This is a genomic window from Escherichia sp. E1V33, from assembly GCF_004211955.1.
GTDB lineage: Bacteria > Pseudomonadota > Gammaproteobacteria > Enterobacterales > Enterobacteriaceae > Escherichia.
The window spans coordinates 166872-224542 of sequence record NZ_RHJI01000010.1 but is presented as its reverse complement, the minus strand read 5'-3'; the positions used below and the strand labels follow the sequence as shown (position 1 = coordinate 224542).

The window sequence follows — 57671 nt, the reverse complement described above, 5'->3', positions numbered from 1 at the left end:
TCCTTGCCCATGTGGTAGTGGCAAGAAATATAAGCAGTGCTGCCTGCATTAAGAGGCTATATTGGGTGCCAGAATTAACTCTGGCACCTATGTTTTGTGGGCTTGATAAGGATGTGGACAGAAGACTGGACTATGTCCATATACACGGCAAAGCGTTTATCCCACTTCTGGCAACAATCCTGCCGCAATCAAAAATTGCACGCCAATCACACCAATGCCACAGATAAACACCAACACCAGTGCTGGACGACCACCTTTCACCCGATAACTTGCTTGTGGATTATGCTTTCTGCTCTGCCAGGTCAGCAATGAAGGAATTATCAACGCCAGTACTGCCAGCGCCACGCCAGCATACCCGAGCGCCATTACAAAACCACGTGGATAAAACAGCGCGAACGCCAGTGGCGGCAGAAAGGTAATTGCGCCGGTTTGCAGTCTTCCACCAACGGTATTGGAACGCTGAAACAAATCCGCCAGATAATCAAATAAGCCTAACGCTACGCCAAGGAAAGATGTGGCGAGGGCTAAATCAGCGAATAAATGCACTGCCAGCTCGACATGTTGCGAGGCCACCACTTCGCGTAATGCCTGTAGCAATCCGTTTAATCCAGCATGATTCGCCAGCAGTCCCATAAAGGTTGTTGAATCAATGCTGCCCAACGTCGCCAGTTGCCAGAAAATATACGCCACCAGAGGGATCGCGCTACCGGTAATAAACACCCAGCGCAATTTACGAATGTTGCCATCCATATAACTGACGATGCTCGGCACGCTACCGTGAAAACCAAATGAGGTAAAAATTACCGGAATTGCTGACAATGCCAGCCCCTGTTGCAGCGGCAGCGTTAGCAGATTGATTTTATGAATATGTGGTAGCAGCAATACCAGCATCAGTACCAAGAAAATAATCTTGGCGCTGAACAGAAAACGGTTAAATAAATCGACCAGCGATGTCCCAACACAAACCACACCACCGGCAACAAAAGTAAACAACAGCACACCCGCAGTTGTGGTCATTGAAATACCAGTCCAGTCGCTGATGCTGGAGGCAAGTAATTCACCGGCACCGCTGATATATGCTGCGGTCAGGGCATACATTAAAAACATCATACTGACGCCGGTCAGCAACTGACCGTAGCGGCCCAGATAGCGTTTTGCCAGCGTGCCTAAACCGGTATCTGCAGGGACATGCTGATACACTTCCAGCAGTAACAGCGCGGTGTAACACATTAAAGCCCACAGGCCAATTAACAATGTCAGAGTGACTGTAAAACCGACGCCAGCCGCTGCCAGCGGCATTGCCAGCATACCTGCGCCAATAGTGGTTCCCGCAACGATAAAAACACTTCCCAGAGTTCTGTTTTTCACGCTTTCTTCTGTCCTGACGATCTTTATGAGTGATATCTGCGGCGCAGGTTAAGGTATTATCCATACTTCGTCAAATCGGCGTTACATATGGTGTAAATAAAAATGTACGGTAAATGCATTCAGACCTGCGCTGGCGCAAAGCCATAAGACGCGGGGATCGTTACGCTATGCCTTTTTTGAGGAGGAACGATGGAATCTATTCACGGTCATGAAGTGTTAAATATGATGATTGAATCAGGTGAGCAATATACGCACGCCAGTCTGGAAGCGGCGATCAAAGCGCGTTTTGGTGATCAGACACGTTTTCATACTTGCTCGGCTGAAGGGATGACCGCGGGAGAGTTGGTAGCTTTTCTGGCGGCAAAAGGCAAATTTATTCCCTGCGAAGAAGGGTTCTCAACCGATAAAAGTAAGATTTGCCGTCACTGATATGAAAAGGCGGCAGAATATCTGCCGCCGGAGAAGATTAGTTTTGTGCGTCGAGGGTAGAGAGTTCTTTATCGATGAAATAAAGTCCTTCGCCGCTTTTCCCCGCCAGGCTCAATTTATCAATAATCGATTTGAACAATTTTTCTTCTTCGTGTTGCTCAGATACATACCATTGCAGGAAATTGAACGTTGGGTAGTCCTGGTTGGTCATTGCAGCATGAGCCAGTTCGTTAATTTTTTGCGTAATTAATTGTTCGTGCTTATAGGTTTCCTGGAATAATTCATCAAGTGAAGAATATTCAGCAAACGGTGATTCAACGGTATTAATTCGCGGTAAATTCCCGGTGTCGGTCAGGTAATCAAACAGACGTTGCATATGCGTCATCTCTTCCTGGGCATGGCGACGCAGAAACGCGGCAGCACCTTCGAAGGTGTGATAGCTGCACCATGCGCTCATTTGCTGATAAAGCAGTGAAGAGTAGAGCTCCAGGTTCATCTGCTCATTAAGTTTTTCAATCATTTCTGGTTTCAGCATGATAGTGCTCCACAAAGGTTATATTTGTTGCTGTGGCGCCACTATAATTTGTTATTTTATTATTTGCAAAAGGTAAAATATTAAAGGCAATTATTAAAAATGCGAATGTGAATAAAACGCATTAACGCTATTTGAGATGGTAATTAACCAGCGAAGCATCCCTCGCTGATTAAAATCTTTATTGATAAGCAGAGGGGGTTAAGTATCGGCACTGATACGACAGCGTAAATTGCGTATTCAGACATAATGATCCTGCAAACAAACTACAGTTACTTACAGGTTGCCCAAACGCAAAGGCGCGGGTAAATCCAACCTGCTGACATGCGCGGTTCGCTATTCCCTGATCGAGATAGTTGTCAGTGCGGGCGTGTTGTAAAAAAGCCTGATTATAAACGAGGCGGACAATGCCACTCGTGGCGTCAACATCGCTCAGGTGAGCCTGACGAGTTACGGTACAGCCCGCTACTGTTAAAAGTGAAAAAATAATGATCAGATGTTTCATGTCACAACCTGGAGAGGGAGAAGAAACAGGTATTGTACTTGTGGACACAGTCAGGTTATGGACAGAAAAGACGACGGATTAGCGCTATACCTTGCTTTCTTCAGAACGCACACATCATGTGGTTATCATTTATGTAACATTAAAGAGGTATTTATGTGATTTACATCACATAAAGATTGATTTTTGTGATGGGTGTCATATTATGGGTAGCGAGATCAATAACACCTGCATAACAAATAATCGGAGTGGCGCGATGAAACTGCGTAAAATCCTGAAAAGCATGTTTAATAATTATTGCAAGACGTTCAAAGATGTACCGCCAGGCAATATGTTCAGATAATAAAAAACCTGCTCCGGCAGGTTTTTTTATACCCTGATGCAGGCTGATGTGACTATCGTTGAGGAAGGGAAGCCGCTACTATAACGGCTTTCAAAATGCTATCAGGAGTTTAGGATGTCCCAGCCGCTGAATGCCGATCAGGAACTGGTTTCTGATGTTGTTGCTTGCCAGTTGGTGATCAAACAAATTCTCGACGTGCTCGATGTGATCGCGCCTGTTGAGGTTCGTGAAAAAATGTCCAGCCAGCTGAAGAATATTGATTTTACTCACCATCCGGCTGCTGCCGACCCAGTCACTATGCGTGCTATTCAAAAAGCCATCGCGTTGATTGAGCTAAAGTTTACCCCACAAAGCGAATCCCATTAAAAAACCGCTGCCTCAGTGATGTAAGGCAGCGGTTTTCACTGTTTTTTGTATTACGGCGCATCTTTTCATGCGCCGATTTTATTAATGTATCTGATGCGACACGACATTCAGAACATGCTGGTCGGTCTGGACAGGGCACATACCGGCCAGTTTCGCACTGCGCACTTCGTCCAGAATGGTTTGCAGTAAGAGGCCATCGTGCTGCAGTTCTTTTTCCAGATCGTGCAGGAAATCGACAGTAGAATCATCATTCAATTCTTTAGCTTCACTTGCTAATTGCGCCAGCGTGCTTGCACGCTGTTCATATTCTTCCAACGTTTTTTGGAAGAGTTCTTCCAGAGAGTTCAGTTTTTCGCCAGGTACATCAATGGCTTTAACGATGGGCGTCGCCCCGACGCTTTTCATGAAGTTAAACATGCGCATCATTTGAGTCACGTTACTTTGTGCCTGGGAGCGAAGAAAAGTCGCGGTGCCATTCAGACTTTGTTCAGAACACCAGTTGCTCAGGTGAAGGTAGAGATTGGATGCATAAAACTCGCGGTTCATTTGGGTGTTGAGTTTGAGAAGCATTCCAGTGGTTGCCATACCTAATATCCTTATATCCAGAAGACGAGAGGTGCAAGATAAATCAAAACACCATAATTACTGTTTGCAGAATAATTCCTTTCTGCGGGTCCGAAATGTGATCCTGGAGTCAATTCTGACGATGATCTGAAATAAGCATAACGCCTGAAGGATTATAAGAAAATCCTTAAATCACCAAGTTTATATTTTTTTACATTTCATTGATTAGAGTTATTGATTTGCAATAACTCTCAATGTTGTAAATTTGTATATCTTGTTGATATTAAATTAATTTATCAATATCATGATGATGTTCTCATATTTTCAGGTATTTTTTCAGTTTTGGGATGAAGCTCGCATTATGGATTTATTCATTAATTAATGAAGGTGGTAATAATTAATAGCGAAATGAATTTTGCGTGGAGTTTTGATACTTCTTACCTCATTCACCATTCACCTGTAATGAGCAGCATCTTACTCGAGCAAATTAGATTAAAAAGAAGACACGCCAGCGCTATCAAATGATGCCACAAGGATTTCCAGGCTAATCTTATGGATTAATCTGCTAAGCCCCCTCTCATTTGTCATACAATTAGCGTCTTCCGTATGTTTTTTATTGCTAAATTTATGCACGTTCTCACTGTAATTCTGCGGTGTGATATTGCTCTCCTATGGAGAATTAATTTCTCGCTAAAACTATGCCAACACAGTCACTTATCTTTTCGCCAAAGGTAATGCTTTGTTTTCCGATTGAATTAACGAAAGTTCTCAGGTTTTGCCCTACACAAAATGATGCTAAAGCTGGAGATAACCATGCACAAATTTACTAAAGCTCTTGCAGCCATCGGTCTGGCTGCCGTTATGTCACAATCCGCTATGGCGGAAAATCTGAAACTCGGTTTCCTGGTGAAGCAACCAGAAGAACCGTGGTTTCAGACTGAATGGAAGTTTGCCGATAAAGCCGGGAAAGATTTAGGCTTTGAAGTTATTAAGATAGCCGTACCTGATGGCGAAAAAACGCTGAACGCTATTGATAGCCTGGCAGCCAGTGGCGCGAAAGGTTTTGTTATCTGTACTCCAGACCCGAAACTGGGTGCAGCCATCGTGGCGAAAGCGCGTGGCTACGATATGAAAGTTATTGCCGTGGATGATCAGTTTGTTAATGCCAAGGGTAAGCCGGTTGATACCGTACCGTTGGTGATGATGGCGGCGACGAAAATTGGCGAACGTCAGGGCCAGGAACTGTATAAAGAGATGCAGAAACGTGGTTGGGATGTGAAAGAAAGTGCCGTAATGGCGATTACTGCCAACGAACTGGATACCGCCCGTCGTCGTACTACCGGTTCTATGGACGCGCTGAAAGCCGCCGGATTCCCGGAAAAACAAATTTATCAGGTTCCTACCAAATCTAACGATATTCCAGGGGCGTTTGACGCCGCTAACTCCATGTTGGTTCAGCATCCTGAAGTTAAACACTGGTTGATCGTCGGTATGAACGACAGCACCGTGCTGGGTGGCGTACGCGCGACGGAAGGTCAGGGCTTTAAAGCAGCAGATATTATCGGTATCGGTATTAACGGTGTGGATGCGGTGAGCGAACTGTCAAAGGCACAGGCTACAGGCTTCTATGGTTCACTGCTGCCAAGCCCGGACGTTCATGGCTATAAATCCAGCGAAATGCTCTATAACTGGGTAGCAAAAGACGTTGAGCCGCCAAAATTCACCGAAGTTACCGACGTAGTGCTGATCACGCGTGACAACTTTAAAGAAGAACTGGAGAAAAAGGGTTTAGGTGGTAAGTAATCTGCCGGAAAAATTCCCCTCTGCGCTATGCAGAGGGGGTGTAAAACGACCAGTGATTCACGGAGACGTTATGCAACAGTCTACCCCGTATCTCTCATTTCACGGCATTGGTAAAACCTTTCCAGGCGTTAAGGCGCTTACGGATATCAGTTTTGACTGTTATGCCGGTCAGGTTCATGCGTTGATGGGTGAAAATGGCGCCGGAAAATCAACACTCTTAAAAATCCTTAGTGGAAACTATGCGCCAACCACGGGTTCTGTAGTGATTAATGGGCAGGAAATGTCCTTTTCCGATACAACCGCTGCACTGAATGCGGGTGTCGCGATTATTTACCAGGAACTGCATCTCGTGCCGGAAATGACCGTCGCGGAAAACATCTATCTCGGCCAGCTTCCTCATAAAGGCGGTATCGTGAATCGTTCACTGCTGAATTATGAAGCTGGGATACAGCTCAAACATCTGGGTATGGATATTGACCCGGATACGCCGCTGAAATATCTCTCCATTGGGCAATGGCAGATGGTTGAAATTGCCAAAGCTCTGGCACGTAACGCCAAAATTATCGCTTTTGATGAACCAACCAGTTCCTTATCTGCGCGTGAAATAGACAACCTGTTTCGCGTCATTCGTGAACTGCGAAAAGAGGGGCGGGTGATCTTATACGTTTCTCACCGTATGGAAGAAATTTTTGCCCTCAGTGATGCCATCACTGTCTTTAAAGATGGTCGTTACGTCAAAACCTTTACCGACATGCAGCAGGTAGATCATGACTCGCTGGTACAGGCCATGGTCGGTCGCGACATCGGCGATATCTACGGCTGGCAACCACGCAGCTATGGCGAGGAGCGCTTGCGTCTGGATGCAGTAAAGGCACCTGGCGTGCGTACGCCAATAAGCCTGGCTGTTCGCAGTGGCGAAATCGTCGGTTTGTTTGGTCTGGTGGGGGCAGGGCGTAGCGAATTAATGAAAGGCATGTTTGGCGGTACGCAAATTACCGCCGGTCAGGTTTATATCGACCAACAGCCGATCGATATCCGTAAACCGGGCCACGCCATTGCTGCTGGCATGATGCTCTGCCCGGAAGATCGCAAAGCAGAAGGCATTATTCCAGTGCATTCGGTGCGCGACAATATCAACATCAGCGCTCGTCGCAAACATGTGCACGGCGGTTGTGTGATCAACAACGGCTGGGAAGCCAATAATGCCGATCACCACATTCGTTCTCTCAACATCAAAACGCCAGGTGCAGAGCAATTGATTATGAATCTCTCCGGCGGTAATCAGCAAAAAGCCATTTTGGGGCGCTGGTTATCTGAAGAGATGAAAGTCATTTTGCTTGATGAACCTACGCGCGGCATCGATGTGGGGGCTAAGCATGAAATTTATAACGTGATTTACGCACTGGCGGCGCAGGGCGTGGCGGTACTGTTTGCCTCCAGCGACCTGCCTGAAGTCCTTGGTGTTGCCGATCGCATCGTAGTTATGCGGGAAGGTGAAATCGCCGGTGAATTGCTACACGAGCAGGCAGATGAGCGTCAGGCACTGAGCCTTGCTATGCCTAAAGTCAGCCAGGCAGTTGCCTGAGTAAGGAGAATAAGATGTCTTCTGTTTCTACATCGGGTTCTGGCGCACCTAAGTCGTCATTCAGCCTCGGACGTATCTGGGATCAGTACGGTATGCTGGTGGTGTTTGCAGTGCTTTTTATCGCCTGTGCCATCTTCGTACCGAACTTTGCCACCTTTATTAATATGAAAGGGCTGGGACTGGCAATCTCCATGTCGGGGATGGTGGCTTGTGGCATGTTGTTCTGCCTTGCTTCCGGTGACTTTGACCTTTCTGTCGCCTCCGTAATTGCCTGTGCGGGTGTCACCACGGCGGTGGTTATTAACCTGACTGAAAGCCTGTGGATTGGCGTGGCAGCGGGTTTGTTGCTGGGCGTTCTCTGTGGCCTGGTCAATGGCTTTGTTATCGCCAAACTGAAAATAAATGCTCTGATCACGACACTGGCAACGATGCAGATTGTTCGAGGTCTGGCGTACATCATTTCAGACGGTAAAGCGGTCGGTATCGAAGATGAAAGCTTCTTTGCCCTTGGTTACGCCAACTGGTTCGGTCTGCCTGCGCCAATCTGGCTCACCGTCGCATGTCTGATTATCTTTGGTTTGCTGCTGAATAAAACCACCTTTGGTCGTAACACCCTGGCGATTGGCGGGAACGAAGAGGCCGCGCGTCTGGCGGGTGTACCGGTTGTTCGCACCAAAATTATAATCTTTGTTCTCTCGGGCCTGGTATCAGCGATAGCCGGAATAATTCTGGCTTCACGTATGACCAGTGGGCAGCCAATGACGTCGATTGGTTATGAGCTGATTGTTATCTCCGCCTGCGTTTTAGGTGGCGTTTCTCTGAAAGGCGGCATCGGAAAAATCTCATATGTGGTGGCGGGTATCTTAATTTTAGGCACTGTGGAGAACGCCATGAACCTGCTTAATATTTCTCCGTTTGCACAGTATGTTGTTCGTGGCTTAATCCTGCTGGCTGCAGTGATCTTCGACCGTTATAAGCAAAAAGCGAAACGCACTGTTTGATGCTTTATCCGATAATTATTTAGTTCCAAAATCCTCCACAGCCAACCGCTACAACGGTTGGCTGTTCTTTTTACCAATGGCGAGCCTCGTCACACTGTCTATACTTACATGACTGTAAAGCGCATTCTGCGCGAACAATAAAAAGATAAGGAGGAGTACCGGGTGACAGAACCGTTAACCGAACCCCCTGAACTATCCGCGAATTATGCCTGGTTTTTTGATCTCGATGGAACGCTGGCGGAAATCAAACCGCATCCCGATCAGGTCGTCGTACCTGAAAATATTCTGCAAGGACTTCAGCTGCTGGCAACCGCAAGTGATGGTGCATTGGCATTGATATCAGGGCGCTCAATGGTAGAGCTTGACGCGCTGGCGAAACCTTATCGCTTCCCGTTAGCGGGGGTACATGGGGCGGAGCGCCGTGACATCAATGGTAAAACGCATATCGTTCATCTGCCGGATGCGATTGCGCGTGATATTAGCGTGCAACTGCATACGGTCATCGCCCAGTATCCCGGTGCGGAGCTGGAGACGAAAGGGATGGCTTTTGCGCTGCATTATCGTCAGGCTCCGCAGCATGAAGACGCATTAATGACATTAGCGCAACGTATTACTCAGATCTGGCCACAAATGGCGTTACAGCAGGGAAAGTGTGTTGTCGAGATCAAACCGAGAGGTACCAGTAAAGGTGAGGCGATTGCCGCATTTATGCAGGAAGGTCCCTTTATTGGCCGCAAACCCATTTTTTTAGGCGATGACTTAACCGATGAATCTGGCTTCTCGGTCGTTAACAGGCTGGGCGGAATGTCAGTGAAAATTGGCACAGGCGCAACTCAGGCATCATGGCGGCTGGCGGGCGTGCCGGATGTCTGGAGCTGGCTTGAAATGATAACCAACGCATTACAACAACTAAAAAGAGACAATAAAAGAGACAATAACAGGAGTGATGACTATGAGTCGTTTAGTCGTAGTATCTAACCGGATTGCACCACCAGACGAGCACGCCGCCAGTGCCGGTGGCCTTGCTGTCGGCATACTGGGGGCACTGAAAGCCGCAGGTGGACTGTGGTTTGGCTGGAGTGGCGAAACAGGGAATGAGGATCAGCCGCTAAAAAAGGTGAAAAAAGGAAATATCACCTGGGCCTCTTTTAACCTCAGTGAAAAGGATCTCGACGAATACTACAACCAATTCTCCAATGCTGTTCTCTGGCCCGCATTTCATTATCGACTCGATCTGGTGCAATTTCAGCGTTCCGCCTGGGAAGGCTATTTGCGCGTGAATGCCTTGTTGGCAGATAAATTACTACCTTTGCTGGAAGACGATGACATTATTTGGATCCACGATTATCACCTGTTGCCATTTGCGCATGAACTCCGCAAACGTGGCGTGAATAATCGCATTGGTTTCTTCCTGCATATTCCTTTCCCGACACCGGAAATCTTCAACGCGCTGCCGACTTATGACACGTTGCTTGAACAGCTTTGTGATTATGATTTGCTGGGGTTTCAGACAGAAAACGATCGCCTGGCGTTTCTGGATTGTCTTTCCAACCTGACGCGCGTCACGACGCGTAGCTCGCGCAATCATACGGCCTGGGGCAAGGCATTTCGCACCGAAGTTTATCCTATTGGTATTGAACCGGATGAAATAGCCAAACAGGCAGCCGGACCGCTGCCGCCAAAACTGGCGCAATTAAAAGCGGAGCTGAAAAACGTACAAAACATCTTTTCTGTCGAACGGCTGGATTATTCCAAAGGTCTGCCTGAGCGTTTTCTCGCCTATGAAGCCTTGCTGGAAAAATACCCGCAGCATCATGGCAAAATACGTTATACCCAGATAGCGCCAACCTCGCGTGGTGATGTGCAGGCGTATCAGGATATTCGTCATCAACTGGAAAATGAAGCCGGGAGGATTAACGGAAAATATGGGCAATTAGGCTGGACACCGCTTTATTATCTGAACCAGCATTTCGACCGCAAATTACTGATGAAAATCTTCCGCTATTCCGATGTCGGATTAGTGACGCCGCTGCGTGATGGGATGAATCTGGTGGCGAAAGAATATGTCGCCGCCCAGGATCCTGCCAATCCAGGCGTACTGGTACTTTCACAATTTGCGGGGGCGGCAAATGAACTGACGTCAGCGTTAATCGTTAACCCATACGATCGTGATGAAGTCGCGGCGGCGTTGAATCGGGCATTGACCATGTCGCTGGCGGAACGTATTTCCCGTCATGCGGAAATGTTGGAAATTATCGTGAAAAACGATATTAACCACTGGCAGGAGTGCTTTATTAGCGACCTAAAGCAGATAGTTCCGCGCAGCGCGGAAAGCCAGCAGCGCGATAAAGTTGCGACCTTTCCAAAGATGGCGTAATTGCGGTTAATCTCCCATAAGCGGAACTAACAGCACATCAACCTCACTTGAGGCAATCACACTTTTCGCCGAGCAGGATGCTCGCGAAAAGAAACTGTGATTATGATTACCGCAAATCACCAAATCGAATTTATGTTTACGGCAGACCGCCAGAATATGTTCGCTCAGCTCTCCGTAAGCTATAAACTTTTCTTCTACGGGATATCCCGCATCCTGAATTAATTTGTCCAGAAAGTTTTGTGTTTCTTCATGCATCACACTGCGTAAATCCTCAAGCATCGGCGCGGCTAATTGATTGTACATTTCTGGATCGGAAGCGAGAGTGATTAAACTGATCCGCCCATTAACGGGACGGGCGATAGATACCGCTTTTGCTAACAGTTGCTGGCTTTCCGGTGAGACAGCAACGGCAACAAGAATATTGTTATAGCTCATAACCTGCTCCTTATTCTATGAACTTCAGGTGAGATCACAGCTTTACCCTGAATGAGGTACATATGCAATAACAACTTGGTCAAAAAGGAAAATATTAGCATGGTTATTAATAAATATAATTAATTAATGGCGTGATGTTACTATGTGGTCATGCGGGTGATGATGAGGAAGTGGAGAAATTGATTTCTCTCATTAAACAAATGGTTAATGATAATAAAACATATTATTAACATTAAGGTTGTTGACAGTCGTAATTTTTATTAAATGGAGTCGCATTATTTAATTAACTGTTTTTAAATGATTTATAGGGCTCAAAGATATTTATACCATATCCTGTATATGGTTATTCACGGTGATTTATATTAACAGTGCGCAACATCTCAATTTTATCCTTCCACATCATTTTTGCTGACAGATAAGCTGAAAAAATTTTTAACAGAATGAAATATGCGCAAAACAAAAGTATGACTTATACATTAATGTTAAGTAATTGAGTGTTTTGTGTGATCTGTGTCACACATTGTCGAAAATCGCGGCTCCGCTCCGTTGTATGTGAGAGTGGTGACGAGTACAGTTGCGTCGAATTAGGAAAAATCTTAGATAAGTGTAAAAAGCATCACTCTGTGTAAGATGTGTTTCACCTCTTATGATGTCTGTGTGTTTTTTCGTTGATCGCTACTATTCCATTTTTATTTACTTTTTACCGGGATTTCCCGGCGACATCACGGGGTGCGGTGATACCGCATAAAAAATAAAGTTAGTTATTCTGGGTGGGAATAATGCATACCTCCGAGTTGCTGAAACATATTTATGACATTAACTTGTCATATTTACTTCTTGCACAGCGTCTGATTGTTCAGGACAAAGCGTCCGCCATGTTTCGTCTCGGTATTAATGAAGAAATGGCAACAACGCTGGCGACGCTGACTCTTCCGCAAATGGTTAAACTGGCCGAAACCAATCAACTGATTTGTCAATTCCGTTTTGACAGCCACCAGACTATTAACCAACTGACGCAGGATTCCCGTGTTGACGATCTCCAGCAAATTCACACCGGAATTATGCTTTCCACGCGTTTATTGAATGATGTTAATCAGCCCGAAGAAGCACAACGTAAGAAAAGGGCCTGATCATGAGTGAAAAAAGCATGGTTCAGGAAGCCCGTGATATTCAACTCGCAATGGAGTTGATAACCCTGGGCGCTCGTTTGCAGATGCTGGAAAGCGAAACACAATTAAGTCGCGGACGTTTGATCAAGCTCTATAAAGAGCTGCGCGGAAGCCCGCCTCCGAAAGGTATGTTACCGTTCTCTACCGACTGGTTTATGACCTGGGAACAAAATGTTCATGCCTCGATGTTCTGTAATGCATGGCAGTTTTTACTGAAAACCGGGTTATGTAATGGCGTCGATGCGGTAATTAAAGCCTATCGTTTATACCTCGAACAGTGTCCACAAGCAGAAAATGGACCGCTGCTGGCGCTAACTCGCGCCTGGACTCTGGTGCGATTTGTCGAAAGTGATTTACTACAACTTTCCAGCTGCAACTGCTGCGGCGGTAATTTTATCACCCATGCTCATCAACCTGTCGGCAGTTTTGCCTGCAGCTTATGCCAACCGCCATCGCGCGCCGTAAAAAGACGTAAACTTTCTCAGAACCCTGCCGATATTATCCCTCAACTGCTGGATGAACAGAGAATACAGGCTGTTTAACCCATACGGTGTGGCGAAACACTCCTGCAGCGGTAAGCAATTGCCGCTGCTTATTTTCTCCAGCCGTAAGGTCACGTCTGCCGACTGAACATCCTGTCATGGTCAACAGTGGAAGGATGATGTCGTGCTTATCTTATTAGGTTACCTGGTTGTTCTCGGTACAGTTTTCGGCGGTTATTTGATGACCGGTGGAAGCCTTGGAGCACTCTATCAACCCGCTGAACTGGTGATTATTGCCGGTGCAGGCATTGGGTCGTTTATCGTCGGCAACAATGGTAAAGCAATCAAAGGTACGCTGAAGGCGCTGCCATTATTGTTTCGTCGCTCTAAATATACCAAAGCAATGTATATGGATTTGCTGGCGCTGCTTTACCGTCTGATGGCGAAATCGCGGCAAATGGGCATGTTCTCACTGGAACGCGATATTGAAAATCCTCGAGAGAGCGAGATCTTCGCCAGTTATCCACGCATCCTCGCAGATGCCGTTATGCTGGATTTTATCGTCGATTATCTGCGCCTGATTATCAGCGGCCACATGAATACTTTTGAAATCGAAGCGCTGATGGACGAAGAGATAGAAACGCACGAAAACGAGGCGGAAGTCCCGGCGAACAGCCTGGCGTTGGTCGGAGACTCTCTTCCTGCGTTTGGTATTGTTGCGGCCGTAATGGGGGTGGTGCACGCATTAGGTTCAGCCGATCGTCCTGCCGCCGAGTTGGGGGCGCTCATCGCACATGCGATGGTGGGGACTTTCCTCGGTATCTTATTGGCTTACGGGTTTATTTCCCCATTGGCGAGTGTTTTGCGCCAGAAAAGCGCCGAAACCAGCAAAATGATGCAGTGCGTCAAAGTCACACTGCTTTCTAATCTGAACGGTTACGCACCGCCTATCGCCGTTGAATTTGGTCGCAAAACGCTCTATTCCAGCGAACGTCCGTCGTTTGTTGAACTGGAAGAGCATGTGCGCGCGGTGAAAAATCCGCAACAGCAGACGACAACCGAGGAAGCATGAAGAATCAAGCGCATCCGATTATTGTCGTCAAACGACGCAAAGCGAAAAGTCACGGGGCAGCACATGGTTCGTGGAAAATTGCTTATGCTGACTTTATGACCGCGATGATGGCTTTTTTTCTGGTGATGTGGCTTATCTCCATCTCCAGCCCAAAAGAGCTGATTCAGATTGCGGAATACTTCCGTACGCCGCTGGCGACCGCGGTAACGGGCGGAGATCGAATTTCTAATAGCGAAAGCCCAATTCCCGGCGGTGGTGATGATTTCACCCAAAGCCAGGGGGAAGTGAATAAGCAGCCGAACATTGAAGAGCTGAAAAAACGCATGGAGCAAAGTCGGCTGCAGAAATTGCGTGGCGATCTCGACCAGCTTATTGAATCAGACCCGAAACTACGGGCGATGCGCCCGCATCTCAAAATCGATCTGGTGCAGGAAGGTTTACGTATCCAGATAATTGATAGCCAGAATCGCCCGATGTTTAAAACCGGCAGTGCTGACGTCGAACCCTATATGCGCGACATTCTGCGCGCCATTGCGCCCGTGCTGAACGGTATTCCTAACCGCATCAGCCTTTCCGGTCATACCGATGATTTCCCTTATGCCAATGGTGAGAAAGGTTACAGCAACTGGGAGCTTTCCACTGAACGCGCCAATGCGTCGCGCCGTGAGCTAATGGTGGGAAGTCTGGCTGATGGCAAAATTTTACGTGTTGTCGGCATGGCGGCGACTATGCGCTTAAGCGATCGCGGCCCGGATGATGCCGTTAATCGTCGAATCAGTCTGTTGGTACTGAATAAACAAGCCGAACAGGCCATTTTGCATGAAAACGCCGAAAGCCAGAATGAGCCGGTAAGCGTCCTGGAAAAACCAGGGGTAACACCGCAGGTCAGTGTTCCCAAAATGCCATTAGCCGAACCGAGGTGACAGCGTGAGCATGGATATAAGCGATTTTTATCAGACATTTTTTGATGAAGCGGACGAACTGTTGGCCGATATGGAGCAGCATCTGCTGAATTTACAGCCAGAAGCGCCAGATGCCGAACAATTGAATGCCATCTTTCGTGCAGCTCACTCCATTAAAGGAGGGGCGGGAACCTTTGGCTTTAGCGTATTGCAGGAAACCACGCATTTGATGGAAAACCTGCTCGACGAAGCCAGACGCGGTGAAATGCAGCTTAACACCGACATTATCAATCTGTTTTTGGAAACGAAGGACATCATGCAGGAACAGCTCGACGCTTATAAACAGTCGCAAGAGCCAGATGCCGCCAGCTTTGACAATATCTGCCAGGCCTTACGTCAACTGGCAATAGAAGCGAAAGGCGAAACGGCACCCGCCATGACCCGTTTAAGTGTGGTTGCCAAAAGTGAACTGCAAGATGAGCAGAGTAACAGTGAGTCGCCGCGACGAATTCTACTTTCGCGTCTGAAGGCGGGAGAAGTCGAACTGTTGGAAGAAGAGCTGGGCCATCTGACAACGTTAACTGATGTGATGAAGGGGGCGGATTATCTCTCGGCAATATTATCGGGCGACATGGAGGAAGATGACATCAAAGCGGTGCTCTGTTTTGTGATTGAGGCCGATCAGATTACCTTCGAAACAGTAGAGTCCGCGCCCAAAATATCCCCGCCACCGGTACTTAAACTGGCAGCCGAACAAGCACCAGCAGGGCGAGTGGAACGGGAAAAACCGTCGCGCGGCAGCGAATCCAGCAGCATCCGCGTGGCGGTTGAAAAGGTTGATCAATTAATTAACCTCGTCGGCGAGTTGGTTATCACCCAGTCCATGCTTGCCCAGCGTTCCAGCGAACTGGACCCGGTGAATCATGGGGATTTGATTACCAGCATGGGGCAGTTACAACGTAACGCCCGCGATTTGCAGGAATCAGTGATGTCGATTCGCATGATGCCGATGGAATATGTCTTTAGCCGCTATCCCCGGCTGGTGCGCGACCTGGCGGGTAAACTTGGCAAACAGGTGGAACTGACGCTGGTGGGCAGTTCCACCGAACTCGACAAGAGTCTGATAGAACGCATTATCGACCCGCTGACCCACCTGGTACGCAATAGCCTCGACCACGGTATTGAACAGCCAGAAAAACGACTCGCTGCCGGTAAAGATAGCGTTGGAAATTTAATCCTGTCTGCCGAACATCAGGGCGGCAACATCTGCATTGAAGTGACCGACGACGGGGCTGGACTAAACCGTGAGCGGATTCTGGCAAAAGCCGTCTCGCAAGGTCTGAGCGTTAGCGACAACATGACTGACGACGAAGTGGCGATGTTGATATTCGCCCCTGGTTTTTCCACGGCGGAGCAGGTCACCGATGTCTCCGGGCGCGGCGTCGGCATGGATGTCGTCAAGCGTAACATCCAGGAGATGGGCGGCCACGTTGAAATCCAGTCGAAGCAGGGCGTTGGCACCACAATCCGCATTTTACTGCCGTTGACGCTGGCGATCCTCGACGGCATGTCCGTACGCGTTGCTGACGAAGTTTTCATTCTACCGCTGAACGCCGTCATGGAATCACTACAACCTCGTGAAGCCGATCTGCATCCACTGGCAGGCGGCGAACGGGTGCTGGAAGTGCGGGGTGAATATCTGCCCATCGTCGAACTGTGGAAAGTGTTCAACGTCGCGGGCGCGAAAACCGAAGCCACCCAGGGAATTGTGGTGATCTTACAAAGTGGCGGTCGCCGCTACGCCTTGCTGGTGGATCAGTTAATTGGCCAACATCAGGTGGTGGTTAAAAACCTTGAAAGTAACTATCGCAAAGTCCCTGGAATTTCTGCTGCAACCATTCTTGGTGACGGCAGCGTGGCACTGATTGTTGATGTCTCCGCCTTGCAGGCGATAAACCGCGAACAACGTATGGCGAATACCGCCGCCTGATTGACTAAAAAGGGAATAAATATGACCGGTATGACAAATGTAACAAAGCTGGCCAGCGAACCGTCAGGCCAGGAGTTTCTGGTATTTACCCTCGGTGACGAAGAGTACGGCATCGATATTCTGAAAGTGCAGGAGATCCGTGGCTACGATCAGGTCACGCGAATTGCCAATACGCCAGCGTTTATCAAAGGCGTCACTAATCTGCGCGGCGTTATTGTGCCGATTATCGACTTGCGTATTAAGTTCAGCCAGGTGGATGTGGAGTATAACGACAACACGGTGGTTATCGTTCTGAATCTTGGGCAGCGGGTGGTCGGTATTGTGGTAGATGGCGTTTCAGATGTTCTTTCGTTGACGACGGAACAAATTCGCCCGGCACCGGAATTCGCTGTGACGCTTTCCACAGAATACCTCACCGGTCTGGGGGCGCTGGGCGATCGCATGCTCATTCTGGTTAATATCGAAAAACTGCTTAATAGCGAAGAGATGGCGCTGTTGGATACTGCGGCATCAGAAGTCGCATAATTTTTCCCGCTGTACTCAAATGAAATGGGCCCGATACCCTGCACATCGGGTTTTTCATTTTAATTTCGCCATGACTGGCATCAGAAATAAAGTTTCCCACCTTCCTGCCGATAACGAAAACAACTTGTTTTCAGGAAGGTGCCTTATGATTAACCGTATCCGCGTAGTCACGCTGTTGGTAATGGTGCTGGGGGTATTCGCACTGTTACAGCTTATTTCCGGAAGTCTGTTTTTTTCTTCTCTTCACCATAGCCAGAAAAGTTTTGTGGTTTCCAATCAATTACGGGAACAACAAAGCGAGCTGACCTCAACCTGGGATTTAATGCTGCAAACGCGCATTAACCTGAGTCGTTCAGCGGTGCGGATGATGATGGATTCATCCAATCAACAAAGTAACGCCAAAGTTGAATTACTTGATAGCGCCAGGAAAACATTGGCCCAGGCTGCAATCCATTATAAAAAATTCAAAATCATGGCGCCGTTACCTGAAATGGTCGCTACCAGTCGTAATATCGACGAAAAATATAAAAACTATCACACAGCATTAACAGAACTGATTGATTATCTTGATTATGGTAATACTGGAGCCTATTTCGCTCAGCCAACCCAGGGAATGCAAAATGCGATGGGCGAAGCCTTTGCCCAGTACGCCCTCAGTAGTGAAAAACTGTATCACGATATCGTCACTGACAACGCAGATGATTACCGATTTGCCCAGTGGCAACTGGTGGTTATCGCCCTGGTGGTGGTATTGATTCTGCTGGTGGCATGGTACGGCATCCGCCGCATGCTACTTAACCCATTAGCGAAGATCATTTCTCACATCCGGGAAATTGCTGGTGGCAATCTGGCGCATACCCTCAGCATTGCGGGACGCAGTGAAATGGGCGACCTGGCACAGAGCGTTTCACATATGCAACGCTCTCTGACTGACACGGTCAACCATGTGCGCGAAGGTTCAGACGCTATCTATGCTGGTACACGTGAAATTGCTGCGGGTAATACCGATCTTTCCTCCCGTACTGAACAGCAGGCATCGGCGCTGGAAGAAACGGCCGCCAGCATGGAACAACTCACTGCAACGGTGAAACAGAACGCCGATAACGCCCGTCAAGCCTCGCAACTGGCACAAAGTGCCTCGGACACTGCCCAGCATGGTGGCAAAGTCGTGGACGGCGTGGTGAAAACCATGCACGAAATTGCCGACAGTTCGCAGAAAATTGCCGACATTATTAGTGTTATCGATGGCATTGCTTTCCAGACCAATATCCTGGCACTAAACGCGGCTGTTGAAGCCGCCCGAGCAGGGGAACAGGGGCGTGGGTTTGCCGTGGTGGCGGGCGAAGTGCGTAATCTCGCCAGTCGCAGCGCCCAGGCGGCAAAAGAGATCAAAGCGCTGATAGAAGACTCCGTCTCCCGCGTTGATACCGGTTCAGTGCTGGTAGAAAGTGCCGGGGAAACCATGACTAATATTGTCAATGCCGTCACCCGCGTTACTGACATTATGGGCGAGATTGCCTCGGCATCGGATGAACAGAGTCGCGGCATCGATCAAGTGGCGCTGGCGGTATCGGAAATGGATCGCGTCACCCAACAAAACGCATCGCTGGTGCAGGAATCTGCCGCAGCGGCGGCGGCCCTTGAAGAGCAGGCCAGCCGTTTAACGCAAGCAGTTTCCACATTCCGTCTGGCTACCAGCTCGCAAACGAATAAACCACAATCCCGTCCTGCCACTGAACAACCACCGGCACAGCCGCGACTGCGTATTACTGAACAAGATCCAAACTGGGAAACATTTTGATGAGTATTTACTCACTTGGTCATTTCAGCCAGATGGATCAGGTGATGCAACAAAACGTCGCACTGGCAGAAGAGGCAGCTGCAACGGTACAACGGGTGAATCAGTGGTTTCCTGAAGTGACTGAGAAGGCGCTATGACATCATCTCTGCCCTGCGGGCAAACGTCTTTATTGTTACAGATGACCGAGCGCCTGGCGCTTTCCGACGCGCATTTTCGGCGGATAAGTCAATTGATCTATCAACGTGCGGGGATAGTCCTGGCTGACCACAAACGCGACATGGTTTACAACCGCCTGGTGCGACGTTTGCGCTCGCTGGGGCTGGCAGACTTCGGCCATTATCTGAATTTACTGGAATCTAATCAGCACAGCGGCGAGTGGCAGGCGTTTATTAACTCACTGACCACAAATCTGACGGCATTTTTCCGCGAGGGGCATCATTTCCCATTGCTCGCGGAGCACGCCCGCCATAGCTCTGGCGAGTATCGCGTATGGAGTGCGGCGGCATCGACAGGTGAAGAACCATACAGCATTGCCATGACGCTGGCGGACACGCTGGGTACCGCGCCCGGACGCTGGAAAGTGTTCGCCAGCGATATCGACACCGAAGTGCTGGAGAAAGCCAGAAGCGGTATTTATCGCCATGAAGAGCTGAAAAAACTGACGCCGCAACAACTTCAGCGCTATTTCATGCGCGGCACGGGGCCGCATCAGGGGCTGGTGCGTGTGCGTCAGGCACTGGCGAACTCAATCGATTTTTCCCCGCTGAATTTGCTGGCGAAACAGTACGCTGTGCCGGGGCCGTTCGATGCGATCTTTTGCCGTAACGTCATGATCTACTTCGATCAAACGACCCAGCAGGAGATTTTGCGCCGCTTTGTACCGCTGCTTAAACCTGACGGATTATTGTTTGCGGGTCACTCTGAAAACTTTAGCCACCTTGAGCGCAGCTTCACATTGCGTGGTCAGACGGTGTATGCGCTAAGTAAGGATTAACGATGAGCAAAATCAGGGTGTTGTCGGTCGATGACTCGGCACTGATGCGCCAGATCATGACAGAAATCATCAATAGCCATAGTGACATGGAAATGGTAGCGACCGCTCCCGATCCGCTGGTCGCGCGTGATTTGATTAAGAAATTCAACCCTGATGTGCTGACGCTTGACGTTGAAATGCCGCGCATGGACGGACTGGATTTCCTCGAAAAATTAATGCGTTTGCGACCGATGCCAGTAGTGATGGTTTCTTCTCTGACTGGCAAAGGTTCTGAAGTCACGCTGCGCGCGCTGGAGTTGGGGGCGATAGATTTTGTCACCAAACCGCAACTGGGGATCCGCGAAGGAATGCTGGCGTATAGCGAAATGATTGCCGAAAAGGTGCGAACAGCCTCAAGGGCGAGCCTTACTGCGCATAAACCGTTATCGGCACCGACAACGCTAAAGGCCGGACCGCTATTGAGTTCAGAAAAGCTGATTGCGATTGGCGCTTCAACAGGCGGCACCGAGGCGATCCGTCACGTATTGCAACCGTTGCCGCTTACCAGCCCGGCACTGTTAATTACCCAGCATATGCCACCCGGTTTTACCCGCTCTTTTGCCGACAGACTTAATAAGCTGTGCCAAATCGGCGTGAAAGAAGCCGAGGATGGAGAACGCGTCTTGCCGGGGCATGCCTATATCGCCCCGGGCGATCGGCATATGGAGCTGGCGCGTAGCGGCGCGAATTATCAAATCAAAATTCACGATGGCCCGGCTGTTAATCGCCATCGGCCATCGGTAGATGTGCTGTTCCATTCTGTGGCCAAACAGGCGGGCCGTAATGCGGTTGGGGTGATCCTGACGGGCATGGGCAGCGACGGCGCGGCAGGAATGTTAGCAATGCGTCAGGCGGGGGCATGGACTCTTGCGCAAAACGAAGCAAGCAGCGTGGTGTTCGGCATGCCGCGCGAGGCCATCAATATGGGTGGCGTCTGCGAAGTGGTCGATCTTAGCCAGGTAAGCCAGCAAATGCTGGCAAAAATTAGTGCCGGACAGGCGATACGTATTTAAATCAGGAGTGTGAGATGGCGGATAAAGAGCTTAAATTTTTGGTTGTGGATGACTTTTCCACCATGCGACGCATCGTGCGTAACCTGCTGAAAGAGCTGGGATTTAATAATGTTGAGGAAGCGGAGGATGGCGCCGATGCTCTCAATAAGTTGCAGGCGGGAGGATATGGTTTTGTTATCTCCGACTGGAACATGCCAAACATGGATGGACTGGAATTGCTGAAAACGATTCGCGCTGATGGCGCGATGTCGGCATTGCCGGTGTTAATGGTGACTGCGGAAGCGAAGAAAGAAAACATTATTGCCGCAGCACAAGCGGGGGCCAGTGGCTACGTGGTAAAGCCATTTACCGCCGCGACGCTGGAGGAAAAACTCAACAAAATCTTTGAGAAACTGGGCATGTGAGGATGCGACAATGATGCAACCATCAATCAAACCTGCTGATGAAAATTCTGCTGGCGATATCATTGCGCGCATCGGCAGCCTGACGCGTATGCTGCGCGACAGTCTACGGGAGCTGGGGCTGGATCAGGCCATTGCCGAAGCGGCGGAAGCCATCCCCGATGCCCGCGATCGTTTGTACTACGTTGTGCAGATGACTGCCCAGGCTGCGGAGCGGGCGCTGAACAGTGTTGAGGCTTCACAACCGCATCAGGATCACATGGAGAAATCAGCAAAAGCGTTAACCCAACGCTGGGATGACTGGTTTGCCGATCCCATTGACCTTGCCGATGCCCGCGAACTGGTGACCGATACACGGCAATTTCTGGCGGATGTGCCGACGCATACTGGTTTTACCAATGCGCAGTTACTGGAAATCATGATGGCGCAGGATTTTCAGGACCTCACCGGGCAGGTCATTAAACGGATGATGGATGTCATTCAGGAGATTGAACGCCAGTTGCTAATGGTGCTGTTGGAAAACATCCCGGAACAGGAGTCGCGTCCAAAACGTGAAAACCAGAGTTTGCTGAATGGACCACAGGTTGATACCAGCAAAGCCGGTGTGGTAGCCAGTCAGGATCAGGTGGACGATTTGTTGGATAGTCTTGGGTTCTGATGCGTATTGCCTGATGTGACGCCACCGCGTCACATCAGATCTTAAAGGTTGGATAAAGTGTTTATGCCGTATCCGACAAATATGGCACCATGTCAGATGTGTATGTGTAGTGGCAAAAGCCCTAAATCCCGCCTGTTTTACCCCTTACTCAAACCATTGAACTCTTTTCGCTCTGGCATCATTCACGCTTATTACTCTTTCCAGGATTGGCGATGTGTCTGACGAGAGCGACGACAAAACAGAAGCCCCCACACCTCACCGACTTGAAAAAGCGCGGGAAGAAGGGCAAATCCCGCGTTCCCGTGAGTTAACGTCGCTGCTGATTTTGTTGGTGGGCGTGTGTGTTATTTGGTTTGGCGGTGTGTCGCTGGCTCGTCGATTGTCGGGCATGCTCTCTGCGGGATTGCATTTTGATCACAGCATCATCAATGACCCGAACCTGATCCTTGGACAGATTATTCTGCTGATAAGAGAAGCTATGCTGGCACTGCTGCCGCTGATTAGTGGCGTGGTCTTGGTAGCGCTCGTTTCGCCAGTGATGCTGGGTGGGCTGGTATTTAGTGGCAAATCATTGCAGCCGAAGTTTTCCAAACTTAACCCGTTACCAGGCATTAAACGGATGTTTTCGGCACAAACCGGTGCGGAGTTACTAAAAGCGATACTGAAAACCATCCTGGTCGGTAGCGTGACGGGGTTTTATCTCTGGCATCACTGGCCGCAGATGATGCGCTTAATGGCAGAGTCCCCCATTACCGCGATGGGAAACGCCATGGATCTGGTTGGGCTATGCGCACTGTTGGTGGTGCTTGGCGTTATTCCGATGGTGGGATTTGACGTCTTTTTCCAAATCTTCAGCCACCTGAAAAAGCTGCGTATGTCGCGGCAGGATATTCGTGATGAGTTCAAACAAAGCGAAGGCGATCCCCATGTCAAAGGGCGAATTCGTCAGATGCAGCGAGCTGCGGCGCGGCGGCGGATGATGGCCGATGTGCCGAAAGCGGACGTTATCGTCAATAACCCAACTCACTACTCAGTGGCTTTGCAGTACGACGAAAACAAAATGAGTGCGCCAAAAGTCGTCGCCAAGGGCGCGGGGCTGGTGGCATTACGCATTCGTGAAATAGCCGCTGAAAATAACGTCCCGACCCTCGAAGCGCCGCCGCTGGCGCGTGCGCTGTATCGACATGCCGAAATCGGCCAACAAATACCTGGTCAACTCTATGCCGCGGTGGCGGAAGTGCTGGCCTGGGTCTGGCAACTGAAACGCTGGCGTCTGGCTGGTGGACAACGCCCTGTACAACCTACTCATCTTCCGGTGCCGGAAGCCCTGGATTTTATCAACGAGAAACCGCCCCATGAGTAATCTGGCCACGATGCTGCGCCTGCCTGCAAACCTGAAATCGACACAATGGCAGATCCTTGCCGGACCGATTTTGATTTTGCTGATTTTGTCGATGATGGTGCTGCCATTGCCTGCATTCATTCTCGACCTGCTGTTTACCTTCAATATCGCCTTGTCGATCATGGTGTTGCTGGTGGCGATGTTTACCCAGCGTACGCTCGAGTTTGCCGCGTTTCCGACAATCCTGCTGTTCACCACGCTGTTGCGTCTGGCACTTAACGTGGCTTCAACCCGTATCATTTTGATGGAAGGCCATACAGGCGCGGCGGCGGCAGGGAAGGTGGTCGAAGCATTTGGTCATTTTCTCGTTGGCGGCAACTTTGCTATCGGTATTGTGGTGTTCGTCATTCTCGTGATCATCAACTTTATGGTTATTACCAAAGGAGCCGGGCGTATCGCGGAAGTGGGTGCGCGCTTTGTTCTGGATGGCATGCCGGGTAAACAGATGGCGATTGACGCCGACCTCAACGCCGGATTGATTGGTGAAGAAGAGGCGAAAAAACGCCGTTCCGAAGTGACACAGGAAGCCGATTTTTATGGCTCAATGGATGGGGCAAGTAAGTTTGTCCGTGGCGATGCCATCGCCGGGATCCTGATCATGGTCATTAACGTTGTCGGCGGATTGCTGGTCGGCGTGCTGCAACATGGTATGAGCATGGGGCATGCGGCGGAAAGTTATACGCTATTGACCATTGGTGATGGTCTGGTGGCACAAATTCCGGCGCTGGTGATTTCTACCGCCGCGGGGGTCATCGTTACGCGTGTCAGCACCGATCAGGATGTTGGCGAGCAGATGGTGAATCAGCTTTTCAGTAACCCAAGCGTTATGTTGTTAAGCGCCGCCGTGCTCGGTTTACTCGGCCTGGTGCCTGGAATGCCGAACCTGGTATTTTTGCTGTTCACGGCGGGATTGCTCGGGCTGGCCTGGTGGATACGCGGGCGCGAACAAAAAGCGCCAGCCGAACCAAAACCGGTAAAAATGCCGGAGAATAATGCTGTAGTCGAAGCAACGTGGAACGATGTGCAGCTGGAAGATTCTCTGGGAATGGAAGTAGGCTATCGACTGATCCCGATGGTCGATTTCCAACAAGATGGCGAGTTGCTGGGCCGTATTCGTAGTATTCGTAAGAAATTTGCTCAGGAGATGGGGTTTCTGCCGCCGGTGGTGCACATTCGCGACAATATGGATCTGCAACCTGCACGTTATCGCATTTTGATGAAAGGCGTAGAGATTGGCAGTGGTGATGCTTATCCGGGGCGCTGGCTGGCAATTAACCCAGGTACCGCTGCCGGAACGTTACCCGGCGAGGCGACCGTCGATCCGGCTTTTGGTCTGAACGCTATCTGGATTGAAAGTGCGCTAAAAGAACAGGCGCAGATTCAGGGGTACACCGTGGTTGAGGCCAGTACGGTGGTGGCGACACATCTTAACCATCTCATTAGCCAGCATGCCGCAGAGTTGTTTGGCCGCCAGGAGGCGCAACAACTGCTGGATCGCGTCGCCCAGGAGATGCCAAAGCTGACGGAAGATTTAGTTCCTGGCGTCGTCACGCTCACCACGCTGCATAAAGTGCTGCAAAATCTGCTCGATGAAAAAGTGCCGATTCGCGATATGCGCACCATTCTCGAAACGCTGGCGGAGCATGCGCCCATTCAGAGCGATCCGCATGAATTAACTGCCGTCGTGCGCGTAGCGTTGGGGCGAGCGATTACCCAGCAGTGGTTCCCCGGCAAAGATGAAGTCCATGTTATTGGCCTCGACACGCCGCTGGAACGTTTGTTATTGCAGGCGTTGCAGGGTGGGGGCGGGCTGGAGCCAGGTCTGGCGGATCGTTTGCTGGCGCAAACTCAGGAAGCGCTATCCCGTCAGGAGATGCTGGGTGCCCCGCCAGTATTGTTGGTGAACCACGCACTGCGACCGTTATTATCTCGCTTCCTGCGCCGCAGTTTGCCGCAGTTAGTGGTGCTGTCGAATCTGGAACTATCAGATAACCGACATATCCGAATGACGGCGACGATTGGTGGTAAATAATGAGAACCTTATTGGCTATGCTGTTGTTTCCGGTGATGGCGCAAGCCGCCGGGGAGGGGATGTGGCAGGCAAGTAGTGTAGGAATTACGCTAAATCATCGCGGTGAGTCGATGTCTTCTGCGCCTCTTTCTTCGCGACAACCTGCTTCAGGATTGATGACGCTGGTGGCGTGGCGTTATCAGCTTATCGGCCCGACACCAGCAGGACTGCGGGTTCGCTTGTGTTCACAATCTCGTTGTGTCGAATTAGATGGGCAGAGCGGAACCACCGTGGCCTTTTCCGGTATACCGACGGCAGAACCGTTGCGCTTTATCTGGGAAGTGCCTGGCGGTGGGCGGTTAATTCCGCCGCTAAGAGTACAACGTAATGAAGTGATTGTTAATTATCGCTGAAGGACAAATAAATATTACGTGCTCACGAGCATGTTTAATAAATTAGTGAAAAAGGCTCCATGTTTTGTTGCAATTACTTATCAGGAATAGCTTGCAACAAAACATGCCAGCAATATGTGAATTATCCTCTTGTTAAAGGGCTTGGATAAAAATCTTCAGAGTTACGGTATAGCTGCAACTGGCGAGTTCGCGTATTGGTCTGTATGATCATACAAGATAGCCATTCTGATTCAGAATAAGGGTTACTTAAATCCTGAACGTCCTCGTTTGAAAGGATTAATTCACATTCTTTGTCCCTAAAGTCCAGCCAGGCACGCTGTGATTTTTTAAGCAAGTTAAGTTGTTCGGTATCAGGTTTTTTTGCACCTGTGCGTGGCACTTGTTCTATATAACGATAAGCTTCACCATAGGCTTTATTTAATTGCGCATCGACGAGATTGTATTCTTGTCGCAGGCATGATTTGATCACGTTAATGTCAGTATCATCATCTGAATTTTTTTGCCAACAATCTTTTATGGCTGAAATGTCATGGTCATTGACTATAACCGTATCTTCTGCGTAAGCCTGGCAAGAGATAATGCCCAATGTTAATACAATAAATTTAAACACTGCTGTATTCCTTAAATTCAACCATTATCGTTTCCCTGGAGCTGGATATTACGCTTCTGGCCTCTTACTCAACAGCGTGAAAACAATGGCATGTCTATTTTCAGAATACATTTAGATGGTAATAAAAAAAGCCTGATCAGGTGCTGCTGATCAGGCTTTACTCTCACGAAAAATCGATTACATACGCTCTACAGTCTCAATACCCAGCGTATCCAGACCCAGCTTCAGCGTTTTCGCCGTCAGTTGAGCCAGTTTCAGACGGCTGTTACGCACTTCTTCGTTTTCTGCGCTGAGGATCGGGCAATGCTCATAGAAGCCAGAGAACAGACCGGCCAGATCGTACAGGTAAGCACACATCACGTGCGGGGTTCCTTCACGGGCAACCACAGTGAGCGTCTCTTCAAACTGCAGCAGGCGAGCAGCCAGTTGCGCTTCACGATCTTCACGAATGATTACCGGAGCTGCAGCCAGTTGTTCTTCAGTAATTTCCGCTTTACGGAACACGGACAACACACGCGTATAGGCATACTGCATGTATGGCGCAGTGTTACCCTCGAATGCCAGCATGTTATCCCAATCGAAGATGTAGTCGGTGGTGCGGTTTTTGGAGAGATCCGCATATTTCACTGCGCCGATACCCACGGCATTAGCCAGTTTTTCCAGCTCGTCAGCTGGCATGTCTGGGTTCTTCTCTGCTACCAGACGGCGTGCGCGTTCCAGTGCTTCATCAAGCAGATCGGCCAGTTTCACTGTACCACCCGCGCGGGTTTTGAACGGTTTGCCGTCTTTACCCAGCATCATGCCGAACATGTGGTGTTCCAGCGGCACTGATTCTGGCACGTAGCCCGCTTTACGGACGATAGCCCAGGCCTGCATCAGGTGTTGATGCTGGCGGGAGTCGATGTAATACAGCACGCGGTCAGCATGCAGTGTTTCGTAACGATATTTCGCACAGGCGATATCAGTGGTGGTATAGAGATAGCCGCCATCTTTCTTCTGAATGATAACGCCCATCGGTTCGCCTTCCTTATTTTTGAACTCATCAAGGAATACAACGGTCGCGCCTTCACTTTCTACTGCCAGACCTTTGGCTTTCAGGTCCGCCACGATACCCGGTAGCATTGGGTTGTACAGGCTTTCACCCATGACGTCATCGCGGGTCAACGTCACGTTCAGACGATCGTAGGTGATCTGGTTCTGCGTCATGGTGATGTCGACCAGTTTGCGCCACATCTCGCGGAAGTATTCGTCACCGCTTTGCAGTTTTACCACGTAGTTACGTGCGCGCTCGGCGAACTCTTCATCTTCATCGTAATGTTTTTTCGCGTCGCGGTAGAAACCTTCAAGGTCAGCCAGTTCCATTTCACCAGCGTTTTCCTGCTGCTGTTTTTCCAGCCACGCAATCAGCATACCGAACTGAGTACCCCAGTCGCCGACGTGGTTCGCGCGAATCACTTTGTGACCGAGGAACTCGAGGGTACGTACTGCCGCATCACCAATGATGGTGGAACGCAGGTGACCGACGTGCATCTCTTTCGCCACGTTCGGCGCAGAGTAGTCAACCACAATGGTCTGTTTTTCTGGCGTAGCAATACCAAGTCGATCGGACGCCAGCGCCTGTTGAACATGTTCAGCAAGGAATGCCGGATCAAGGAAAATATTGATAAAGCCCGGACCTGCAATCTCAACTTTGCTGGCGATACCGCTAAGATCCAGATGAGTCAGCACCTGCTCTGCCAATTGTCGCGGTGCCATACCCAGTTTTTTAGCAACTGCCATCATGCCGTTAGCCTGATAGTCGCCGAACTGAACTTTTGCTGACTGGCGAACCTGCGGTTCGCAATCCGCAGGCGCGCCTGCCGCAATCATGGCCTGACGGACTTTTTCTGAGAGAAGAGCCTGAATATTCACCGGAATACCTTACATTGATGAAGCGAGCAAAAATTGCCCGCACCAGTTAAAGAAATTAGGGCGGGAGTATACTGCAAATGGCTGTTTTCGTCAGCAACGTGCGCGCGGCGCATTGCCGTTTTTACTATTGCATCGGGTACTGCACGAAATCAGCGGTTGGTTGGGGAAGGGCAACAGGGTAAATTAACGCTTTTACTGAAAGACGAAGAGTGATTATGGCGAACTGGCAATCTATCGACGAGTTGCAGGATATTGCAACAGATTTACCGCGATTTATCCATGCATTAGACGAACTTTCCCGTCGTCTGGGTCTGGATATCACCCCGCTGGCTGCCGATCACATTTCTTTGCGTTGCCATCAAAACGCTACCGCTGAACGCTGGCGTCGCGGGTTTGAACAGTGCGGCGAACTCCTGTCAGAAAATATGATCAATGGCAGACCAATTTGTCTGTTTAAATTGCACGAACCGGTGCAGGTTGCTCACTGGCAATTTTCCATTGTTGAGTTACCGTGGCCGGGAGAAAAACGTTACCCGCACGAAGGTTGGGAGCATATCGAAATCGTTCTGCCGGGCGAGCCAGAAACGCTGAATGCCCGCGCGCTGGCGTTGCTTTCTGATGAAGGACTTAGCCTGCAGGGGATCTCGGTTAAAACCAGTTCACCAAAAGGCGAGCATGAACGATTACCGAATCCGACACTGGCAGTTACCGACGGCAGAACAACCATTAAGTTTCATCCGTGGTCCATTGAAGAGATCGTCGCCAGTGAACAGTCGGTGTAATTAAGGAGCAAAAATGGCATTACTGGAAATTTGCTGTTACAGCATGGAATGCGCACTAACGGCGCAGCAAAATGGCGCCGACAGAATCGAGCTGTGTGCGGCACCGAAAGAAGGGGGCTTAACGCCGTCGCTGGGGGTGCTTAAATCCGTGCGCCAGAAGATAACGATTCCCGTGCACCCTATCATCCGCCCGCGCGGTGGTGATTTTTGCTACAGCGACGGTGAGTTTGCCGCCATTCTTGAGGATGTTCGTACTGTCCGCGAATTAGGCTTTCCGGGGCTGGTGACGGGCGTTCTGGATGTTGACGGTAATGTCGATATGCCACGAATGGAAAAAATAATGTCCGCTGCCGGTCCGTTGGCCGTTACGTTTCATCGCGCGTTCGATATGTGTGCTAACCCATTAAACACACTGGATAATCTTGCACAATTAGGCATTGCCCGGGTACTGACTTCCGGGCAAAAATCAGACGCTCTGCAAGGTTTATCAAAAATTTTGGAACTTATTGCCTATGGTGATACTCCAATCATCATGGCCGGAGCAGGAGTCCGTGCAGAAAATCTGCACCATTTCCTCGATGCCGGAGTGCTGGAAGTCCATAGCTCCGCGGGAGCGTGGCAAGCCTCACCGATGCGTTATCGTAATCAAGGATTGTCCATGTCATCAGATGCACACGCGGACGAGTATTCGCGTTATGTCGTAGACGGGGCGGCGGTTGCTGAAATGAAAGGAATCATTGAACGCCATCAGGCCAAATGATTTTTACCGTTGCATCATGTCGCCCAATATGATGCTTGCTCGTACCAGGCCCCTGCAATTTCAACAGGGGCCTTTTTTTATCCTCTGGCAGTACAAATAATGAACGATTATCCAGGCGTGTTGAGCTGGTAACAGTGCGCAAATCGGTGGGCTAAAAATGTCTTATATATTCATAATAATTATGTAATTTAAATTATCAAAACTGGCAAACATATATCAGAATAACGAGTGAGTTCTTCTTTAATAATTAATGATTAAGTTGTAATAAATCATATTTTTTATCGATTATTTCAGGCAGTGTTGTGCCGAATTTAGTGAGTTATTAATTCGTTGTATATTTAATTATATAATGATTTCGATGTCCTGGAATTTAATTAGAGGAATCTATGCGAGGGAAAAAACGCATTTGGTTATTTTTTCTGCTGATAGCAGTGGTGGTTGGTGCTGGCGGTTTATTACTGGCACAAAAAGCGTTACACAAAACATCGGAAACAGCATTTTGTCTTTCCTGCCACTCAATGAGCAAACCGTTTGAGGAATATCAGGGAACCGTCCACTTTTCCAATCAAAAAGGCATACGTGCCGAATGCTCTGATTGTCATATTCCAAAGTCAGGGATGGATTATTTATTTGCTAAATTAAAAGCATCTAAAGATATTTATCATGAATTTGTTAGCGGCAAAATAGACAGTGACGAAAAGTTCGAGGCCCACCGTCAGGAAATGGCCGAAACAGTATGGAAGGAATTAAAAGCATCGGATTCTGCAACGTGCCGTAGTTGCCATTCTTTTGATGCGATGGATATTGCATCGCAAAGTGAATCTGCGCAGAAAATGCATACCAAAGCGCAAAAGGACGGTGAAACGTGTATTGATTGTCATAAAGGGATTGCCCATTTCCCGCCAGAAATAAAAATGGATGACAACGCGGCGCATGAACTGGAAAGCCAGGCCGCCACTTCAGTGACCAATGGCGCACATATTTATCCTTTCAAACCTTCCCGCATAGGTGAACTGGCCACTGTGAATCCTGGCACCGATCTCACGGTTGTTGATGCCAGCGGCAAACAGCCGATCGTCCTGCTGCAGGGTTATCAAATGCAGGGCAGTGAAAACACGCTCTACCTGGCGGCAGGTCAACGGCTGGCGCTAGCCACATTAAGTGAAGAAGGTATCAAGGCGCTCACGGTAAACGGGGAATGGCAGGCTGACGAATACGGCAATCAATGGCGTCAGGCGTCTTTACAGGGTGCGCTTACCGATCCCGCATTAGCGGACCGTAAACCGCTATGGCAATACGCTGAAAAACTTGACGATACCTATTGCGCTGGTTGTCATGCCCCTATTGCCGCCGACCATTACACCGTCAATGCGTGGCCGTCCATTGCCAAAGGAATGGGAGCACGAACCAGCATGAGCGAAAACGAACTGGACATTTTAACGCGGTATTTCCAGTACAACGCCAAAGATATTACCGAGAAACAGTGATCCTCGTTGATCAGGGAGGAAGTTATGACATTAACAAGACGTGAATTTATTAAACACAGCGGTATTGCCGCTGGAGCGCTGGTGGTGACATCGGCAGCACCGCTACCCGCATGGGCAGAAGAGAAGGGCGGAACAATACTCACCGCGGGTCGTTGGGGAGCGATGAACGTAGAAGTGAAGGACGGTAAGATTGTTTCTTCTACAGGCGCGCTGGCGAAGACCATCCCGAACTCGTTACAGTCGACGGCGGCGGATCAGGTACACACTACGGCGCGTATTCAGCATCCGATGGTGAGAAAAAGCTATCTCGATAATCCACTGCAACCGGCAAAAGGTCGTGGCGAAGACAGTTACGTCCAGGTGAGCTGGGAACAGGCATTAAAACTGATTCATGAGCAACACGATCGCATCCGCAAGGCCAACGGTCCTTCGGCCATTTTTGCCGGATCTTACGGCTGGCGCTCTTCTGGTGTGTTGCATAAAGCGCAAACCTTACTACAACGTTATATGAACCTGGCGGGCGGTTATTCCGGGCATAGTGGCGATTACTCTACCGGGGCTGCGCAGGTGATCATGCCGCACGTCGTCGGTTCTGTGGAGGTCTATGAACAGCAGACTTCCTGGCCACTGATTCTGGAAAACAGTCAGGTGGTGGTGTTGTGGGGCATGAACCCGCTTAATACCTTAAAAATTGCCTGGAGCAGTACCGATGAACAAGGGCTGGAATACTTCCATCAGCTGAAGAAATCGGGCAAACCGGTGATTGCCATCGACCCTATCCGTTCCGAAACAATCGAGTTCTTTGGCGATAACGCGACCTGGATCGCGCCGAATATGGGGACCGACGTGGCGCTGATGCTAGGCATCGCGCATACCCTGATGACACAAGGTAAGCACGATAAAGCCTTCCTTGAGAAATACACCACCGGTTATCCGCAGTTTGAAGAGTATCTGACTGGCAAGAACGATAATACGCCGAAGAGCGCGGCCTGGGCGGCGGAAATTACTGGCGTACCGGAAGCGCAGATAGCCAAACTCGCTGAACTGATGGCAGCGAATCGCACGATGCTGATGGCAGGCTGGGGGATCCAACGCCAGCAATACGGAGAACAGAAACACTGGATGCTGGTGACGCTGGCGGCGATGTTAGGGCAGATTGGTACACCGGGCGGCGGTTTTGGTTTCTCTTATCATTACTCCAACGGCGGCAATCCGACGCGAGTTGGCGGCGTACTGCCGGAAATGTCTGCGGCTATATCCGGACAGGCAAACGAGGAAGCTGATGATGGCGGAATGACGGCGATTCCGGTCGCGCGTATTGTCGATGCGCTGGAAAATCCTGGCGGCAAATATCAGCACAATGGTAAAGAGCAAACGTACCCGAATATCAAAATGATCTGGTGGGCTGGTGGTGGTAACTTTACCCATCACCAGGATACTAATCGTCTGATTAAAGCCTGGCAGAAACCGGAGATGATCGTCGTTTCTGAGTGCTACTGGACGGCGGCAGCTAAACACGCGGATATCGTATTACCGATCACCACATCGTTCGAGCGCAATGATCTGACGATGACCGGCGATTACAGTAACCAACATATTGTGCCGATGAAGCAGGTTGTCGCTCCGCAATTTGAAGCACGCAACGATTTTGACGTGTTTGCCGACCTTGCGGAATTACTGAAACCAGGCGGAAAAGAGATCTATACCGAAGGTAGAGATGAAATGGCGTGGCTGAAATTTTTCTATGATGCCGCTCAGAAAGGTGCGCGTGCGCAACGCGTCACCATGCCGATGTTTAATGCCTTCTGGCAGCAAAATAAATTGCTTGAAATGCGCCGCAGCGAGAAGAATGAGCAGTTCGTTCGCTATGGCGATTTCCGCGCAGATCCGGTGAAAAATGCGCTGGGTACACCAAGTGGCAAAATTGAAATCTACTCAAAAACGCTGGAGAAATTTGGCTATAAGGATTGCCCGGCACACCCGACCTGGCTGGCTCCTGATGAATGGAAAGGCACCGCCGACGAGAAGCAGTTGCAGCTTCTGACCGCACATCCGGCACATCGTTTACACAGTCAGCTTAACTATGCGGAACTGCGTAAAAAATATTCGGTTGCCGATCGTGAACCGATCACTATTCACACGGAAGATGCTGCCCGCTTTGGTATTGCGAATGGTGATCTGGTGCGAGTCTGGAACAAACGCGGTCAGATCCTGACAGGCGCCGTGGTGACTGACGGGATTAAAAAAGGCGTGGTATGCGTGCATGAAGGCGCATGGCCGGATCTGGAAAATGGCTTGTGTAAAAACGGCAGTGCGAACGTGTTAACGGCGGATATCCCCAGCTCGCAGCTGGCAAATGCCTGTGCCGGTAACTCTGCGCTGGTGTATATCGAAAAATATACGGGCAATGCGCCGAAGTTAACGGCGTTTGATCAGCCAGCTGTTCAGGCATAAGATGCGGGTAGCGCCCGGAAACGGGCGCTGAGGTTATGCAAACGTAAAGCTGCCCGATGCGCTATGCTTATCAGGCCTACATAGTCCCTGCAATATATTGAATTAGCAAGGGTTTGTAGGCCGGATAAGGCGTTCACGCCGCATCAGGCAGTAATACCAGACCTTTACGGCTTGCGCGCAATCAGTACCGCGCGTTTAGGCGCAGGATAACCTTCCACGGTTTTACTCGGATCATGCGGATTAAGAAAATCAGCCAGTGATTCTGTGACCATCCATTCGGTGCGTCGCTGCTCTTCTGTAGTGGTAACGCTCACATCCGCAATACGGATATCAACAAAACCACACTTCTTCAGCCAGTTTTTTAACGCCAGGGCCGACGGGATGAAATAAACATTACGCATTTGTGCGTAACGGTCGCCCGGCACCAGCACGGTGTTTTCGTCACCATCGACAACCAGCGTTTCCAGCACCAGTTCGCCTTCATTTACCAGTTGATCTTTCAACTGCCACAGATGTTCCAGCGGTGAACGACGATGGTAAAGAACGCCCATCGAAAAGACGGTATCAAAGGCTTTCAGTGCCGGAAGTTGTTCAATGCCTAACGGCAGCAGATGCGCTCGTTGATCGTTACCCAACAGTTTACGCACTGCTTCAAACTGGCAGAGGAACAGTTGCGTAGGGTCGATACCCACCGCCAGATGCGCGCCTGCGCCAATCATGCGCCACATGTGATAGCCGCTGCCGCAGCCGACATCAAGAATGGTGCGCCCGGTCAAATCAGAAAGGTGTGGCAGAACACGATCCCATTTCCAGTCGGAACGCCATTCGGTATCGATGTTGACACCATACAGCGAGAACGGCCCTTTGCGCCACGGCATCAGGTTACGCATGAGTGTTTCAATGCGCTTAATCTGCCCGGCGCTCAGTGGCTCTTCGCTTTCTGCCGTCACGCTATGCAGTAAATCAAGACGATACGGTTTAATTTCAGGCAGAAACTCCACCGCATTTGACCACTGCTTAAACAGCCCGTGCTGCTGCTCGCGCTGCCAACTGGCAATCTGAGCAGGCAGCGTTTCCAGCCAGTGTGAAAGATGATTTTTGGCAATCAGAGAATAAAAGTTACCAAAGTCGATCATGCAGCGTCCTCTGCTTTTAATGCCACCAGCGAACCAAAGTTAAAGCACTGGAACCATAGTTCGCTATGTTCAAAACCGGCTTGATGCAGACGTGCTTTATGGGTTTCAACGGAATCAGTCAGCATTACGTTTTCCAGCATGCTGCGTTTCTGGCTGATCTCCAGCTCACTGTAACCATTGGCACGTTTAAAGTCGTGGTGCATGTTGAACAGCAGCTCTCCGACTTTGGCATCTTCGAAACTGAATTTTTCGGACAGCACCAGTGCGCCGCCAGGATTCAGACCTTGATAAATTTTATCCAGTAATGCCTGGCGCTCGGCGGGTTCCAGGAATTGCAGGGTAAAATTCAGTACCACCATCGACGCGTTTTCAATGGCAATATCACGAATATCACCTTCAATAACGTCAACAGGCGTAGGCGCTTTATAGGCGTCGATATGACGGCGGCAGCGTTCAATCATTGCCGGGGAATTGTCGATGGCGATAATTTTGCAATTATCATGATGAATGTTGCGACGCACCGAGAGCGTCGCCGCGCCCAGAGAACAGCCCAGATCGTAAATCTGCGTACCCGGTTGAACGAAGCGTTCGGCTAACATACCAATCATTGAAATAATATTGGAGTAGCCGGGAACGGAACGTTGGATCATATCCGGGAAGACTTCAGCTACCCGTTCATCAAAGGTCCAGTCGCCCAGTCTGGCGATAGGAGCAGAAAATAGCGTGTCGCGGTGAGACATAACGTAAAAATCCGGGAAAAAGAAAGTGGCGTATTGTGCGCTAACGTAGGGAGAAAACCAACTCCCAGGGCATATACCAAAGATTCGCCAGCACCATCAGCAACAGCGCACACCAGGTGGCGCTCATACCAGAACGTCGCCAGCGAAACAGACGATGATGGAAACCGTAATAATGCATCAGACGACCTGCGAGCAAAACGATGCCGCAAATATGCACCATCCAGGTTTCAGCACCATTCATTTCCATAAATAGCATCAATACAATCGCGATGGGAATATATTCCACCGCATTGCCATGAATACGAATAGCGCTTTGTAGTTCGCTAAAACCGCCGTCGCCATAGGCAACGCGATACTGCATTCGCAGGCGAACAACATCAAAAGAGAACTTCATTAATAACAACGCACCTAAAACGGCATACAGCGCGCTTACCATACAAACTCCCTTTAAAATGGCCGATGGCACTTGTCTATGATAGGTGGCAAATTCAGAAAAGAGAAGATTGCTGTGGAATAGCCGGAACTGCTCCGATCTCTGGAAGCGTTTTACGTAAGTCTTCCCACAGGGTATGTACCAGTTCCGGGGCCTGGGCAATATCTGGCGTATGTAAAAAAAGATAAGGCGTAGTGGTCTGATGCCACTGCGCTAATTTTTGTAACCAGACCTGAAATAATTCCCGGTTTTGCGTCATATCATCACTACCGATAAAACGGATCAGCGGATTTGTCGCCGTCAGTACAGCATGTACCGGAACTTTAGGTTTTTTTCGCTGGGCGTCGCGAATGGCTGCATTATGCGGACGTGCAGCATGAACCGGACGGCTGTCTAAAATTACCCGATTAACCCCACGCTGATGCAAACCGCGGTTAAGGGATTGTTCCTCTTCCCCTTTGGTGAAAAATTGCGGATGGCGCACTTCCACTCCATAGGTAAATTCACCAGGAAGAGAATCGAGAAAATGCCAAAGCGCTGGTAGATCCTGCGGGCCGAAGGTGGCGGGCAGTTGCAGCCAGTATTGACCAATACGCGGTGCTAACGGTGCCATGCGGGTCAAAAATTCACTGGCTAAATCATCACAATGACGCAATGCTGCCTGATGAGAAATGGTCGCAGGAAACTTAAAACAGAAGCGGAAATCATCCGTGGTCTGCTCGCGCCAGCGCAGGACAACATCTGGCTTCGGTAGGGCGTATAGCGTGGTATTGCCCTCCACGCAGTTAAAGTGGCGGGCATACTCTTCCAGGCTGGTTATCCCCAGACGCACCCATTTAGGATGCGACCATTGTGGCAGACCGATGTAAATCATAACGCGTGGAGGATCTCTTCCACGCTGCGCACACGGGCGATGCGTGGGTAGATATGGTTGATGCTGTTGTTGTGCTGTTCCGCGCTGGCGGCGCTACAGGCATCTTCGGCAATCACCAGATTAAAGCCCAGCTCCCAGGCATTGCGGGCAGTGGACTCAACGCCAATATTGGTTGAGATCCCACATAACACTATTGTATCGATACCCCGGCGGCGTAATTGCAACTCCAAATCCGTACCGTAAAATGCACCCCATTGACGTTTGATGATTTCAATATCGCTGTCAGTTGCACCTAACGCTGCGGGATGTTGCCACCAGTTTTCGGGTAACACTTTAGCCGGTGAGGGGGCATCAACCGGTTGTTTTAATGCTTCGGCGTAATCGGCAGACCAGCCAACGCGTACCAGAAACACGGGCTGACCGCTCGCGCGAAATTTCGCCGCCAGCTTCCCGGCGCGATTAACCACCTCATCGGCAGTATGCGGACCACCGGCAAAAGGTAAGATGCCTTCTTGTAAATCGATCACCACTAGCGCAGTGGTTTTAGCATTAAGTTCAAGCATGATCACTCCTGACAAAACAAAATCGTGCCTCTCACCTTAATGCGATTAGCCGATGGCAGAACGACAAATTTTGTTAATTTTTATGTGTTCGGGCAACACCTTTATAGCAAACAGGCGTAGAGTCTGAATCCAGGCCTGATATAAAGTAGTATCGAGTCGTTCCTGAACGGGCCAGACTCTTACGGTGCGGCAGAATTTCCAGTATAATAGCCGCCTTTTTTCATTCAGTTGTGACATACAGCTAACGCTGCGACTTAGGTCACCTGCGCAGCAGGGGACATCCGCCGGCAGCTAAGTTAAGGGATATCTCATGCGTACAGAATATTGTGGACAGCTCCGTTTGTCCCACGTGGGGCAGCAGGTGACTCTGTGTGGTTGGGTCAACCGTCGTCGTGATCTTGGTAGCCTGATCTTTATCGATATGCGCGACCGCGAAGGTATCGTGCAGGTATTTTTCGATCCGGATCGTGCGGACGCGTTAAAGCTGGCCTCTGAACTGCGTAATGAGTTCTGCATTCAGGTGACGGGCACCGTACGTGCGCGTGACGAAAAAAATATCAACCGCGATATGGCGACTGGCGAAATCGAAGTGCTGGCTTCCTCGCTGACCATCATCAACCGTGCAGACGTTCTGCCGCTTGACTCCAACCACGTCAACACTGAAGAAGCGCGTCTGAAATACCGCTATCTTGACCTGCGTCGCCCGGAAATGGCTCAGCGCCTGAAAACCCGCGCGAAAATCACCAGCCTGGTGCGCCGTTTTATGGACGACCACGGTTTCCTCGACATCGAAACGCCGATGCTGACCAAAGCCACGCCGGAAGGCGCGCGTGACTACCTGGTGCCTTCTCGTGTCCACAAAGGTAAATTCTACGCGCTGCCGCAGTCTCCGCAGCTGTTCAAACAGTTGCTGATGATGTCTGGTTTTGACCGTTACTATCAGATCGTTAAATGCTTCCGTGACGAAGACCTGCGCGCTGACCGTCAGCCTGAATTTACTCAGATCGATGTGGAAACTTCCTTCATGACCGCGCCGCAAGTGCGTGAAGTGATGGAAGCGCTGGTGCGTCATTTGTGGCTGGAAGTGAAGGGCATTGATCTGGGTGATTTCCCGGTAATGACCTTTGCGGAAGCTGAACGCCGTTACGGCTCCGACAAACCGGACCTGCGTAACCCGATGGAACTGACCGACGTTGCCGATCTGCTGAAATCCGTTGAATTCGCGGTATTTGCGGGTCCGGCGAACGATCCGAAAGGCCGTGTTGCCGCTCTGCGTGTTCCGGGTGGCGCATCGCTGACCCGTAAGCAGATCGACGAATACGGTAACTTCGTTAAAATCTATGGCGCGAAAGGTCTGGCTTACATCAAAGTTAACGAACGCGCGAAAGGTCTGGAAGGTATCAACAGCCCGGTAGCGAAGTTCCTTAATGCGGAAATCATCGAAGCCATCCTGGATCGTACTGCCGCGCAAGATGGCGATATGATTTTCTTCGGTGCCGACAACAAGAAAATTGTTGCCGACGCGATGGGCGCACTGCGTTTGAAAGTGGGTAAAGACCTTGGCCTGACCGACGAAAGCAAATGGGCGCCGCTGTGGGTTATCGACTTCCCGATGTTTGAAGACGACGGTGAAGGCGGCCTGACGGCAATGCACCATCCGTTCACCGCGCCGAAAGACATGACGGCGGCAGAGCTGAAAGCTGCACCGGAAAATGCGGTGGCGAACGCTTACGATATGGTCATCAATGGTTACGAAGTGGGCGGTGGTTCAGTGCGTATCCATAATGGTGATATGCAGCAGACGGTGTTTGGCATTCTGGGGATCACCGAAGAGGAACAGCGCGAGAAATTCGGCTTCCTGTTGGACGCTCTGAAATTCGGTACCCCGCCGCACGCAGGTCTGGCATTCGGCCTTGACCGTCTGACTATGTTGCTGACCGGCACTGACAACATCCGTGACGTTATCGCCTTCCCGAAAACGACGGCAGCAGCGTGTCTGATGACTGAAGCACCAAGCTTTGCTAACCCGACAGCACTGGCTGAGCTGAGCATTCAGGTTGTGAAGAAGGCTGAGAATAACTGATATGACTTATAAGCGTCCCGTTTCTATTCTGGTGGTCATCTATGCACAAGATACGAAACGGGTGCTGATGTTACAGCGGCGTGATGATCCCGATTTCTGGCAGTCGGTCACCGGCAGCGTGGAAGAGGGGGAAACCGCGCCGCAAGCTGCCATGCGCGAAGTAAAGGAAGAGGTCACCATTGATGTTGTCGCTGAACAACTGACCTTAATTGACTGTCAGCGCACGGTGGAGTTTGAAATTTTTTCACATTTACGTCATCGCTATGCGCCAGGTGTGACGCGTAATACGGAATCATGGTTCTGCCTTGCGCTACCGCACGAGCGTCAGATCGTTTTCACTGAACATCTGGCCTACAAGTGGCTTGATGCGCCTGCTGCGGCGGCGCTCACCATGTCCTGGAGCAACCGGCAGGCGATTGAAGAGTTTGTAATTAACGCTGCCTGAACAGGCAGGGCTATTTGGAGATATTTTTATGGCAGGTCATAGTAAATGGGCCAACACCAGACATCGTAAAGCTGCGCAGGATGCTAAGCGCGGTAAAATCTTCACTAAAATCATTCGTGAGCTGGTAACCGCGGCGAAGTTGGGCGGTGGCGATCCGGACGCTAACCCGCGTCTGCGTGCAGCAATTGATAAAGCACTGTCTAACAACATGACCCGTGACACGCTGAACCGCGCAATTGCACGTGGTGTGGGCGGTGATGATGATGCGAACATGGAAACCATCATCTACGAAGGTTACGGTCCTGGCGGCACGGCAATCATGATTGAATGTCTGTCTGACAACCGTAACCGTACCGTTGCTGAGGTGCGTCACGCATTCAGCAAATGTGGCGGTAACCTGGGTACTGATGGTTCCGTAGCCTATCTGTTCAGCAAAAAAGGCGTGATCTCCTTCGAGAAAGGCGATGAAGACACCATCATGGAAGCAGCGCTGGAAGCGGGTGCTGAAGACGTTGTGACCTATGATGACGGCGCGATTGATGTCTACACTGCATGGGAAGAAATGGGTAAAGTTCGCGACGCTCTGGAAGCGGCAGGTCTGAAAGCAGACAGCGCGGAAGTTTCCATGATCCCGTCCACCAAAGCTGATATGGATGCAGAAACCGCACCGAAACTGATGCGTCTGATCGATATGCTGGAAGATTGCGACGACGTGCAGGAAGTTTACCATAACGGTGAAATCTCTGATGAGGTTGCAGCGACTCTCTGATGAGGCCTGCTAAACAGCAAAACGGAGACGCGTGATGGCTATTATTCTCGGCATTGATCCGGGTTCGCGCGTGACCGGCTATGGCGTCATCCGCCAGGTGGGCAGGCAGCTGTCCTACCTGGGTAGCGGATGCATACGCACCAAAGTGGATGATTTACCGTCTCGTCTGAAGCTCATTTATGCGGGCGTGACGGAAATCATCACCCAGTTCCAGCCTGATTATTTCGCAATCGAACAAGTCTTTATGGCCAAAAATGCCGACTCGGCCCTGAAACTGGGGCAGGCGCGCGGCGTGGCAATTGTGGCGGCGGTGAATCAGGAATTGCCGGTATTTGAATACGCGGCACGTCAGGTAAAGCAAACGGTGGTAGGTATTGGTAGTGCCGAAAAAAGCCAGGTGCAGCATATGGTCCGCACCTTGCTGAAATTACCTGCTAATCCACAGGCGGATGCCGCCGATGCGCTGGCGATTGCCATCACCCACTGCCATGTCAGCCAGAATGCGATGCAGATGAGCGAATCGCGGCTGAACCTGGCGAGAGGGCGACTGCGTTAAGTTATACCGCCTCGGTCAGTTCAGGCTGAGGCGTTTCTACTCTCTCCGCATGAATCAACACCAAACCCGGATGATGCCACAAACTGGCTGGTGTTACGGTTTTACGCTCCCACGGAATAGAACCTAAAAACCAGAATTTCCAGAAAGTGAGTTTTGCATTCGGATTGCTGTTTAGCAGTTCTCCAAACGTCTCTATTTCACCCACCGGAATACATAACGCCTCTTTATAAATATCAAAAACGAATTTTGAGCAGAACTGGCGGGAAGATTCGTATTTAAAGCCGGTGTGGTAGAGCTTATGCAACCGTCCGGGGACCTTTTCGACCAGAGCAAGTTTTTGCTCTGCGGTTAAACCTCCAGTGAGGCGGCGAACACCGTAGCGTTGAGCGGTCGACCGCTCAATAAATCGTGATAAAGTCGTGATTGTGGAGAGCGGAACTCGACTCTCCGCAACCAGGTAATCATCACCGTCATGTCCGATGATTATCCCCACATGGTTGCTCCAGCATTTCGAAGCTGCAGAGATTTGCCCAAACAGGCGAGCACCGATGCAGGTAAAAACAATATCTCCGGTTTCATATTTGGCAGGGTAATTTATTTTCACTATATCAATCCATTATTTATATATGAAATAGCATCTATCTTTCGTGCTGGTAAAGAATTAGCATTGTATTGTAATAATGACAAGGAATGTTTTATGCGGTTATTTATTAATGTGATAATTATAGTTTCGATCAGTCAATGCGTGAATATATTTGCTCAAGATAATGTCATCCGCTATCCCTGGCGTTATGGACGCATTTCTTTAAATGAGAACAATGAGTTTGTGCCTCAAATTATTCATATAAGTGATGATATCTACGGCGTGGGTGAAGCTGGTGCAAGCCTTAACGATGCGAGAATGGCGCAAAGTGGTGTCACCGTGAGGCTTAGCGTTATACAGCAGGGGCAGATGGTGAATGCTTTACTGGATTTCTACAATAGCAATAATCAACCTGCTTATATATTTGAAGGTGGTTTGATGCCTTGCAATAAAGCCTTTGACATCACAACAAGCAACATTGTCCTTGATGGGATGTGTGGAATTTATGATGGGGTCGATGGCTGGCAAGTTATTCCTGCTGGTGAGCATTATAAAGAATCATTTTCACTCACTCAGGCTTTTGAATTTCTGCCGGGAAAACATCGTTATATAATTAATGCCGGAAGTTTTATCATCAGAGCGGGGGATGATATTTTTGCAAGAGAAGATGCCGAAAGCATTCTTTTTGATTTGATTAACTGGCGATATGGCGATGCGCTAAAAAGTTATGAAAGGGTGTCAAAGTGGGATTTAATGGCTGGGACTTATGCACTGCCTGAATACTCCGGGACTAAAAGAATGGATGAGTATCGGATTTACTCAAACCAGGTTTCGATTGATCTTAATGGTGACGAGTTAGCGCATACGGAATCTTATCAGTGGCGAATTGATAGCGGAATGATCCCAGAAAAATTTAATGTGCAGGGGTTGGGCGAATGAAAGCATTCACTCAATGAAGGATTAATGGATGAGAAGCTTTCTGACGCGCAGCACTGGCATTATCTTCTTTTTATTCACTCAGTTCGTTATCGCGAGCTATAACGCCTTATTTAGCGATCTCGTCGAAGCTAACGCCGCCGCTTTTGTCATAATGCCCGGAACAATATCGCTGCTTTATCTGTTATTGCCCTTTAACACCTTCTGCTGGGGATATCGATTGGGATGTATGGCGATATCGATACTTCTTACGTGCATCGCCAATCAGTGGCATCTGGTTGATGGCAATAAGGAATGGGTACTGATAGCACAAGTGGCATTGTTTATGACATGTATGGGGCTCAGGAGAACGGCTCATCGCAAACGTTATCTCTCGGTAGCAGCGTTGCTTTTCATCTTATGCGCAATGGGTGTTACCTGGCAGTACTGGCTCGAAAGTCAATTTCATAACGTAAATGTGTGTATTGTTGATGATGGACGCAGTTGCGGTGCAAGTGGGCGCTGTTATCAGTACTATGCCGCCAACAGGTGTGATACCAACAAGGTTATTATACCTTCGTTATTTGAGTCTGAAGAATACGTCAATATCTGGTATAGCTTATCAGAAGGGATCCCGGTTATAAATTTTGAAGGAATGAAAGGCAAGTCAGAGCATTACTTTTTGTGTGGTATGTCGCTGGAATATCGAAACCCGATTGGCAGAATACAGTGCAATTAGTATTCATCTAGTGCGCAGGTTACCCAAATAGAACCACTGCACATCAACTTTTGTTTCATCCCTCGCTGGATATCTATCCAGCATTTTTTTATGATACACCTTTGTATCATAGCCATTAACCCAGGAGCGTCATGTGATAGGCAGACTCAGAGGCATCATCATTGAAAAACAACCCCCGCTGGTGTTACTTGAAGTGGGCGGCGTAGGCTATGAAGTGCATATGCCGATGACCTGTTTTTACGAACTCCCGGAAGCGGGGCAGGAAGCGATTGTTTTCACCCACTTTGTGGTGCGTGAAGATGCACAGCTGCTGTACGGTTTTAACAATAAACAAGAGCGCACATTGTTCAAAGAGTTGATCAAAACCAACGGCGTTGGGCCAAAACTAGCATTGGCTATCCTGTCCGGAATGTCGGCGCAGCAGTTTGTTAATGCGGTTGAGCGTGAAGAGCTGGGTGCACTGGTGAAACTGCCGGGCATTGGTAAAAAAACCGCCGAGCGTTTGATTGTCGAAATGAAAGACAGATTTAAAGGTCTGCACGGCGATCTCTTTACTCCAGCCGCCGATCTTGTGCTCACGTCTCCTGCCAGCCCGGCAACTGACGATGCCGAGCAGGAAGCGGTTGCTGCGCTGGTGGCGCTAGGCTATAAACCACAAGAAGCCAGCCGCATGGTGAGCAAAATTGCTCGTCCTGATGCCAGCAGTGAAACATTAATTCGCGAAGCCCTGCGCGCCGCGTTATGAGGTAAAGGATGATTGAAGCAGACCGTCTGATTTCTGCCGGTACAACTTTGCCGGAAGATGTGGCAGATCGCGCCATTCGCCCTAAATTACTGGAAGAGTATGTTGGTCAGCCGCAGGTTCGCTCACAGATGGAGATTTTCATCAAAGCAGCGAAACTGCGCGGCGATGCCCTCGATCATCTGTTGATTTTTGGCCCGCCTGGTCTTGGGAAAACCACGCTTGCCAATATTGTCGCCAACGAAATGGGCGTAAATTTACGCACTACGTCAGGTCCAGTGCTGGAAAAGGCTGGCGATCTGGCAGCGATGCTGACTAACCTTGAACCACACGATGTTCTGTTTATCGATGAAATTCACCGTCTTTCACCTGTGGTGGAAGAGGTGTTGTATCCGGCAATGGAAGACTACCAGCTGGATATTATGATCGGTGAAGGTCCTGCGGCGCGTTCAATTAAAATCGATCTGCCGCCGTTCACCCTTATTGGCGCGACCACGCGTGCTGGCTCACTGACGTCACCACTGCGTGATCGTTTCGGTATTGTGCAGCGTCTTGAGTTTTATCAAGTGCCGGACCTGCAATATATTGTCAGTCGTAGCGCGCGCTTTATGGGCCTCGAAATGAGTGACGATGGCGCGCTGGAAGTGGCGCGTCGGGCGCGTGGTACACCACGTATTGCTAACCGTTTGCTGCGTCGCGTGCGCGATTTTGCCGAAGTGAAGCATGATGGCACTATCTCGGCAGATATCGCCGCCCAGGCGCTGGATATGCTGAATGTCGATGCTGAAGGTTTCGATTATATGGACCGCAAGTTATTGCTGGCGGTGATTGACAAGTTCTTCGGCGGGCCTGTAGGTCTGGATAACCTGGCGGCGGCTATTGGCGAAGAACGTGAAACCATTGAAGATGTGCTGGAGCCTTATTTGATTCAGCAAGGCTTTTTACAGCGTACACCACGCGGGCGTATGGCGACAGTGCGGGCGTGGAACCACTTCGGCATCACGCCGCCAGAAATGCCGTAGGTCGGACCGATCGTTCATGCCGCAAAGAGTGCCTGATGCGACGCTGTTCGCGTCTTATCAGGCCTACAAAGATTACCAAACGGTAGATCGGATAAGGCGCTCGCGCCGCATCCGACAAATGTGTTCAGCGCCAAATTAGCTGGCCTGTTTTTTCATCATACTCAAAATAAACAACAGCGCAGCGCACAGCACCACTGACGGACCCGCAGGCGTATCGTAAAACGCTGAAAAAGTTAAACCGCCGGTTACAGCAATCATCCCCACCAAAACGGCGACACCTGCCATCTGTTCCGGCGTACGTGCGAAACGACGTGCGGTAGCAGCCGGAATGATCAGCAGTGAGGTAATAATCAACGCCCCGACAAATTTCATTGCCACACCAATCGTCAATGCTGTTACCAGCATCAACAGCAATTTCACGCGCTGTAATTTCACGCCATCGACAAATGCCAGATCCGGGCTAATGGTCATCGACAGTAAATTGCGCCATTGCCAGAACAGAATCGCCACCACAATGACCACGCCAATGGCGATGGAGATAAGATCTTCCGGCGTCACTGCCAGCAAATCACCGAACAGGTATGCCATCAAGTCTACGCGAATGTTAGACATCAGACTGACAACGACCAGGCCCAGTGACAAGGCACTGTGCGCCATAATGCCCAATAACGTGTCGATCGCCAGTTGCGGACGCTTCTCCAGCCATACCAGACCGCCCGCCAGCAGTAGCGTAACGGCAATCACCGCGTAGAAGGGATTCACGTCCAGCAACAGACCAAACGCCACCCCAAGTAAAGACGCATGGGCCAACGTATCGCCGAAATAAGACATACGACGCCAGACAACAAAAGAACCCAAAGGACCTGCAGCACAGGCCAGCATAATCCCGGCTAACCAACCGGGAAATAATAATTCAATCATGAGCGATCACTTCCCCGACGCAGAACAATTCGCCCCTGTAGATCGTGGCGGTGGTTATGATGATGGCGATAAATACCCAGCTGTTCAGCTCCGCGAGGCCCGAACATCGAAATAAATTCCGGATGTAGGGAAACGACTTCTGGTGTGCCAGAACAACAGATGTGATGGTTCAGGCAAAGTACTTCATCGGTTTTTGCCATCACCAGATGCAGATCATGAGACACCATTAAAACGGCACAATCCAGTTCGCGACGTAGTTGGTCAATAAGGTCATATAACGCCACCTGGCCATTCACGTCCACGCCCTGGGTGGGTTCATCCAGAACTAATAACTGTGGTTGATTTAACAATGCGCGCGCTAACAGTACACGCTGAGTTTCACCGCCAGAGAGTTTTTGCATTGGCGCGTCAATAAGATGCCCTGCCTGAACGCGTTTTAGTGCAGGCAGAATATCGTCCTTATGTGTTCTGGGGCGTAAACGTAAAAAACGGTTTACGGTGAGTGGCAACGTGGTGTCGAGATACAGCTTCTGCGGCACATAACCAATGCGCAGTTTTCCGTGGCGCTTGATAACACCTTCATCTGGTGTTACCAGCCCGAGCACAACCCGAACCAGTGTCGACTTACCAGCGCCGTTCGGCCCAAGTAAGGTCAAAATTTTACCAGGCTTGAGTTCCAGCGACACATCAGAGAGGACGCGGCGTTGGCCAAATGAAACCGAGACATTTTCCAGGGAAACCAGACTTGTCATGTTAATTTTAGTCTTGCAGTAGTCATGAAATGTTATAATATCACACTTCTTATATTCATTACGATGATTGGTCGCATTATGTTACATAAAAAAACGCTTCTTTTCGCAGCATTATCTGCTGCTCTCTGGGGCAGTGCAACACAGGTAGCAGAAGCTGCTGTTGTCGCTTCGCTTAAACCTGTTGGATTCATCGCTTCCGCTATTGCTGATGGGGTAACAGAGACGGAGGTATTACTTCCTGATGGCGCCTCTGAACATGATTATTCACTGCGTCCATCTGATGTAAAACGCTTACAGAACGCGGACTTAGTTGTCTGGGTTGGCCCAGAAATGGAAGCCTTTATGCAAAAGCCCGTGAGTAAATTACCCGAGGCGAAACAGGTAACCATCGCGCAGCTTGAGAGTGTAAAACCGCTGCTGATGAAAAGCATTCACGACGCTGATGATGATCATGACCACGCAGAAAAAAGTGACGAAGATCACCATCACGGCGATTTCAACATGCATGTTTGGCTTTCCCCAGAGATAGCGCGGGCTACAGCGGTTGCAATCCATGGAAAATTAGTGGAACTTATGCCGCAAAGTCGAGCCAAACTTGACGCCAACCTGATGGAATTTGAGGCACAATTAGCTTCAAGTAGGAAACAGGTTGGTAACGAGCTCGCGCCGCTCAAGGGAAAAGGTTATTTCGTTTTTCATGATGCTTACGGCTACTTCGAAAAACAATTCGGACTGACACCGCTTGGTCACTTTACCGTAAACCCAGAGATTCAACCTGGCGCGCAGCGTTTACATCAAATAAGAACACAGTTGGTTGAGCAAAAAGCAACCTGCGTTTTTGCTGAGCCACAGTTCAGGCCTGCGGTCGTCGAAAGCGTCGCACGAGGGACATCCGTTCGTATGGGAACGTTGGATCCCCTTGGGACGAATATCAAACTGGGCAAAACGAGCTATTCAGAATTCCTGAATCAATTAGCTAACCAGTACGCGAGCTGCCTGAAAGGAGATTAATGAGGAAGTGATTACGTGCAACAGATAGCCCGCTCTGTCGCCCTGGCGTTTAATAATTTACCGCGACCACACCGCGTTATGTTGGGGTCGCTCACCGTTCTTACACTGGCCGTCGCTGTCTGGCGGCCTTATGTTTACCACCGAGACGCCTCGCCTATTGTCAAAACCATTGAGCTTGAACAGAACGAAATTCGTTCTCTCTTACCTGAGGCCAGTGAGCCGATTGATCAAGCCGCGCAAGAAGATGAAGCCATTCCACAGGACGAACTGGACGACAAAATCGCTGGTGAAGCTGGCGTTCATGAATATGTCGTTTCTACGGGCGACACGTTAAGTAGCATCCTTAATCAATATGGCATTGAGATGGGCGATATCACCCAACTGGCTGCTGCTGATACAGATCTGCGTAACCTGAAAATTGGTCAACAACTCTCCTGGACATTAACCGCTGATGGCGAGTTACAGCGTCTGACCTGGGAAGTGTCTCGCCGCGAAACCCGTACCTATGACCGCACCGCCGCTAATGGTTTTAAAATGACCAGCGAAATGCAGCAAGGGGAGTGGGTTAACAGTTTGTTGAAAGGAACCGTTGGGACAAGTTTTGTTGCCAGCGCCCAAAGTGCCGGTTTAACCAGTGCTGAAGTGAGCGCGGTGATTAAAGCAATGCAGTGGCAGATGGACTTCCGCAAAGTGAAAAAAGGTGACGAATTTGCGGTATTAATGTCACGTGAGATGCTTGATGGCAAACGTGAACAAAGCCAACTGTTGGGCGTGCGTTTGCGTTCAGAAGGCAAAGATTACTATGCTATTCGCGCTGAAGATGGCAAATTCTACGACCGCAACGGCACGGGCCTGGCGAAGGGATTCTTACGATTCCCGACGGCAAAGCAGTTCCGCATTTCGTCTAACTTTAACCCGCGTCGTCTGAACCCGGTAACCGCTCGTGTTGCGCCGCACAGAGGCGTTGATTTTGCGATGCCGCAGGGTACGCCGGTGCTTTCGGTGGGTGACGGTGAGGTGGTCGTTGCTAAGCGCAGTGGCGCCGCTGGTTATTATGTCGCGATTCGTCATGGTCGCAGCTACACCACGCGTTATATGCATCTGCGTAAGATTCTGGTTAAACCGGGGCAGAAAGTGAAGCGTGGCGATCGTATCGCGCTTTCCGGTAACACCGGGCGTTCAACAGGGCCACATCTGCACTATGAAGTATGGATTAACCAGCAGGCTGTGAACCCGTTGACAGCGAAACTGCCGCGTACTGAAGGGCTGACCGGTTCCGATCGTACCGATTTCCTGGCGAAGGCCAAAGAGATTGTGCCGCAGCTACAGTTTGATTAATTAATACCCATTGGCAGCCGGTACGCAGTCAGTACCGGCTTTTTTATTTGGTGCGGGGCAAGTTGCGCCGTTACACTACCACCAGATTGATTATTGCCTTATCCGAAACTGGAAAAGCATGGAAACGAAAAAAAATAATAGCGAATACATTCCTGAGTTTGATAAATCCTTTCGTCACCCTCGTTACTGGGGAGCCTGGTTGGGCGTGGCGGCAATGGCCGGTATTGCCTTAACGCCAGCGAAATTCCGTGATCCCATTCTTGCGCGGTTGGGGCGTTTTGCCGGAAGACTGGGCAAAAGCTCACGTCGTCGGGCGTTGATCAATCTTTCTCTCTGCTTTCCAGAACGTAGCGAAGCCGAACGCGAAGCGATTGTTGATGAGATGTTTGCTACCGCGCCGCAAGCGATGGCAATGATGGCTGAACTGGCGATACGCGGGCCGGAGAAAGTCCAACCTCGCGTCGACTGGCAGGGGCTGGAGATCATCGAAGAGATGCGGCGTAACAACGAGAAAGTGATCTTTCTGGTGCCGCACGGCTGGGCAGTTGATATCCCCGCCATGCTGATGGCCTCACAAGGGCAGAAAATGGCAGCGATGTTCCATAATCAGGGTAATCCTGTTTTTGATTATGTCTGGAACACCGTGCGTCGTCGTTTCGGTGGTCGTTTGCATGCACGAAATGATGGCATTAAGCCATTCATTCAGTCGGTTCGTCAGGGCTACTGGGGCTATTATTTACCGGATCAGGATCATGGCCCTGAACACAGCGAATTTGTTGATTTCTTCGCAACCTATAAAGCGACGCTACCAGCGATTGGTCGTCTGATGAAAGTGTGTCGCGCGCGCGTCGTTCCGTTGTTCCCAATCTATGATGGCAAAACCCATCGTCTGACGATTCAGGTTCGTCCACCGATGGATGACCTGTCAGAAGCGGATGACGCTACCATTGCGCGACGGATGAATGAAGAAGTTGAGATTTTTGTTGGTCCGCGTCCAGAGCAGTACACCTGGATTTTAAAATTGCTGAAAACGCGTAAACCGGGCGAAATCCAGCCGTATAAGCGTAAAGATCTTTATCCCATCAAATAAAAAAAGCCTCTCGTGAAGAGAGGCTCTCGTCTAATGCTAAGTGCGCATTTGTTCTATGCGCATGCTTATCGGGCCGACAGGTTGATCGTAATTTATTGAATTATCACGGTCCTGTAGGCCGGATATGGCATTTATGCCGTATCCGGCAACTAACTTACTCTACCGTTAAAATACGCGTGGTATTAGTAGAACCCACGGTGCTCATTACGTCGCCCTGGGTGACAATCACCAGATCACCAGACATCAGGTAGCCTTTATCGCGCAGCAGATTTACTGCTTCGCTGGCAGCAACCACGCCATCATTTGCACTATCAAAATAGACCGGCGTAACACCACGATAAAGCGCAGTCAGGTTCAGAGTGCGTTCATGACGAGACATGGCGAAAATCGGCAGACCGGAGCTGATACGGGAAGTCATCAGCGCGGTACGACCGGATTCGGTCATAGTGATGATCGCGGTAACGCCTTTCAGGTGGTTAGCCGCGTACATTGCAGACATCGCGATAGCTTCTTCCACATTGTCGAACTGAACGTCCAGGCGGTGTTTAGACACATTGATGCTCGGGATTTTTTCGGCACCCAGGCAAACACGCGCCATTGCAGCAACGGTTTCAGATGGATATTGACCAGCGGCGGTTTCTGCAGACAACATTACGGCGTCAGTACCATCCAGAACGGCGTTCGCCACGTCCATGACTTCTGCACGCGTCGGCATTGGGTTGGTAATCATCGACTCCATCATCTGGGTCGCAGTAATGACTGCACGGTTAAGTTGACGTGCGCGACGAATCAACGCTTTCTGGATTCCAACCAGTTCCGGATCGCCAATCTCTACGCCGAGGTCGCCACGTGCGACCATCACCACATCAGAAGCGAGGATAATGTCGTCCATTGCATCCTGGCTGCAAACGGCTTCTGCACGCTCAACTTTGGCGACAATTTTCGCATCACAACCTGCATCGCGCGCCAGGCGACGAGCATAATTCAGATCTTCGCCGCAGCGTGGGAAGGAGACAGCCAAATAATCTACGCCAATCAATGCCGCAGTTTTAATGTCTGCTTTGTCTTTCTCTGTCAGCGCCTCAGCCGACAGACCGCCGCCGAGTTTGTTGATCCCTTTATTGTTGGAGAGAGGGCCGCCGACGGTCACTTCGGTGAACACTTTCATGCCCTGAACTTCCAGCACTTTTAACTGTACTCGACCGTCGTCCAGCAGCAGAATGTCGCCAGGCACGACGTCAGCAGGCAGACCTTTATAGTCGATACCGACTTTTTCTTTATCGCCTTCACCTTTGCCCAGGTTGGCATCCAGCAGGAATTTATCCCCGATATTGAGGAAAACCTTACCTTCTTTAAAGGTAGATACGCGAATCTTTGGCCCCTGAAGGTCACCGAGAATAGCCACATGACGACCCAGTTTTGCGGCAATTTCACGAACTTTATCCGCGCGCATTTTATGGTCTTCAGGCGAGCCATGAGAAAAGTTCATTCGTACGACGTTTGCGCCCGCAGCGATGACCTTTTCAAGGTTATTATCGCGATCGGTAGCCGGGCCTAACGTGGTAACGATTTTGGTTCTGCGAAGCCTTCTGGACATGTAATACTCCGTTGACTGAAACAACCAGGTGTTGCTTGAACATGAATTCGCATAAACTAAAACCATTATGGTTTTAATTTAAACACATGCGAATATCGTATAAGGATAGAACAGTGATAATCGATTTAGCGATCGTCACTCAATTTAAGTAACTGCTTATCAAAGCGCGATTCCTTAAGCGCTTCCTTGACCCGCTTCAAGTTATCTCTGAATTTTGTGCCGCGTCGCAAAGTAAATCCTGTTGCCAGCACATCTATCACGGTCAACTGCGCAAGTCGAGAAACCATGGGCATATAAATGTCAGTATCTTCCGGTACGTCGAGGGTAATTGCCAGCGTTGCTTCCCGGGCGAGTGGTGTACCGGCGGAGGTGAGGGCAATCACCATAGCGTCGTTTTCCCGTGCTAACTGTGCCAGTTCAACAAGAATTTTGGTTCTTCCGGTGTGAGAAATCAGCACAACTACGTCTCCGTCGCTACAATTCATACAACTCATGCGTTGCAGCACGATATCGTCGGAGTAAACCACCGGAACATTAAAGCGAAAAAATTTATTCATCGCATCGTGGGCGACGGCGGCAGAAGAGCCCAGACCGAAAAAGGCGATTTTTTTGGCCTGTGTCAGGAGATCGACGGCACGGTTGACGGCAGATTTGTCCAGCGAGTGACGGACGTGATCGAGCGTGGCCATTGCCGACTCAAATATTTTCCCCGTGTATGATTCAACGCTGTCATCTTCATTAACGTTGCGATTAACATAGGGTGTGCCATTTGCCAGGCTTTGTGCCAGATGGAGTTTAAAATCAGGAAAACCGCGGGTGTCCATGCTGCGACAGAAACGATTCACCGTCGGTTCGCTAACATTGGCCTCAAGCGCCAGAGTAGCAATACTCGAATGGATCGCGTTGTCAGGCGAAGCAAGAATGACCTCGGCGACTTTTCGTTCTGATTTGCTCAAATGTTCCAGTTGAGACCGGATTTTTTCCAGCATATTCATGATGTAAAGAGACTCACGGTAATGACGATTTCCGCACTGGAAGAAATCGAAATGCAGTTTGGTCTGATATTACGCCTGTGTGTCGTATTAATGACAAAAGCGGATAAAAAAGTTGTCATTTTTTTTCATTACATGATCGGTGTCAGATTTTTTTCGAATGAAAAACCGTCATTAACGATGATTTTTTTATCAGTTTTGCCGCATTTTACACGGTTTAAACGTAATGGCACATGTGGATAAGCGTTTACAGTTTTCGCAAGCTCGTAAAAGCAGTACAGTGCACCGTAAGAAAATTACAAGTATACCCAGGCTTAAGTACCGGGTTAGTTAACTTAAGGAGAATGACATGGCGGTAACGCAAACAGCCCAGGCCTGTGACCTGGTCATTTTCGGCGCGAAAGGCGACCTTGCGCGTCGTAAATTGCTGCCTTCCCTGTATCAACTGGAAAAAGCCGGTCAGCTCAACCCGGATACCCGTATTATCGGCGTAGGGCGTGCTGACTGGGATAAAGCGGCATATACCAAAGTAGTCCGCGAAGCGCTGGAAACCTTCATGAAAGAAACTATTGATGAAGGTTTGTGGGATACCCTGAGCGCACGTCTGGATTTTTGTAACCTTGATGTCAATGACACAGCCGCATTCAACCGTCTTGGTGCGATGCTGGATCAAAAAAATCGTATCACGATTAACTACTTTGCCATGCCACCAAGCACTTTTGGCGCAATCTGCAAAGGGCTTGGTGAGGCAAAACTGAATGCCAAACCGGCACGCGTCGTCATGGAGAAACCGCTGGGGACGTCGCTGGCGACTTCGCGTGAAATCAACGATCAGGTTGGCGAATACTTCGAGGAGTGCCAGGTTTACCGTATCGACCATTACCTTGGTAAAGAAACGGTGCTGAACCTGCTGGCGCTGCGTTTTGCTAACTCCCTGTTTGTGAATAACTGGGACAACCGCACTATTGATCATGTTGAGATCACCGTGGCAGAAGAAGTGGGGATCGAAGGGCGCTGGGGGTATTTTGATAAAGCCGGCCAGATGCGCGATATGATCCAGAACCACCTGCTGCAAATTCTCTGCATGATTGCGATGTCCCCGCCTTCCGACCTGAGCGCTGACAGCATTCGTGATGAAAAAGTGAAAGTATTGAAATCATTGCGTCGTATCGATCGCTCTAACGTGCGTGAAAAAACAGTACGTGGGCAATACACTGCGGGCTTCGCTCAGGGTAAAAAAGTGCCTGGTTACCTGGAAGAAGAGGGCGCGAACAAAAGCAGTAACACAGAAACCTTCGTGGCGATCCGGGTCGATATCGACAACTGGCGCTGGGCTGGCGTACCGTTCTACTTGCGTACTGGTAAACGTCTGCCGACCAAATGTTCTGAAGTGGTGGTCTATTTCAAAACGCCAGAGCTCAATCTGTTTAAAGAGTCATGGCAGGATCTGCCGCAGAACAAACTCACCATCCGTCTGCAACCTGATGAAGGCGTGGATATTCAGGTGTTGAACAAGGTCCCTGGTCTTGATCACAAACATAACCTGCAAATCACCAAGCTGGATCTGAGCTATTCAGAAACCTTTAATCAGACGCATCTGGCTGATGCCTATGAACGTCTGCTGCTGGAAACCATGCGCGGTATTCAGGCGCTGTTTGTGCGTCGCGATGAAGTGGAAGAAGCGTGGAAATGGGTGGACTCCATTACCGAAGCATGGGCAATGGATAACGATGCGCCGAAACCGTATCAGGCCGGAACCTGGGGACCGGTTGCTTCGGTGGCGATGATTACCCGTGATGGCCGTTCCTGGAATGAGTTTGAGTAATATCTCCGCTCATCCTTAATGGTTATTTTACCGGTAACATGATCTTGCACAGATTGTAGAGCAATTTTTACACTTTCAGGCCTCGCGTGGATTCACCCGCGAGGCTTTTTTTATTACACTGACTGAAACGTTTCTGCCCTATGAGCTCCGGTTACAGGCGTTTCACTCATAAATCCTCTGAATGAAACGCGTTGTGAATCATCCTGCTCTGACAACTCAATTTCAGGAGCCTTTATGAATCCACAATTGTTACGCGTAACAAATCGAATCATTGAACGTTCGCGCGAGAGTCGCTCTGCTTACCTCGCCCGGATAGAACAAGCGAAAACCTCGACCGTTCATCGTTCGCAGTTGGCATGCGGTAACCTGGCTCACGGTTTCGCAGCTTGCCAGCCAGAAGACAAAGCCTCCCTGAAAAGCATGTTGCGTAACAATATCGCCATCATCACCTCCTACAACGACATGCTCTCCGCTCACCAGCCTTATGAACATTATCCCGAGATCATTCGTAAAGCACTGCATGAAGCTAATGCGGTTGGCCAGGTTGCGGGTGGTGTTCCGGCGATGTGTGATGGTGTAACTCAGGGGCAGGATGGTATGGAACTGTCTCTGTTAAGCCGCGAAGTCATTGCGATGTCTGCGGCGGTGGGGCTGTCCCATAACATGTTTGATGGCGCGCTGTTCCTCGGCGTGTGCGATAAGATTGTCCCAGGGCTGACGATGGCCGCATTGTCGTTCGGTCATCTGCCTGCGGTGTTTGTGCCGTCTGGTCCGATGGCAAGCGGGTTGCCAAATAAAGAAAAAGTGCGTATTCGCCAGCTTTATGCCGAAGGTAAAGTGGACCGCATGGCGCTGCTGGAATCAGAAGCAGCGTCTTATCATGCGCCGGGAACATGTACTTTCTACGGTACTGCCAACACCAACCAGATGGTGGTGGAGTTTATGGGGATGCAGTTGCCGGGCTCTTCTTTTGTTCATCCGGATTCCCCGCTGCGTGATGCGCTCACTGCAGCCGCCGCGCGCCAGGTGACGCGTATGACCGGAAATGGTAACGAATGGATGCCGATTGGTAAGATGATCGATGAGAAAGTGGTGGTGAACGGCATTGTTGCGCTACTGGCGACCGGTGGCTCCACTAACCACACGATGCATCTGGTGGCGATGGCGCGAGCTGCCGGTATTCAGATTAACTGGGATGACTTCTCTGATCTTTCGGATGTCGTACCTCTGATGGCGCGTTTGTATCCAAACGGTCCGGCCGATATTAACCACTTCCAGGCGGCGGGTGGCGTACCGGTTCTGGTGCGTGAGCTGCTCAAGGCGGGTCTGTTACATGAAGATGTCAATACAGTGGCGGGCTTTGGTCTTTCTCGCTACACCCTCGAACCGTGGCTGAATAACGGTGAGCTGGACTGGCGTGAAGGTGCAGACAAGTCGCTCGACAACAATGTGATTGCTTCCTTTGAACAACCTTTCTCGCATCATGGCGGGACAAAAGTGTTAAGCGGCAACCTGGGGCGTGCCGTCATGAAAACCTCTGCTGTGCCGGTTGAAAACCAGATAATTGAAGCGCCAGCTGTTGTTTTTGAGAGCCAGCATGACGTTATGCCTGCTTTTGAAGCGGGTATGCTGGACCGTGATTGTGTGGTTGTTGTCCGCCATCAGGGGCCAAAAGCGAACGGAATGCCAGAATTACATAAACTCATGCCGCCACTTGGTGTATTATTGGACCGGCGTTTCAAAATTGCGTTAGTTACCGATGGACGACTCTCTGGTGCTTCAGGTAAAGTGCCGTCAGCTATCCACGTAACACCAGAAGCCTACGATGGCGGGCTGCTGGCAAAAGTGCGCGATGGGGACATCATTCGTGTGAATGGACAGACAGGCGAACTGACACTGCTGGTAGACGAAGCTGAACTGGCTGCTCGCGAACCACACATTCCTGACCTGAGCGCGTCACGCGTGGGAACAGGACGTGAATTATTCAGCGCCTTGCGTGAAAAACTGTCCGGTGCCGAACAGGGCGCAACCTGTATCACTTTTTAAGACGACAAAATTTGTAATCAGGCGAGAGAAAACTCTGATGAAAAACTGGAAAACAAGTGCAGAATCAATCCTGACCACCGGCCCGGTTGTACCGGTTATCGTGGTAAATAAACTGGAACACGCGGTGCCAATGGCAAAAGCGTTGGTTGCTGGTGGGGTGCGCGTTCTGGAAGTGACTCTGCGTACGGCGTGTGCAGTTGATGCTATCCGTGCTATTGCCAAAGAAGTGCCGGAAGCGATTGTGGGTGCCGGTACGGTGCTGAATCCGCAGCAACTGGCAGAAGTAACTGAAGCGGGCGCGCAGTTCGCAATCAGCCC

Annotated in this window: 60 protein-coding genes (2 of these 60 cut by a window edge); 43 read left to right on the top strand and 17 right to left on the bottom strand. The window is 49.9% G+C overall.

The window, feature by feature from the left end:
* A protein-coding gene (gene yecA, locus D9742_RS09215; RefSeq protein WP_130236706.1) for a UPF0149 family protein YecA crosses the window boundary here: on the top strand, positions 1-52 show its end. 614 nt of this gene lie to the left of the window's left edge; 52 of the gene's 666 nt are visible here — the last part of the coding sequence; its start codon lies beyond the left edge, outside the window; the stop codon is at positions 50-52.
* 104 nt (positions 53-156) lie between these two features.
* Here yecA and tyrP read toward each other — a convergent pair whose 3' ends face one another.
* Complete coding sequence (tyrP, locus tag D9742_RS09210) at positions 157-1368, bottom strand: tyrosine transporter TyrP (protein WP_130236705.1); 1212 nt, start codon at positions 1366-1368, stop codon at positions 157-159.
* Between the two features lie 189 nt (positions 1369-1557).
* On the opposite strand from tyrP, the gene D9742_RS09205 reads away from it, so the two are divergent.
* Positions 1558-1797: a YecH family metal-binding protein gene (locus D9742_RS09205; RefSeq protein WP_064529312.1), complete on the top strand. Its 240-nt coding sequence runs from the start codon at positions 1558-1560 to the stop codon at positions 1795-1797.
* A 37-nt stretch (positions 1798-1834) separates the two neighbouring features.
* On the opposite strand, the gene ftnA is transcribed toward D9742_RS09205, so the two are convergent.
* The gene (gene ftnA / locus D9742_RS09200) at positions 1835-2332 is read right to left on the bottom strand and encodes a non-heme ferritin (protein ID WP_000917207.1); all 498 of its coding nucleotides are present in this window, start codon (positions 2330-2332) and stop codon (positions 1835-1837) included.
* A 178-nt stretch (positions 2333-2510) separates the two neighbouring features.
* Entirely contained in the window at positions 2511-2834 is a 324-nt protein-coding gene (gene yecR / locus D9742_RS09195) for a YecR family lipoprotein (protein WP_130236704.1), read from the bottom strand.
* A 253-nt stretch (positions 2835-3087) separates the two neighbouring features.
* Here yecR and azuC point away from each other — a divergent pair, with 253 nt between their 5' ends.
* A complete protein-coding gene (azuC, locus tag D9742_RS09190; protein ID WP_010723106.1) occupies positions 3088-3174 on the top strand; it encodes a stress response protein AzuC in 87 nt (28 codons plus the stop codon).
* Positions 3175-3288: 114 nt separating this feature from the next.
* Positions 3289-3540 (top strand): DUF2766 family protein YecJ, encoded by a 252-nt coding sequence (yecJ, locus tag D9742_RS09185; protein WP_130236703.1) that lies wholly within the window; start codon positions 3289-3291, stop codon positions 3538-3540.
* An 81-nt stretch (positions 3541-3621) separates the two neighbouring features.
* Here yecJ and D9742_RS09180 read toward each other — a convergent pair whose 3' ends face one another.
* Entirely contained in the window at positions 3622-4125 is a 504-nt protein-coding gene (locus D9742_RS09180) for a non-heme ferritin-like protein (protein ID WP_130236702.1), read from the bottom strand.
* A 792-nt stretch (positions 4126-4917) separates the two neighbouring features.
* Between D9742_RS09180 and araF the strand changes: the two genes are divergently transcribed.
* From araF to otsA, 5 genes are all read left to right on the top strand, one after another.
* Positions 4918-5907 (top strand): arabinose ABC transporter substrate-binding protein AraF, encoded by a 990-nt coding sequence (gene araF / locus D9742_RS09175; protein WP_130208541.1) that lies wholly within the window; start codon positions 4918-4920, stop codon positions 5905-5907.
* A 70-nt stretch (positions 5908-5977) separates the two neighbouring features.
* Positions 5978-7492 carry an arabinose ABC transporter ATP-binding protein AraG gene (gene araG, locus D9742_RS09170; RefSeq protein WP_130236701.1) on the top strand — a complete coding sequence of 505 codons (1515 nt, stop codon included), beginning with the start codon at positions 5978-5980 and terminating at the stop codon, positions 7490-7492.
* A 14-nt stretch (positions 7493-7506) separates the two neighbouring features.
* Positions 7507-8493: an arabinose ABC transporter permease AraH gene (araH, locus tag D9742_RS09165; RefSeq protein ID WP_001563512.1), complete on the top strand. Its 987-nt coding sequence runs from the start codon at positions 7507-7509 to the stop codon at positions 8491-8493.
* A 162-nt stretch (positions 8494-8655) separates the two neighbouring features.
* The gene (otsB, locus tag D9742_RS09160; RefSeq protein WP_130236700.1) at positions 8656-9471 is read left to right on the top strand and encodes a trehalose-phosphatase; all 816 of its coding nucleotides are present in this window, start codon (positions 8656-8658) and stop codon (positions 9469-9471) included.
* Positions 9446-10870 carry an alpha,alpha-trehalose-phosphate synthase gene (gene otsA / locus D9742_RS09155; RefSeq protein WP_130236699.1) on the top strand — a complete coding sequence of 475 codons (1425 nt, stop codon included), beginning with the start codon at positions 9446-9448 and terminating at the stop codon, positions 10868-10870. Before otsB ends, otsA begins: the two co-directional genes overlap by 26 nt.
* Before the next feature lie 6 nt (positions 10871-10876).
* On the opposite strand, the gene uspC is transcribed toward otsA, so the two are convergent.
* Positions 10877-11305, bottom strand: coding sequence for a universal stress protein UspC (uspC, locus tag D9742_RS09150; RefSeq protein ID WP_130236698.1), 429 nt, complete (start codon positions 11303-11305; stop codon positions 10877-10879).
* 779 nt (positions 11306-12084) lie between these two features.
* Between uspC and flhD the strand changes: the two genes are divergently transcribed.
* The 15 genes from flhD to flhe all read left to right on the top strand — a co-directional run bounded on the left by flhD (position 12085) and on the right by flhe (position 26177).
* Positions 12085-12435 (top strand): flagellar transcriptional regulator FlhD, encoded by a 351-nt coding sequence (gene flhD / locus D9742_RS09145; RefSeq protein ID WP_130208529.1) that lies wholly within the window; start codon positions 12085-12087, stop codon positions 12433-12435.
* 2 nt (positions 12436-12437) lie between these two features.
* The gene (flhC, locus tag D9742_RS09140; protein WP_130236697.1) at positions 12438-13016 is read left to right on the top strand and encodes a flagellar transcriptional regulator FlhC; all 579 of its coding nucleotides are present in this window, start codon (positions 12438-12440) and stop codon (positions 13014-13016) included.
* A 124-nt stretch (positions 13017-13140) separates the two neighbouring features.
* Positions 13141-14028: a flagellar motor stator protein MotA gene (motA, locus tag D9742_RS09135; RefSeq protein ID WP_130208527.1), complete on the top strand. Its 888-nt coding sequence runs from the start codon at positions 13141-13143 to the stop codon at positions 14026-14028.
* On the top strand, positions 14025-14951 hold the full coding sequence (motB, locus tag D9742_RS09130; RefSeq protein WP_130236696.1) for a flagellar motor protein MotB: 927 nt from the start codon (positions 14025-14027) through the stop codon (positions 14949-14951). The genes motA and motB overlap by 4 nt, the downstream gene beginning before the upstream one ends.
* A 4-nt stretch (positions 14952-14955) precedes the next feature.
* The gene (gene cheA, locus D9742_RS09125; RefSeq protein WP_130236695.1) at positions 14956-16920 is read left to right on the top strand and encodes a chemotaxis protein CheA; all 1965 of its coding nucleotides are present in this window, start codon (positions 14956-14958) and stop codon (positions 16918-16920) included.
* Between the two features lie 21 nt (positions 16921-16941).
* Positions 16942-17445: a chemotaxis protein CheW gene (gene cheW / locus D9742_RS09120; protein ID WP_130236694.1), complete on the top strand. Its 504-nt coding sequence runs from the start codon at positions 16942-16944 to the stop codon at positions 17443-17445.
* A 145-nt stretch (positions 17446-17590) separates the two neighbouring features.
* A complete protein-coding gene (gene tar, locus D9742_RS09115) occupies positions 17591-19246 on the top strand; it encodes a methyl-accepting chemotaxis protein II (RefSeq protein ID WP_130236693.1) in 1656 nt (551 codons plus the stop codon).
* A complete protein-coding gene (locus D9742_RS23155; RefSeq protein WP_165382777.1) occupies positions 19246-19383 on the top strand; it encodes a hypothetical protein in 138 nt (45 codons plus the stop codon). The genes tar and D9742_RS23155 overlap by 1 nt, the downstream gene beginning before the upstream one ends.
* Entirely contained in the window at positions 19380-20240 is an 861-nt protein-coding gene (gene cheR / locus D9742_RS09110; protein ID WP_130236692.1) for a protein-glutamate O-methyltransferase CheR, read from the top strand. The genes D9742_RS23155 and cheR overlap by 4 nt, the downstream gene beginning before the upstream one ends.
* A gap of 2 nt (positions 20241-20242) precedes the next feature.
* Entirely contained in the window at positions 20243-21292 is a 1050-nt protein-coding gene (cheB, locus tag D9742_RS09105; protein ID WP_130236691.1) for a protein-glutamate methylesterase/protein glutamine deamidase, read from the top strand.
* Positions 21293-21306: 14 nt separating this feature from the next.
* Complete coding sequence (cheY, locus tag D9742_RS09100) at positions 21307-21696, top strand: chemotaxis response regulator CheY (RefSeq protein WP_000763855.1); 390 nt, start codon at positions 21307-21309, stop codon at positions 21694-21696.
* Positions 21697-21706: 10 nt separating this feature from the next.
* Positions 21707-22351 (top strand): protein phosphatase CheZ, encoded by a 645-nt coding sequence (gene cheZ, locus D9742_RS09095; RefSeq protein WP_130236690.1) that lies wholly within the window; start codon positions 21707-21709, stop codon positions 22349-22351.
* A gap of 214 nt (positions 22352-22565) precedes the next feature.
* Positions 22566-23714 carry a flagellar biosynthesis protein FlhB gene (gene flhB, locus D9742_RS09090; protein ID WP_130236689.1) on the top strand — a complete coding sequence of 383 codons (1149 nt, stop codon included), beginning with the start codon at positions 22566-22568 and terminating at the stop codon, positions 23712-23714.
* On the top strand, positions 23707-25785 hold the full coding sequence (gene flhA / locus D9742_RS09085) for a flagellar biosynthesis protein FlhA (protein ID WP_130236688.1): 2079 nt from the start codon (positions 23707-23709) through the stop codon (positions 25783-25785). The genes flhB and flhA overlap by 8 nt, the downstream gene beginning before the upstream one ends.
* Entirely contained in the window at positions 25785-26177 is a 393-nt protein-coding gene (gene flhe, locus D9742_RS09080; protein ID WP_001259594.1) for a flagellar protein FlhE, read from the top strand. Before flhA ends, flhe begins: the two co-directional genes overlap by 1 nt.
* A 121-nt stretch (positions 26178-26298) precedes the next feature.
* Here the strand turns inward: flhe and D9742_RS09075 are convergent, their stop codons facing one another.
* On the bottom strand, positions 26299-26787 hold the full coding sequence (locus D9742_RS09075; protein WP_053273937.1) for a lysozyme inhibitor LprI family protein: 489 nt from the start codon (positions 26785-26787) through the stop codon (positions 26299-26301).
* 90 nt (positions 26788-26877) lie between these two features.
* Between D9742_RS09075 and D9742_RS23400 the strand changes: the two genes are divergently transcribed.
* Complete coding sequence (locus D9742_RS23400; RefSeq protein WP_240780472.1) at positions 26878-26937, top strand: hypothetical protein; 60 nt, start codon at positions 26878-26880, stop codon at positions 26935-26937.
* Positions 26938-26964: 27 nt separating this feature from the next.
* On the opposite strand, the gene argS is transcribed toward D9742_RS23400, so the two are convergent.
* Positions 26965-28698 carry an arginine--tRNA ligase gene (argS, locus tag D9742_RS09070; RefSeq protein ID WP_044865144.1) on the bottom strand — a complete coding sequence of 578 codons (1734 nt, stop codon included), beginning with the start codon at positions 28696-28698 and terminating at the stop codon, positions 26965-26967.
* 215 nt (positions 28699-28913) lie between these two features.
* Here argS and D9742_RS09065 point away from each other — a divergent pair, with 215 nt between their 5' ends.
* The 4 genes from D9742_RS09065 to torZ all read left to right on the top strand — a co-directional run bounded on the left by D9742_RS09065 (position 28914) and on the right by torZ (position 34181).
* The gene (locus D9742_RS09065) at positions 28914-29480 is read left to right on the top strand and encodes a VOC family protein (RefSeq protein ID WP_130236687.1); all 567 of its coding nucleotides are present in this window, start codon (positions 28914-28916) and stop codon (positions 29478-29480) included.
* A gap of 13 nt (positions 29481-29493) precedes the next feature.
* On the top strand, positions 29494-30240 hold the full coding sequence (gene cutC, locus D9742_RS09060) for a copper homeostasis protein CutC (RefSeq protein WP_130236686.1): 747 nt from the start codon (positions 29494-29496) through the stop codon (positions 30238-30240).
* 386 nt (positions 30241-30626) lie between these two features.
* Positions 30627-31727 (top strand): NapC/NirT family cytochrome c, encoded by a 1101-nt coding sequence (locus D9742_RS09055; protein ID WP_130236685.1) that lies wholly within the window; start codon positions 30627-30629, stop codon positions 31725-31727.
* Between the two features lie 24 nt (positions 31728-31751).
* On the top strand, positions 31752-34181 hold the full coding sequence (gene torZ, locus D9742_RS09050; protein ID WP_130236684.1) for a trimethylamine N-oxide reductase TorZ: 2430 nt from the start codon (positions 31752-31754) through the stop codon (positions 34179-34181).
* Between the two features lie 164 nt (positions 34182-34345).
* On the opposite strand, the gene cmoB is transcribed toward torZ, so the two are convergent.
* The 5 genes from cmoB to D9742_RS09025 are packed head-to-tail and all read right to left on the bottom strand — an operon-like array spanning position 34346 to position 37927.
* Positions 34346-35317, bottom strand: coding sequence for a tRNA 5-methoxyuridine(34)/uridine 5-oxyacetic acid(34) synthase CmoB (cmoB, locus tag D9742_RS09045; RefSeq protein ID WP_130236683.1), 972 nt, complete (start codon positions 35315-35317; stop codon positions 34346-34348).
* Positions 35314-36057 carry a carboxy-S-adenosyl-L-methionine synthase CmoA gene (cmoA, locus tag D9742_RS09040; protein ID WP_064529282.1) on the bottom strand — a complete coding sequence of 248 codons (744 nt, stop codon included), beginning with the start codon at positions 36055-36057 and terminating at the stop codon, positions 35314-35316. The genes cmoB and cmoA overlap by 4 nt, the downstream gene beginning before the upstream one ends.
* A 40-nt stretch (positions 36058-36097) precedes the next feature.
* Positions 36098-36493 (bottom strand): MAPEG family protein, encoded by a 396-nt coding sequence (locus tag D9742_RS09035; RefSeq protein ID WP_000252971.1) that lies wholly within the window; start codon positions 36491-36493, stop codon positions 36098-36100.
* 52 nt (positions 36494-36545) lie between these two features.
* Entirely contained in the window at positions 36546-37364 is an 819-nt protein-coding gene (locus D9742_RS09030; RefSeq protein ID WP_130236682.1) for a DUF72 domain-containing protein, read from the bottom strand.
* Complete coding sequence (locus tag D9742_RS09025) at positions 37361-37927, bottom strand: hydrolase (RefSeq protein WP_000891620.1); 567 nt, start codon at positions 37925-37927, stop codon at positions 37361-37363. The genes D9742_RS09030 and D9742_RS09025 overlap by 4 nt, the downstream gene beginning before the upstream one ends.
* A 310-nt stretch (positions 37928-38237) precedes the next feature.
* Between D9742_RS09025 and aspS the strand changes: the two genes are divergently transcribed.
* The 4 genes from aspS to ruvC are packed head-to-tail and all read left to right on the top strand — an operon-like array spanning position 38238 to position 41780.
* The gene (gene aspS, locus D9742_RS09015) at positions 38238-40010 is read left to right on the top strand and encodes an aspartate--tRNA ligase (protein ID WP_130236680.1); all 1773 of its coding nucleotides are present in this window, start codon (positions 38238-38240) and stop codon (positions 40008-40010) included.
* Positions 40003-40455 (top strand): dihydroneopterin triphosphate diphosphatase, encoded by a 453-nt coding sequence (nudB, locus tag D9742_RS09010; RefSeq protein ID WP_130236679.1) that lies wholly within the window; start codon positions 40003-40005, stop codon positions 40453-40455. Before aspS ends, nudB begins: the two co-directional genes overlap by 8 nt.
* 28 nt (positions 40456-40483) lie before the next feature.
* Positions 40484-41224 carry a YebC/PmpR family DNA-binding transcriptional regulator gene (locus D9742_RS09005; RefSeq protein ID WP_000907234.1) on the top strand — a complete coding sequence of 247 codons (741 nt, stop codon included), beginning with the start codon at positions 40484-40486 and terminating at the stop codon, positions 41222-41224.
* Between the two features lie 34 nt (positions 41225-41258).
* Positions 41259-41780, top strand: a complete 522-nt coding sequence (ruvC, locus tag D9742_RS09000; RefSeq protein WP_001295503.1) for a crossover junction endodeoxyribonuclease RuvC — start codon at positions 41259-41261, stop codon at positions 41778-41780.
* 1 nt (position 41781) lies between these two features.
* On the opposite strand, the gene D9742_RS08995 is transcribed toward ruvC, so the two are convergent.
* Positions 41782-42345 carry a YebB family permuted papain-like enzyme gene (locus D9742_RS08995; protein WP_240780473.1) on the bottom strand — a complete coding sequence of 188 codons (564 nt, stop codon included), beginning with the start codon at positions 42343-42345 and terminating at the stop codon, positions 41782-41784.
* Here D9742_RS08995 and D9742_RS23395 point away from each other — a divergent pair.
* From D9742_RS23395 to ruvB, 4 genes are all read left to right on the top strand, one after another.
* Entirely contained in the window at positions 42253-43302 is a 1050-nt protein-coding gene (locus D9742_RS23395) for a hypothetical protein (RefSeq protein ID WP_240780475.1), read from the top strand. The two genes, D9742_RS08995 and D9742_RS23395, sit on opposite strands and share 93 nt — an antisense overlap.
* A gap of 28 nt (positions 43303-43330) precedes the next feature.
* The gene (locus tag D9742_RS08985; protein WP_130236676.1) at positions 43331-44017 is read left to right on the top strand and encodes a hypothetical protein; all 687 of its coding nucleotides are present in this window, start codon (positions 43331-43333) and stop codon (positions 44015-44017) included.
* Positions 44018-44150: 133 nt separating this feature from the next.
* Positions 44151-44762, top strand: a complete 612-nt coding sequence (gene ruvA / locus D9742_RS08980) for a Holliday junction branch migration protein RuvA (RefSeq protein WP_130236675.1) — start codon at positions 44151-44153, stop codon at positions 44760-44762.
* Positions 44763-44770: 8 nt separating this feature from the next.
* Positions 44771-45781 (top strand): Holliday junction branch migration DNA helicase RuvB, encoded by a 1011-nt coding sequence (gene ruvB / locus D9742_RS08975; protein WP_000568522.1) that lies wholly within the window; start codon positions 44771-44773, stop codon positions 45779-45781.
* Positions 45782-45916: 135 nt separating this feature from the next.
* Here ruvB and znuB read toward each other — a convergent pair whose 3' ends face one another.
* Together znuB and znuC are read right to left on the bottom strand one after the other, a co-directional pair.
* Positions 45917-46702, bottom strand: coding sequence for a zinc ABC transporter permease subunit ZnuB (gene znuB / locus D9742_RS08970; protein WP_130208494.1), 786 nt, complete (start codon positions 46700-46702; stop codon positions 45917-45919).
* Positions 46699-47454: a zinc ABC transporter ATP-binding protein ZnuC gene (gene znuC, locus D9742_RS08965; RefSeq protein WP_130236674.1), complete on the bottom strand. Its 756-nt coding sequence runs from the start codon at positions 47452-47454 to the stop codon at positions 46699-46701. The genes znuB and znuC overlap by 4 nt, the downstream gene beginning before the upstream one ends.
* A gap of 78 nt (positions 47455-47532) precedes the next feature.
* Between znuC and znuA the strand changes: the two genes are divergently transcribed.
* The 3 genes from znuA (at position 47533) to lpxM (ending at position 50893) form a co-directional block, all read left to right on the top strand.
* The gene (gene znuA / locus D9742_RS08960) at positions 47533-48465 is read left to right on the top strand and encodes a zinc ABC transporter substrate-binding protein ZnuA (protein ID WP_074399578.1); all 933 of its coding nucleotides are present in this window, start codon (positions 47533-47535) and stop codon (positions 48463-48465) included.
* A 15-nt stretch (positions 48466-48480) separates the two neighbouring features.
* Positions 48481-49803 (top strand): murein DD-endopeptidase MepM, encoded by a 1323-nt coding sequence (gene mepM / locus D9742_RS08955; protein ID WP_130236673.1) that lies wholly within the window; start codon positions 48481-48483, stop codon positions 49801-49803.
* Between the two features lie 118 nt (positions 49804-49921).
* On the top strand, positions 49922-50893 hold the full coding sequence (lpxM, locus tag D9742_RS08950) for a lauroyl-Kdo(2)-lipid IV(A) myristoyltransferase (RefSeq protein WP_130236672.1): 972 nt from the start codon (positions 49922-49924) through the stop codon (positions 50891-50893).
* A gap of 154 nt (positions 50894-51047) precedes the next feature.
* On the opposite strand, the gene pyk is transcribed toward lpxM, so the two are convergent.
* Together pyk and hexR are read right to left on the bottom strand one after the other, a co-directional pair.
* The gene (gene pyk / locus D9742_RS08945; protein WP_130236671.1) at positions 51048-52490 is read right to left on the bottom strand and encodes a pyruvate kinase; all 1443 of its coding nucleotides are present in this window, start codon (positions 52488-52490) and stop codon (positions 51048-51050) included.
* Positions 52491-52615: 125 nt separating this feature from the next.
* Positions 52616-53485, bottom strand: a complete 870-nt coding sequence (gene hexR / locus D9742_RS08940; RefSeq protein WP_130236670.1) for a DNA-binding transcriptional regulator HexR — start codon at positions 53483-53485, stop codon at positions 52616-52618.
* A gap of 346 nt (positions 53486-53831) precedes the next feature.
* Here hexR and zwf point away from each other — a divergent pair, with 346 nt between their 5' ends.
* From zwf to kdgA, 3 genes are all read left to right on the top strand, one after another.
* Positions 53832-55307: a glucose-6-phosphate dehydrogenase gene (gene zwf, locus D9742_RS08935; protein WP_001718415.1), complete on the top strand. Its 1476-nt coding sequence runs from the start codon at positions 53832-53834 to the stop codon at positions 55305-55307.
* A 234-nt stretch (positions 55308-55541) separates the two neighbouring features.
* Positions 55542-57353, top strand: coding sequence for a phosphogluconate dehydratase (gene edd / locus D9742_RS08930; RefSeq protein WP_130236669.1), 1812 nt, complete (start codon positions 55542-55544; stop codon positions 57351-57353).
* 37 nt (positions 57354-57390) lie between these two features.
* Positions 57391-57671, top strand: partial view of a bifunctional 4-hydroxy-2-oxoglutarate aldolase/2-dehydro-3-deoxy-phosphogluconate aldolase gene (gene kdgA / locus D9742_RS08925; protein ID WP_064529269.1) — the 5' portion only. It continues 361 nt past the right edge of the window; 281 of the gene's 642 nt are visible here — the first part of the coding sequence; it begins with the start codon at positions 57391-57393; its stop codon lies off the right edge, out of view.

Excerpts from the sequence above, each read along its gene's own strand:
- znuC (WP_130236674.1), bottom strand. The coding sequence starts at position 47,454 with ATGACAAGTCTGGTTTCCCTGGAAAATGTCTCGGTTTCATTTGGCCAA.
- yecR (WP_130236704.1), bottom strand. The coding sequence starts at position 2,834 with ATGAAACATCTGATCATTATTTTTTCACTTTTAACAGTAGCGGGCTGT.
- D9742_RS09180 (WP_130236702.1), bottom strand. The coding sequence starts at position 4,125 with ATGGCAACCACTGGAATGCTTCTCAAACTCAACACCCAAATGAACCGC.
- D9742_RS09030 (WP_130236682.1), bottom strand. The coding sequence starts at position 37,364 with ATGATTTACATCGGTCTGCCACAATGGTCGCATCCTAAATGGGTGCGT.
- araG (WP_130236701.1), top strand. The coding sequence starts at position 5,978 with ATGCAACAGTCTACCCCGTATCTCTCATTTCACGGCATTGGTAAAACC.
- D9742_RS09205 (WP_064529312.1), top strand. The coding sequence starts at position 1,558 with ATGGAATCTATTCACGGTCATGAAGTGTTAAATATGATGATTGAATCA.
- pyk (WP_130236671.1), bottom strand. The coding sequence starts at position 52,490 with ATGTCCAGAAGGCTTCGCAGAACCAAAATCGTTACCACGTTAGGCCCG.
- cheW (WP_130236694.1), top strand. The coding sequence starts at position 16,942 with ATGACCGGTATGACAAATGTAACAAAGCTGGCCAGCGAACCGTCAGGC.
- cutC (WP_130236686.1), top strand. The coding sequence starts at position 29,494 with ATGGCATTACTGGAAATTTGCTGTTACAGCATGGAATGCGCACTAACG.
- D9742_RS23155 (WP_165382777.1), top strand. The coding sequence starts at position 19,246 with ATGAGTATTTACTCACTTGGTCATTTCAGCCAGATGGATCAGGTGATG.
- edd (WP_130236669.1), top strand. The coding sequence starts at position 55,542 with ATGAATCCACAATTGTTACGCGTAACAAATCGAATCATTGAACGTTCG.
- aspS (WP_130236680.1), top strand. The coding sequence starts at position 38,238 with ATGCGTACAGAATATTGTGGACAGCTCCGTTTGTCCCACGTGGGGCAG.
- cheY (WP_000763855.1), top strand. The coding sequence starts at position 21,307 with ATGGCGGATAAAGAGCTTAAATTTTTGGTTGTGGATGACTTTTCCACC.
- flhD (WP_130208529.1), top strand. The coding sequence starts at position 12,085 with ATGCATACCTCCGAGTTGCTGAAACATATTTATGACATTAACTTGTCA.
- torZ (WP_130236684.1), top strand. The coding sequence starts at position 31,752 with ATGACATTAACAAGACGTGAATTTATTAAACACAGCGGTATTGCCGCT.
- uspC (WP_130236698.1), bottom strand. The coding sequence starts at position 11,305 with ATGAGCTATAACAATATTCTTGTTGCCGTTGCTGTCTCACCGGAAAGC.
- ftnA (WP_000917207.1), bottom strand. The coding sequence starts at position 2,332 with ATGCTGAAACCAGAAATGATTGAAAAACTTAATGAGCAGATGAACCTG.
- araF (WP_130208541.1), top strand. The coding sequence starts at position 4,918 with ATGCACAAATTTACTAAAGCTCTTGCAGCCATCGGTCTGGCTGCCGTT.
- cheR (WP_130236692.1), top strand. The coding sequence starts at position 19,380 with ATGACATCATCTCTGCCCTGCGGGCAAACGTCTTTATTGTTACAGATG.
- znuB (WP_130208494.1), bottom strand. The coding sequence starts at position 46,702 with ATGATTGAATTATTATTTCCCGGTTGGTTAGCCGGGATTATGCTGGCC.
- araH (WP_001563512.1), top strand. The coding sequence starts at position 7,507 with ATGTCTTCTGTTTCTACATCGGGTTCTGGCGCACCTAAGTCGTCATTC.
- flhC (WP_130236697.1), top strand. The coding sequence starts at position 12,438 with ATGAGTGAAAAAAGCATGGTTCAGGAAGCCCGTGATATTCAACTCGCA.
- lpxM (WP_130236672.1), top strand. The coding sequence starts at position 49,922 with ATGGAAACGAAAAAAAATAATAGCGAATACATTCCTGAGTTTGATAAA.
- zwf (WP_001718415.1), top strand. The coding sequence starts at position 53,832 with ATGGCGGTAACGCAAACAGCCCAGGCCTGTGACCTGGTCATTTTCGGC.
- cheZ (WP_130236690.1), top strand. The coding sequence starts at position 21,707 with ATGATGCAACCATCAATCAAACCTGCTGATGAAAATTCTGCTGGCGAT.
- D9742_RS09035 (WP_000252971.1), bottom strand. The coding sequence starts at position 36,493 with ATGGTAAGCGCGCTGTATGCCGTTTTAGGTGCGTTGTTATTAATGAAG.
- hexR (WP_130236670.1), bottom strand. The coding sequence starts at position 53,485 with ATGAATATGCTGGAAAAAATCCGGTCTCAACTGGAACATTTGAGCAAA.
- cheB (WP_130236691.1), top strand. The coding sequence starts at position 20,243 with ATGAGCAAAATCAGGGTGTTGTCGGTCGATGACTCGGCACTGATGCGC.
- otsA (WP_130236699.1), top strand. The coding sequence starts at position 9,446 with ATGAGTCGTTTAGTCGTAGTATCTAACCGGATTGCACCACCAGACGAG.
- D9742_RS09005 (WP_000907234.1), top strand. The coding sequence starts at position 40,484 with ATGGCAGGTCATAGTAAATGGGCCAACACCAGACATCGTAAAGCTGCG.
- azuC (WP_010723106.1), top strand. The coding sequence starts at position 3,088 with ATGAAACTGCGTAAAATCCTGAAAAGCATGTTTAATAATTATTGCAAG.
- D9742_RS08985 (WP_130236676.1), top strand. The coding sequence starts at position 43,331 with ATGAGAAGCTTTCTGACGCGCAGCACTGGCATTATCTTCTTTTTATTC.
- cmoA (WP_064529282.1), bottom strand. The coding sequence starts at position 36,057 with ATGTCTCACCGCGACACGCTATTTTCTGCTCCTATCGCCAGACTGGGC.
- cmoB (WP_130236683.1), bottom strand. The coding sequence starts at position 35,317 with ATGATCGACTTTGGTAACTTTTATTCTCTGATTGCCAAAAATCATCTT.
- yecJ (WP_130236703.1), top strand. The coding sequence starts at position 3,289 with ATGTCCCAGCCGCTGAATGCCGATCAGGAACTGGTTTCTGATGTTGTT.
- tar (WP_130236693.1), top strand. The coding sequence starts at position 17,591 with ATGATTAACCGTATCCGCGTAGTCACGCTGTTGGTAATGGTGCTGGGG.
- motB (WP_130236696.1), top strand. The coding sequence starts at position 14,025 with ATGAAGAATCAAGCGCATCCGATTATTGTCGTCAAACGACGCAAAGCG.
- ruvB (WP_000568522.1), top strand. The coding sequence starts at position 44,771 with ATGATTGAAGCAGACCGTCTGATTTCTGCCGGTACAACTTTGCCGGAA.
- D9742_RS09065 (WP_130236687.1), top strand. The coding sequence starts at position 28,914 with ATGGCGAACTGGCAATCTATCGACGAGTTGCAGGATATTGCAACAGAT.
- ruvC (WP_001295503.1), top strand. The coding sequence starts at position 41,259 with ATGGCTATTATTCTCGGCATTGATCCGGGTTCGCGCGTGACCGGCTAT.
- D9742_RS09025 (WP_000891620.1), bottom strand. The coding sequence starts at position 37,927 with ATGCTTGAACTTAATGCTAAAACCACTGCGCTAGTGGTGATCGATTTA.
- znuA (WP_074399578.1), top strand. The coding sequence starts at position 47,533 with ATGTTACATAAAAAAACGCTTCTTTTCGCAGCATTATCTGCTGCTCTC.
- flhe (WP_001259594.1), top strand. The coding sequence starts at position 25,785 with ATGAGAACCTTATTGGCTATGCTGTTGTTTCCGGTGATGGCGCAAGCC.
- flhA (WP_130236688.1), top strand. The coding sequence starts at position 23,707 with ATGAGTAATCTGGCCACGATGCTGCGCCTGCCTGCAAACCTGAAATCG.
- D9742_RS09055 (WP_130236685.1), top strand. The coding sequence starts at position 30,627 with ATGCGAGGGAAAAAACGCATTTGGTTATTTTTTCTGCTGATAGCAGTG.
- D9742_RS23395 (WP_240780475.1), top strand. The coding sequence starts at position 42,253 with ATGTCCGATGATTATCCCCACATGGTTGCTCCAGCATTTCGAAGCTGC.